This is a genomic window from Actinoplanes sp. NBC_00393 (genome assembly GCF_036053395.1).
Classification (GTDB): domain Bacteria; phylum Actinomycetota; class Actinomycetes; order Mycobacteriales; family Micromonosporaceae; genus Actinoplanes.
Genome location: NZ_CP107942.1, coordinates 1149542 through 1206690, shown reverse-complemented (window position 1 = coordinate 1206690; position 57149 = coordinate 1149542). Strand labels below are relative to the sequence as shown.

The window sequence follows — 57149 nt, the reverse complement described above, 5'->3', positions numbered from 1 at the left end:
GGCCAGGGCGGTGCCGCCGATGACCGCCGCCGAGATGGCGTAGAAGGTGAGGGTCGTACCCCCGCCGATGTTGGGGTCGATGGTGTTGATCCGGAAGGCCTCCATGATGCCGACGAAGCCGCCGAGCGTACTGGTCATGATGAAGTTTCCGATCTTGATGCGCGAGGCCCGGATGCCGGCCTCGGTCGCACCGATCGGGTTGCCGCCGACGGAGATCGTGTGCAGACCCCAGCGGGTGCGGGTGAGGACCACGTGGAAGATCGCCACGATGACGATCGCCCAGCTGATGCTCGCCCACGGGCCGGCGCCGAGCCAGGTCTGCCAGGTGCCCTTGGCCGGTTCCGGAATCGGCACCGGGTACGCCTTCGAGGTGATCAGCAGGATGCCCTGGACCGCGAAGAACGTGCCCAGGGTGGTGACGAACGACGGCACTCGCAGCTTGGTCACGATCAACCCGTTGAACAGGCCGATGCCGGCCGAGATCAGCAGCGCGGCGAGCAGCCCGACCAGCACCGGCTGGTCGTAGAAGTCGACCGCGAAGTGCAGCAGGAACGGCGCGAGCGCGGCCACGATCCCGACCGACAGGTCGATCTCGCCGCTGACCAGCAGCAGCACGATGCCGACCGCGACGATCGCGACCGGTGCGGTGGCCTGCGCGATGTTCACCAGATTGTTGCGGGTGAGGAAGACCGGGCTGGCCCACCGGAAGTAGATCATCAGACCGAGCGCGACGAGCAGCACGCTGGCCTCGCGGCGGCGCAGGAAACCGTCCAGGACACGACGGCCCACGGTGAGGGCCGGCCTGCGCCGGCCGGCCCTCACCTCGGCCACAGCCGGGTCAGCCATGGGGAATCGGACCCTCGCGGGGTACGAGGACCTGGTCGGTCGCCGAGCCCTGGTACCGGGTCTTCGTGCTCTGATACGGGGCGACGTTGTCCTTCGTCACGAAGAGCAGCCCGGTGTTCGTCTCGCTGGGCGCTATCAGGCCGCCGGACAGTTTGTACATGTAGAGGGCGAGCACCGGCAGGAATCCCTGCAGGTACGGCTGCTGGTCGATGGTGTAGTCGAGGCTGCCCTCCTGGATGCCGGTCAGCGTCTCCGGGATCAGGTCGAAGCCACCGGCCACCTTCAGGCTCTTGGCCCGCATGTCGTACTTCTTCACGGTCTGCCCCACCGACGAGGTGGAGCCGGCGTCGACGGCGAGCATGCCGGCCAGGTTCTGGTGGCCCTGCGCGTACGCGTCGATGATCGACAGACCGCGGGTGACGTCGGCGTTCGTGGCGACCGCGGTGAAGGTGATCGCCTTGCCGGAGTCCTTGAACGCCTGCTGCGCGCCGTCGATGCGCGGCTGGATGTTGAGCGCGCCCGGGGTGGCGATGAACCCGACGACCTCACCGGACTCGACCTGCTCGAGTGCGCGCTGGCCCAGCGCGTACCCCGACTCGTAGAGACCCTGCCCGATGTAGGCCAGACGGTTCGTGCCCGGGTCTCCCCGTGCCCCGTCGGCGTTGTACGACACCACCGGGATGCCGGCGTCCAGTGCCTGGTTGACCGGGCCGTTGAACGCGTCCTTGTCGACCACCGCGATCGCGATCCCGTCGACCTTGGCGCTGACCGCGGTGTTGGTCGCGTTGACCATCTCAGCGACGATCGAGTTCTGCGACCCGGTCCACTGCGGCTTCTCGATGCCGAGCAGGGTGGCGGCGTCCTCCATCCCGTACTGGGTCGGGGTGAAGAACGGGTTGGTGGTCACGTGGTTGACGAAGGTGAACTTCCATTTCGGGGTGGACGGGAAGTTGCCGGCCCCCTCGGTCGGGCTGTCCTCCTGCTGGGAGCAGGCGCTCAACAGGGCGCCCGCGGCCAGCGCCGCGCTGGCCAGGCCGGTTCCGGAGAGCAGTCGGCGCCGCGTCACCGGGTTGAGGTCCAGCGTGGAGACAGCCTCCTCGACCCTGGGGTGAATCTTGGACATGAACACCTCAAATCAGCGGCTGACGCCGAACTGGTAGTACGTCGTGGACTGGTAGGTCTCCCCCGGCCGCAGCACGGTCGACGGGAAGTTCGGGTGGTTCGGGGAGTCCGGGAAGTGCTGGGTCTCCAGCGCGAAGCCGTCCCCCTGCCGGTAGGCCCGGCCGCTGGTGCCGTAAAGGGTGCCGTCGAGGAAGTTGCCGCCGTAGAACTGCAGGCCTGGTTCGGTGGTGCGGACCGTCAGGGTGCGGCCGCTGTCCGGATCGGTGGCCCGGGCGGCGACGCGTGAGTCGAGCACCCAGTTGTGGTCGTAGCCGCGGCCGTACACGATCTGCTGGAAGTCGCTGCGGTTGCGGGCGCCGATCGGGGTGGCCCGGGTGAAGTCCATCGGCGTGCCGGCCACCGCGTCGATCGCGCCGGTCGGGATCAGCGTGGCGTCGACCGGCGTGTACCGGCGCGCGTTGATCTGCAGCCGGTGGTCGTCGATGGTGCCGGTGCCCTCGCCGCCGAGGTTCCAGTAGGCGTGGTTCGTCAGGTTGACGATGGTCGCCCGGTCCGTGGTGGCGTGGTAGTCCATCCGGATCTCCTGCCTGCCGGTGACCGTGTAGGTGACCGTGGTACGCAGGGTGCCCGGGTAGCCTTCCTCGCCGTTCGGGCTGGTGTAGGCCAGGCGCAGCGCGACCGAATCGGCTGTGACGACCGGGGTGGCGGCCCAGACGCGCTTGTCGAAGCCGACGTTGCCGCCGTGCAGGTGGTTGGGCGCGTTGTTGGTGGCCAGCTGGTAGGTGGTCCCGTCGAGCGTGAACCGGCCGTTCGCGATCCGGTTCCCGTACCGGCCGATGACGGCCCCGAAATAGGGCGCGTTGTTGCTGTCCAGGTAGCCGGCGAGGTCGGCGAAGCCGAGCGTCACATTGGCGAGCCGGCCCTTGCGGTCGGGCGTCTCGATGGTCTGCAGGATGCCGCCGTAGGTCAGGATCCGGACCCGCAGCCGGCCGTTGGTGAGCGTGTACCGCTCGACGCTCTGGCCGCCGACGCTGCCGAACGCCTCTCTCGTGATGGTGGGCCTGCCCCCGGCCTGCGACGTCGGAGCGCCCAGCACTCCGACGGTGATCAACATGAGCAGGACGGTGCCCGCGCGTATCAGTGTTCTCATGGTGCGCCTCGTCCCATAGGCGAACGCCACGCCTCCGCCGGCGTGGCGGACGGATCTCGGGTTTGCTGGCCCCGGAGATTGCGGGGCCGGTCGACTCCGTGGTCGGAATCGGCCCGGATAACGAGTGCTGTGAGCGGACCGTAGGCACGCGCATGGACCAGCGTCAATCAGCTGATCGTCGGCGGCGGCTCGGATGATCCGGTCCCCGCCACCGGTCGCTCGGAGGAACGCTCCCAAGTGAGATGTGAGCGCTAACGCAAAGCAGCGCCAGACGGCGGTTCGGTGCTGTTCACCCATGGTGGGAAACGCGCCGCCCGGCCACGATCGTCAGACCGGCCACCGCGGCGCCGATCACGGTCTCGATCCTCCGGCCCCAGAGCAGCGCGCTCACCTCCGGCGGCGCCGCGACCTGACTCATCAGCAGCGCCATCGGCGTGATCACTACCATCGCGAGGCCATAGTTCCTTCCGATCACCAGTTCGGTGCCGACTTGCAGGACCACCAAGATCAAGATCGAGGGGTACGGGCGGAAGCCCTGCGCCGTTACCAGTGCCGCTACGACGAGTCCCGCGAGGGTGCCGCCGACCCGGTGACCCGCCCGCACCAGCTGCGCCCGGACGCCCGTCACGCTCAGCGGCGCGACGGCCGCCACGGTCGCCCAGTACGGCTGCCCGATCCCCAGACCGGCCAATGCGCCGCCGGCGATCAGCACGCCCAGCCCGTACCGTGCGGCACCGCGCCGATCAGCGCGGCCCCCGCCGGTCTTTGGCGCTTTTTGGCGGCGTCTCCGAAGCTGTCCGCACAGGTCAGACAAGGAGTGACACCATGCTCAGCGCTCGACGGACCGCCTCGGCCCTGATGGCCACCATCGCGTTCGCGACCCTCACCGCGTGCGGGACGGCCGAGGCCGGTCCCGGCCCGGTCCTGGACACCGGCCCGCCCGGCAGCGAGATCTCCGCCGAGGTGGAAGCCACCCTCGGCCCCAAGATCACCATCAGGTTCGACATCACCGGCGCCGTCACCTTCAAGGGCGCGACGACCGCGCTCGCCCCTTCCGGCGGCTCACACTTCCTGAAGACCTGCGCGGAATACGCAAAGGGCACCGCAGAGAAGCGCTATCTAGCGCCGGGCTTGCTCGACGGCCCGATCGGCGACCACGCGATCACCCTGGAGATGTGGATCGCCGACTACGCCGGTCCCGGCACATACCCGAAGGACCAACTCGTCGCGCCTGGCTCGCGCCCGAGCATCGCGATCGACAGCTCCATCTACGGCACCTGGCCGGACAGCACCACCAGTGACGCCACCACCGACGGCAAGGGCGGCGGCTCATGGACGTTCACGAACTTGGCGACCACCGCCGAAGGCGGCCTGCCCGGCAACGCCATCAGCGGAACGGTGTCCTGGACCTGCGCGGAACGCTAGACCAGCTTCGGCCCGAGGTCTGCCCGCCGGAGGGCGCCGGTCCCGGTACACCTCGGCCCGCCGGCCGGCCAGACCCGATCCAGCTGGCGCTCACGGTCGTTTCCCGCCTGCGCAAACAGCCCCACAAGCCAGCCCGAGTCGTCCGGCTGACGCTCACGGTCGTTTCCCGCCCCCGCAAACAGCCCCACAAGCCAGCCCGAGTTGTCCAGCTGGCGCTCACGGTTGCTTCCGGCCGGGCGAAGCAGCCGTGAAAGCCAGCCGGGTGATCGCAGGCGGTGTGCCCTTGGTGGCAGGTGTTGTGGATCATCCTCACCGTCGTAACTCCCAGCTGAGGGATCTACAAAGGTCGGCTCCATGGGAGCGGCTGGGAGTTGTGGCTGCCTCAACCCGCCGGAAGGCTGCGCAACTCCCAGCCGGGTGATCAACAAGCCTGAAAACACCGGCTCGGCTGTGCCTTATGGCTAACGCCTACCCCCGACCTGTCGCCGGCGGGCCGGTGCGGTCTGCCGGGGGCGTTGGGACGGCACCACCGCACAGCCGAGTGATCAACAGAGCCTGAATCGAGGCCTGAGCCGCCCAGCAGCGACGTCTCCGGGCCGAAGGTCAACTCTCTGCGCGCGCTCATTCCGGAGGGGCAACACCCCGGCGGCGCCAACCCCTCGGAGCCCCGCGGGCGGAAGAGCCGGCGTTCCAGGAGTCGGGGTTCATCCGGCTGGCTTTCACGGCTGCTTCCGCAGGCGGGAAACGACCCTGAGCGCCAGCCGGATCGGGTCTGCAGGCCGGGCTGCACAGAGACCGGCGCCATCCGGATCAGGGTCCGGCGGTTCAGCTGTTGCGGGGGCGGCGGGCTACGGCGAGCAGGTGGGTGGTGGGCCAGTCGAGGGGGTGGCCGTCGAGGTCGGTCAGGGCGGCGACGGGGGCGATGCGGTTGTCGATGATCCAGTCGTTGCGGATCGGGGTCGAGGCGGGGTCCAGTTCGAAACCGACCTCGGTGAGCAGGGCGGACCACTCGGCGAAGGACAGGCCGCAGAACTGCTCCTGCGTCTCGGACAGCCAGTTGTCGACGTAGTCCTTGCGGGTGAGGTAGTCCATCGCCGCGCCGAGCTCGATGCGGACGGTGTCCTCGTCGAGCGCCTCGTAGTCGAAGGGGAACGCGAAATCGGCCGCGAACTGGTCGAGCCGGGCGCGGGTGGAGAGGCTTTGGACGTACGCCTTGATCTGCTCGGAAGAGAGACCGGTGAGATCACGCCGCGGTTGCGCGGGGTTCTCGCCGTCGGCGGTGGTCAGCCGCAGGGTGACCGGGCGGCGGCGGTCGTCGGGGCCGCACACGTCGCTGTTGATCCAGACGCCGCCGGGCGCGGTGTGCTCGAAGATGCGCCGGGCGAACTGCAGCAGTGACTCGCGCTGCCGGCCGTAGGACCAGATCTCGTGGGTCAGCGCGAAGGTGAGCGTGGTGTCCACCGAGCGGTCCGCGAAGATCGCGCCGCCGAGGACGTTGCGCTGGTAGAAGTACACGTTGGCGTTGCGGAAGACGCCCTGCGCCTTCTTGTGGACGCACTCGGAGTACAGGTGGCGGGCCACCTCGACGCCGATCAGGTCGCTCTCGTGCAGGCCGGGCTCGCGGTCGGCGAGTTCCAGCAGCGAACCGGCGCCGCAGCCGATGTCGACGATCCGGCCGGGCCGCACGTGCTGGCGGACGGCGGTCCACTTGCGCTCGGCGGCGTCGGCGAAAGCCTCGACATACGTCCGGTAGTCGCGGGTTGCGGTGAGCCCGCCCTCAGCGCCGACCAGCGGGTCGTTGACCACGGTGCGGACGGTGTCGGCGAGCCGGTACCGCTCGTAGACGTCGAGGGTGGCCGGGTGGGCCAGCTTGCGCCAGGACTCGTCGCCGGCGGCCAGGCGCAGCAGCACGTCCCACGGCCGTTCCGGCGCGGTACGCAACTGCGGATCCGCCTCCACCGGCGCGATGTCGAAGCCGAGCCGCTCGTACAGTTTCGCCACCTCGGGCGTGGAGCAGGCGACCACGGTGTCCGCCGGGGTGAGTTCCAGCCCGGTGGCGACCGCGATGCTTTTGAGCGTCACGTCGGCGAACGCGTCGGTCGGCGCCGCGTCGAAGATCGGCACGACCACCGAGCGCAGGCCGCTGAGCAGGCTGAACCGCTCGATCGCCGCCTCCCGCCGGTGGTACGGCACCGGGTTGCGCTTGGTGTTCTCGTGGTTCGCCGAGGTCACCGCCCACACGATCGTCTCGGCGCCGAGCCCGCTGAGGTAGTCGGCCTGGAACTGCGTGAGCAGGTGATGGCGGCCGGGGAAGAGGACGAAGCGCGTCACCGTACGGTCTCCCGAAGTTTGTCGAGCATCTGATGCTGGATCTCGCCGAAGGAACGATCCTCGCCGTCCGCGATCCACGCCGCGAACGCGGTCCGGAACACGGTGACCCCGCTCTCGGCGGCGAGCGCGGCGGTGGTCGCCTCGATCCCCCGCCCAGTCAGGGCGCGGATCAGCGCAGCGGCCAGCGAGGACATCTTGAGCAGTTCGCGTTCCTGCAGGGCCTCGTGCGCGGTGATGACCTGCTGACGGGCCCGCGACCACGCGCGCCGCTCCGCATCGAAGATGTCGGCCGCGTTCTCCAGGGCCGCCGTCACGAGCGGCATCGCCGCCGTCGCCTGCGCCTTCTCCAGTCCGTCGAGGAACACCATCTCGCCATGATCCCATCATGGCGATGTCAGTGACTGACATCAAAGGGAGGGGTCACCTGGGCCGCCGCGCACCGCTCGGACGCGGCGCGGCTGGTCCGGCTCGGCTTGGAGCGGGCGCCGGCCGGCACCCGGTTGCACACCGTCGCGGAGGAGGTACGCCCACGCCTGACCTCACAGCACCAGGGTCTCGCCGGCGAGCGCCGCCTCCTCGGCGTCGTGGCTGGCCACCACCATCGCGGCGCCACCCGCGACCCGCTCGGTGAGCAGCGCGTGCACCCGCTGCCGGCTGTCGGTGTCGAGGGCGGCGGTCGGCTCGTCCAGGACGTAGATGTCGGCGTCCTGGACCAGGGCCTGCGCGATCAGCGTCCGCTGTCGCTGCCCGCCGGAGAGCTCGCGGAGCCGCCGGCGGGCCAGGTGTGCGATGTCCAGCCGCTCCATGATCTCGGTCACCGCGACCCGGTCGGGGCGGCGCAGCAGCCGGCGCGGGCGGAACCGTCCGATCTGCACGCACTCCAGAACGGTGAGCGGCAGCGCGTCGATGTCGCCGGTACGCTGCGGCAACAGCGCCAGCCGACTGCCCACTGAGCGCCGCACGCTCCCGGAGGCCGGCGCCTCGACACCCGCCAGCAGGTGCAGCAGGGTGCTCTTGCCGCAGCCGTTCGCGCCGGTCACCGCCACCATGCTCGCCGCGCCGACGCGCAGGTTCACCCCGTGCAGGACGGGCACGCCCGCATACCGGAAGCCCAGATTCTCCGCCATCAGCATCCCGTAACGATAACCGTTTTCATTACCGGTAGGGTGACCCGGGTGCTGCTCGAACCCTTCACCGTCACCTTCGTCGTCCGCGCACTGATCGGCGGCGTGCTGCTGGCCGCCATCTGCGCCCTGGTCGGCGCGTGGGTGATCACCCGCGGGATGACCTTCCTCGGCGAGGCGATGAGCCACGGCATGCTGCCCGGCGTCGCGATCGCCTCGATCCTCGGCGGCAACCTCGTCGTCGGCGCCGCCGTCAGCGCGTTCGCCATGGCGGTCGGAGTCGGCGCGCTGCGCCACAGCCGCGAGTTCGGCCGGGACACCAGCATCGGGCTGCTCTTCGTCGGGATGCTCTCGATCGGCGTCATCGTCGTCTCGCACTCCCGGTCGTTCGCCACCGACCTGACCGCGTTCCTGTTCGGCGACGTCCTGGCCATCGGCCGGTCCGACCTGCTGCTGCTCGGCGCCGCCCTCGCGCTGGTCGCGGTCGTCTCCGCCCTCTGGTACCGGCCGTTCCTGGCGCTCACCTTCGACCCGCGCAAGGCGAAGACGCTCGGCCTGCGCCCCGGTCTCGCCAACGCCGTGATGCTCGGCCTGCTCACCATCACCATGGCGGTCGCGTTCAGCGTCGTCGGCACCCTGCTCGCCTTCGGCATGCTCATCGCCCCGACCGCGGCGGCGATGCTCGTCGCCCGGCGACTACCCGCAGTGATGGGTGTGGCGTTCCTGATCGGCGCGGCCGCCACCGTTCTCGGCCTCTGGATCTCCTGGTACGCGGCGACCGCCGCCGGCGCCACCATCGCCGCGGTCGCCGTACTCCTCTTCTTCGCCCTGCTCGGCGCACGCCGGATCATGAAAGGAACCCTGTGAAGAGAAGAACCCGCCTGACCGCGGCGGCCGTCAGCCTCGCCCTGGCCCTGTCGGCCTGCGGCACGACCGAGGAACCGGAGCAGCCGCACGGTTACGTCGAGGGGGCAGAGGAACTGCCGGAAGCACAATCAGCCATTGCGTACGCGGCGCGCGGCGCCCGGCAGGTGCGCCTCATTGACCTGGCCAGCGAGACAGAGAAGCAGGTCAGCCTGTCGATCGGAGCCCAAAAACTCACCGAGGACGGCCGCTTCCTCTATGTGACCGACGGTGATCGGCGGCTCGAGATCGTCGACGCCGGGGTGTGGACGGTGGACCACACCGATCACGTTCATTACTACCGTGCGCCGGCTCGCAGTCTGGGTGCGCTGACCTTTGACGCGCCGATTTCGACGGTCACCGGATTCGGCGCGCACACCACGATTGGGACCGCCGACGGACAGATCCGGGTCCTCGACCGGCGGGAGCTCGAAGCCGGTCAGGTGGTCGAGACGGCCCGGTTCGCATCGGGGGGTTCGAGCGCTTTGGCCGTACCCTATGCCGATCTTCTTCTTGTCACTGTGGGTGAGAATCGCATCGCCGCGCTGCGTGCGGACGGCAGCGAGAGTGGCGCCCTTCAGGCGCCTTGCGAGGCGCCGCGTGGCGCGGTGGTCCTGCGAGGCGGCGCGGTCATTGCCTGCAAAGATCATTTGGTACGCGTGAAGCACGACCAGAACCAGCTCACGGCGAAGGTCCTGAAGTCCCCACGCAGCCCGGTGCCGTCGAACGGGTTCGGGCATCGTCCCCGCAGCAACGAGGCCGCGCTCGCCGACCCCACCGGGATTTGGTCGGTGAACGCCGCCAAGGCCACCCTGCAGCACCTGCCCGCCGGCGGACGCGACCTGGTGGCAGCCGCCTCCCCCGCGGATGGCAGCACGGTGCTCGCCCTCGACCGTGCCGGCACGCTGACCAGCCATGACCTGGCGACCGGCAAGCAAATCGCGGCGGCTCCTCTGAAGGCGTCGAGTCTGACGCTGGACATCAACCGCGCCTATCTGGCCTCGCCCGCCGCCCGTGTGATTCACGAGATCGACTATCGGGACGGGTTGCGGACCGCCCGCACGCTGCGCACCAGCGACCAGCCCGACCTGATGGTGGAGGTCGGACGGTGAGAAGACTGCTGATCGTCGTCGCCCTCCTGCTCAGCGGGGCGGCCTGCACCTCGCCGGACCGTGCGGAGATCGTGGTGACCACCAACATCCTCGGCGACATCGTCACCGAGATCGCCGGCGACGAAGCCCGGGTCAGTGTGCTGATGAAAGCGGAGGCGGACCCGCACTCGTTCGGCATCTCGGCCCGGGAGGCGCACGCTATGCAGAGCGCTGACCTGGTCGTCTACAACGGGCTCGGCCTTGAGGAGAACGTGCTGCAGCACGTGGCGGCGGCCGGGGAAGCCGGTGTGCGCACTGTCGAGGTGGGTGCGGCGGTGGAGCCGATGGAGTACCGGGACGGGGATGCGGCTGGGCTTCCCGACCCGCACTTCTGGACCGATCCGGCGCGGGTCGCCGACGCGGTGCGGCTGCTCGCCGAGGAGATCACTGCACATGTCGACGGGGTGGATGCCGGGGTTGTGCGGGCGCGGGCTCAGGCGTACGCCACTTCTGTTGCCGAACTGGACGCTGACCTGGAAAGCCGGTTCGCTGCCATCCCGGCGGAACGCCGGGTCCTGGTGACCAACCATCATGTCTTCGGCTACCTGGCGGAGCGTTATCGGCTGCGGGTGATCGGCACGATCATCCCGAGCGGGACCACGCTCGCCTCGCCGAGCGCTTCAGACCTGGCATCGCTGGTCACCGCGATCAGGAAGCATCAGGTGCCCGCGATCTTCGCGGACACGGCGCAGCCGGCGCGGCTTGCGGAGGTCCTCGCCGCAGAGGCAGACCTTCGGGTACGCGTGATCGGCCTCTATTCCGAGTCACTGAGCGCCGCGGACGGTGAGGCTCCTAGTTACCTGGCGATGATGCGCTTCAACGCCGACGCGATCATCGGGGGCCTGGCCGGCTGACCTGGCCTCTTGGCGCGCTTTGTTGCAGCTCCCGGTCCTGCCTTTCGGACCGCGCCCGCTTGCACCGCCCGCTTCCACCCTCCTGCAGCGCCCGACCTCCGCCCTCCTGCAGCCTCTTTCCCGCGGCCTCCTACGGCGCGCGACCTCCGCCCTCATGCCCCTTTCCCGCGGCCTCCTACGGCGCCCGACCTCTGCCCTCCTGCAGCCTCTTCCCCGCGGTCACTTGTATCGCCTGACCCCCCGCTGGACCGCCGACCGGCCGCTCTTGTACGGTCTTAATGAAAATGATTGTCGTTACCAACCTGGGGAGGTTGTTTTGAACCGACACCGAATCCGCGGCCTCGCCGCCGGACTTGCCACCGCCGCACTGGCCCTCACCGCCTGCGGGTCCTCCACCGAGGCCGAGGCTCCGGCCGCTGCTCCGGCCTCCGCAGCCGCCACCGCTTCTCCCGTGGCGATCACCTACGAGGGCGGGATCTACGTCCTCGACGGATCCGCCATGAAGGTCGCCCACAACGTCACGCTGCCCGGCTTCAACCGGGTCAACCCGGCCGGCGACGACCGCACCGTCGTCGTCTCCACCGAAGCCGGCTTCCAGATGCTCGACACCGCCGCCGGCAAGATGACCGACGTGAGTTACCCGGGCGCCAAGCCGGGCCACGTGGTTCTGCACGGCGACCGGACCATCCTGTTCACCGACGGCACCGGCGAGGTGAACAGCTTCAACCCGGCCGACCTCGCCGCCGGAAAGCCGCAGGGCCGCCAGTACAAGACCGAGCAGCCTCACCACGGCGTCGCCGTCGAGCTCGCCGACGGCACCATGATCGTCACCCTCGGCACCGAGGAGTCCCGGCCGGGCGCGATCGCTCTCGACAAGGACGGCAAGGAGATCGCCCGCAGCACGGAATGCCCCGGCGTGCACGGCGAGGCCGTCGCGCAGGGTGAAGTCGTCGGGCTGGGCTGCAAGGACGGGGTCCTGCTGTTCAAGAACGGCGCCTTCGTGAAGGTCAAGGGCGCCGCCGCGTACAGCGCCGTCGGCACCCAGGCCGGCACCGACGCGTCGCCGGTCCTGCTCGGCGACTACAAGGTCGACCCGGACGCGGAGCGCGAGTTCCCCACGCAGTTCTCCCTGATCGACACGGCGGCGCAGTCACTCAAGGTGGTGCCGATGCCGACCGGAGTCAGCTACAGCTTCCGGTCGCTGGCGCGCGGCCCCCAGGGCGAAGGCCTGATCCTCGGAACCGACGGCAAACTCCACGTCATCGACGTAGCCGCCGGCAAGATCACGTCGTCGTGGCCGGTCGTCGGCGCCTGGAAGGAGCCGATGGACTGGCAGGAGCCGCGGCCGGCGCTGTTCGTCCGGGATTCTCAGGCCTACGTGACCGAACCGGCCACCAAGAAGGTGCACCAGGTCAACCTCGCCACCGGCAAGGTCACCGGCTCGGTCACCCTCGACGCCGTCCCCAACGAGATCAGCGGAACCCTCTCAGCCCACTGATCCCTCCCTCGGCGTTGCCGGCCGCCCACTTCGGTCGACGATCCCCCTGAAACAGCACTGGCCGTCAGCCCGACAACCTCAGCTGACGGCCAGTGCTGCCTTTTCGCCCGGGAGACGACACTGACCGTCAGCTGGCCTTCTCGGCTGACCGGCAGTGCTGCATCACCGCGCGGGAAACGACACTGACCGTCAGCTGGCTTCCTCGGCTGACCGGCAGTGCTGCATCACCGCGCGGGAAACGACACTGACCGTCAGCTGGCTTCCTCGGCTGACCGGCAGTGCTGCATCACCGCGCGGGAAACGACGCTCGCCGTCAGCTCGGCACACTGGCTGACGGTCAGTGCTGCTTCTACGCGCGGCGGAAGGTCGGCCTTTGGGCTGGGCGGCGGTGGCCTGCACGTAGCCCGCCAGATGGCGGGGAGGATCCGCCGCCTGGCGGGCTGCCTGCGGGAACGCTTTCGCCAGAATGAGTGACAGCGGTCACACGGCCGCCATTCGCTCGAAATCTGGGAGGCCATCAGTGACGACCATCCTGCCGCCGGACGCCACCAGCACCGTAGGCCCGCCCCCGCCGTTCGACCTGGAGCTGGCAGCCGCGCTCGATGTGATCGGCGAGCAGTTGCCGGCCGCGCTGACCGCCGAGATGATCCAGCCGATGCGCGCCGGTTCGCTGATGGCCGACCTCAGCGACGAGGACCTGGCACGCGACGGCAGCTTCACCGTCACCCGGCGCCTGGTGCCCGGACCGGCCGGCGACCCGGACGTCGAGCTGCTGATCCTCACCCCGGCAGGCGCGAACTCCGCGCTGCCGGGGATCTACCACACGCACGGCGGCGGCATGGTGATCGGCAACAACCGGACCGGCGTCGACGCCTTGCAGGACTGGGCCACCGAGGTGCCGGCGGTGATCGTCTCCGTCGAGTACCGGCTCGCCCCCGAACACCCCCACCCCGCACCGGTCGAGGACTGCTACGCGGGCCTGCTCTGGACCGCCGAACACGCCGCCGAACTAGGCATCGACCCACAACGCCTGATCGTGGCCGGCGCCAGCGCGGGTGGCGGCCTCGCTGCCGCGTTGGCCCTGCTGGCCCGCGACCGCGGCGGCCCCGAACTCGCCGGCCAGATGCTGCTCTGCCCGATGATCGACGACCGCAACGACACCCCGTCCGCGATCCAGATGGCCGGCCGCGGCGTCTGGGACCGCACCGCGAACGACACTGGCTGGACCGCCCTGCTCGGCACGGACCGCGAGGACGTCTCCCCGTACGCTGCTCCCGCCCGAGCCACCGACCTCTCCGGCCTGCCGCCGGCCTTCATCGACGTCGGCTCGGCCGAGACGTTCCGCGACGAGGACGTGACCTACGCGAGCCGCATCTGGCAGGCCGGCGGCCAGGCCGAACTGCACGTCTGGCCCGGCGGCTTCCACGGCTTCGACATGATGGCGCCGCAGGCCGCCATCTCCCAGGAGGCCCGCGCCGCCCGCGTCCGCTGGCTACGCCGCCTCCTCGGCGCGTAGTCACTCGGCTGGGCGTGAGGGCTGCTTCCCGGCTCTCGAAACAGCCCTCACGCCAGCCGGAGAAATCCAGCTGGCGCTGAGGGCTGTTTCCTGCCCTCGAAACAGCCCTCACGCCCAGCCGGGGGTGCTCGGCTGACGATCAGGGTTGTTGGCCGGCCCTTGAAGCAGCACTCCGGGACAGCCGGGGCACTCGCCGACGTTGAGCAGTCATTGCGCGCCTCGGCCGAGTGATCACCGCGAGTCCGGCCGGCTCAGGTAGGCCGTCGCCCCTGCCATCCGAGCCGGGGAACAGCCGGGCCGGTCATGGGATGGTCGCGGGCCGGGCGGGGAGGGACGATGATCCGGTGAAGGACCTGGCCGTCCGCCTTGCCGCGCTCGACCCCGATGCCGGGGCGGCGTTGCGGGTCATCGCGTACTTCGACCGGCTCACCGAAGGCCGCGCCGGCCTGCAGGCGATCGTGCGGGGCGCGGCGGTGCTGGCCGGCTGCCCGGCGCGGTTGACCGACGACGGGCGCCGCATCCACCTGCGGGTGCAGCCCGACGGCATCGACACGGCCGGCGCCGACCAGGCAGGCGGACCGCCGGACCCGTCGTGGATGTTCACCGAGGCCGGCAACGGGGCCGTGCTCTGGCTGGAACGCCCCGGACCACCCGGCCCGGTCGACGCGATGGTCCTCGAACGAGCCGCCGGCACCGCCCGCACAGTCCTGGACCGCACCCGGCGCCAGCCACCGCCCGGCGATCCGGCGGCGGTCGAGCTAACGCTCGACGCCGCAGCGCCCGAACAGCAGCGCCTCGCCGCCGCAGCATCCCTGGGCTTCAAATCCACCGATCGGGTACGCGCAGTCGCCCTAGCCGACGGCACCGCCTTACTGCTCCCCGACAGCGACACCGACCCCGCCGCCCGAACAAGCCTGGCCGCCGAATCCGGGCGTCCGCACGCCGGCCCACCCACGACCCGGACCGATCCAGCCGCCAAACCGCACGCCGGCCCACCCACGACCCGGACCGGTCCGGTTGCCGAGGCCCAGCCTTCCCACGCCGGTTCGACAGCGACATCCCGGTTCGCTGCCGATGGCTCGGCCGTCCTGGCCGGTGAACGGGCGGGGATCGGGCCGGCTGGGACGGTTGCCGAGCTGCCGGCCTCCTACGTCGCGGCGCGGGCCGCGCTGCGGTTCACCGCTGACGGGACTGAGCAGGATCCCGGCCCGCGGGTGGTGCACGCTGATCAGCTGGGTGGCCTGATCCTGCTGGCGGCGACCGTGCGGCCCGGCACCGAGCCGGTCCCGGACGTGCGCGCGCTCGACCGGGTAGCGGCAGCCGCCCCCTGGGCGCTGGCCACGCTCGACGCGGTCGCGGAGGCGGTCAGCCTGCGGGCAGCGGCGGCCGCCCTCCGGGTTCACCATTCCACGCTGCAGGAACGGCTCTCGCACACCGGCCGACTGCTGGGCTGGGACATCCGGGAGCCCCAGGGCCGGCTCCGCCTGCAGGTAGCCCTCGCGCTGCACCGCCTGCACCGCAACCCCGCCTGAGCCAGTCCCGGCTGCGCTGCATTGGGAGACACCGCTGAGCAAGGTGGGGCCGGCCAAGGAGACCGGGAGTCAAAGGGGGCAGGGAGCGCAGGATTCGCGCGACGCCGCAGTCTGTGAGCAGGAGGCAACGGCAGGCGGGCGTGAGAAAGGGGTGGCAATTAATGAAGCGGGCAAAAGGGACGGCGGCATAGAGGCCAGCCGACGCGGACTGCCAGGCCGGCGGGTGGGACGGCCAGGCGGCCGGCGGGTGGGACGGCCAGACGGCCGGCGGGCGAGGGAGTGCGTTCAGTGGCCGCGGAAAGCCTCCTCCAACCACCACGACGGGCGGCCGGCGGCGACCTTCAGGTCTACGACCAGCGGGACCTCGCGCGGGCCGGCCAGCCAGACACTCACCGCGGCCAGGTCGGCCGGTGCGCGGACCGTCACGCCCTCGCAACCGTGGCCTCGGCCGATTGCTGCCAGGTCGGTCTCCGGGAACTCGACGGTGGCCAGTGGATGACCGGCGGGGCCGAAATGGTGGACCTCCGCCCCGTACGCGGAATCGTTGTAAACCAGGACCAACATGCCCAGGCCGAGCCGGCGGATGGTGTCCAGTTCGGCGATGCCCATCAGGAAGCCGCCGTCCCCGCAGGCCGCGACCGGCAAGCGGTCCGGCTGAGCCAGCGCCGCGCCCAGTGCGCTGGCCAGGCCCAGCCCGACCGACTGGAAAGCCTGCGTGAAGCAGAAGCCCCGATGATCCGGCACCGACAGGAACATCGACGGATAACCCATGAAGTTCCCGGAGTCGACAGCGACCACCCGCTCGGCCGGCAGCAGGTCGTCGAGCACGATGCTCGCCGTCCGGGGGTCGATGTGCAGATCGTCGCCGTCATCGGCGTACCCGACATCTCGCCAACGTCCCTCGATGCTCAGCCGGCGGCGGACCTCCGACGTCCGGTATCCGCTGCCGGCGCGCGTCAGCGCGGCACGCACGGAGCGCGCGCTGAGGGCGACATCGCCGACCACCCCGAGATCGATCCGGTGGTGGCCGCCGAGCGCCGCCGGGTCGAGGTCGACCTGGGCGACCGCGGCATCGGCGCTGATCAGGGCGCCGTGGCGGCTGGTCCACATGTTCAGCGAGGCGCCCCACGCGACGACGACGTCCGCGGCGGCGATGAGTTCGGCCGCGAGGGGGGTGGCGAAACCGCCCGAGACGTCCAGGTTCCAGTCGTTGCCGGCGAACAGGCCTTTCGCCGCGGCCGAGGTGGCCAGCAGTGCGCCGCAGGCGTCGGCCAGTTCTTCGAGTTCGGGCCGGGCGCCCAGGGCACCGCGGCCGGCGATGAAGACCGGCCGGGCAGCGCCGTCGAGCAGGCCGACCAGCGCCGCCACGGCCTCGTCGGCGGCTCGTGGCGGTTCGACGACTGGTGCCGCCGGCAACGGGGCCGGGGACGCGGCTGCGGCCTGCACGTCGAGGGGGAGGTTCAGGACGACCGTACGCCGCTCCCCCACCGCCACCCGCCACGCCCGCACGGTGTCCGCCACCGCCGTGGCCGGGCCATGGACCCGGTGGCTGACCGCGCCGACCGCCACCGCCAGGGCGTCCTGGTCGACGCGGAAGTTCGAGCGCAGCGCGGAAGCGGCCGGTTCGGCAGCGAGGACGATCAGCGGGGTACGGCTCTTCGCCGCCTCCGCGATCCCGGTCATCGCGTTGGTCAGCCCGCAGCCCTGATGCACCGAGACCAGCCCGACCCCACCGCTGACCCGCGCATACGCGTCCGCCGCGGTCGCCGCACCGCCCTCGTGCCGGGTGGCGACGAACCGCACCCCGCGCGCCACCAGCGCGTTCGTCACGTGGAAGTTGCCGCTGCCGACCACCCCGAACACGTGGTCGGCGCCGAGGTCGGCGAGGGTGGATCCGACCAGTTCGGCGACGTTCATCGTTCGACGAGGGCGAGCACGCGCACCGGACTGCCGGAGCCGCCGACGATCGGCAGCGGCGGCGCGATCACGACCGCGCCGGTCGGCGGCAGGCGGTCCAGGTTGCGCAGCTGGGTCAGGCCGTACTTGTCGGCGCCCAACAAATACGAGTGACACGGGAACGGCGGGTCGAACGAATGCGCGGCCCCCGCATCGGTGCCGACGGTCTCCACCCCGATGCCGATGATCGGCGACTCGGTGGCCAGCCACTTCGCCGCCTCCACCGAGACGCCGGGCGTGTGCGGGCCGGTCTCGTTCGCGTTGAGGAATGCGTCCTGGTCACCGGAACGCGCGTCCCAGCCGGTACGCAGCAGCAGCCAGCCACCCGCCGGAAGCGGCCCGTTGGTCGCCTCCCACTCGCGCACGTGCTCGATCTCCAGCAGGAAGTCCGGGTTCTCGGCCACCCGATCCGCCACGTCGATGACCACGGCCGGCGCGATCAGCCGCTGCGGCGGCACCTGCGACACGTCGTCACCGTCGCGCCCGGTCACCCAGTGCACCGGCGCGTCGAAGTGCGTGCCGGTGTGCTCGCCGGTGTGGATGTCGTTCCAGTACCAGGCCGGCCCCCGATCGTCGTACCGGCTGATCTCCTCGAGCCGGAACGGGATCGTGTTCGCGAACGGCGGCGGCAACTGAAGGATCGGCGTGCCGCTCGACAGCGGCGCGGTCAGATCGACGACCTCGATCGTGCCACCGCTCACTCCGGACAGCAGGGCCTGCAGAATGCTCATCGGATCTCCACGAGCTCTCGACGGTTGTGCAGGAGAGCCTACGGCGATGATCAATCCAGGTCAGCGGTTCGGTCACGCTTTTCCGGGGTACGCGCGACGCCGTTGACGACATTTTGGACCGTCCCGCGAGTGCAGCGCGATCATCTGCCCACTCCCGGCCCCAGCGCGGCCGCCGGGAAACAGCACGTTTCTTCGGCTGGTCGGCCGGGCCGTCGCGCGTACCCCGAGGGTTTTATGGTCTTGGGCATGCGTGTTCTGGTGGTTCGTGGGGGTTGGGCCGGGCATGAGCCGCGAGCCTGCACCGAGATGTTCATCGAGCGGCTGCGGGCTCGGGGGTGCGAGGTGGAGGTCGCGGAGAGCCTTGGTGCCTACGACGACCGGGATCTGCTGGAGCGGGCCGGCCTCATCGTGCAGTGCTGGACCGGTGGGCAGCTCACCGAGCAGCAGGAACAGAACCTGGTGGAGCGGGTGGCGGCGGGCGCCGGGTTCGCGGGGTGGCACGGCGGGATCGTGGCGACCGCGTATGAGTCGCCGCGGTACCAGTTCATGGTGGGTGGGCGGTTCGTGTGTCATCCGGGTGGGTTCGTGGACTACGACGTGGAGATCGTGGCTGAGCATCCGGTGGTGCGGGGGATCGGGTCGTTCCGGCTGCACACGGAGCAGTATTTCTGTCACGTGGATCCGACGCTGGAGGTGCTGGCCACGACCACGTTCGAGGGGAAGCACGGGGCGCCGGAGACTGCGGGGGCGGTGATGCCGGTGGTGTGGTTGCGGCGGTTCGGGCGGGGACGGGTGTTCGTGTCCACGCTCGGGCACGCGCCGGCGGATCTGGCGGTGCCCGAGGTGGCTGCTCTCACCGAGCGAGGGCTGTTGTGGGCCGGTGGCGCCTTGGACTGCTCGTAGGGGAAACCTGCGCGGCGAGCAGAACCGCGACACCGCAGATCGCGACCAGTACCCAGCCCGGCCGGGTCGCCGCGCCACCCGAGTGCCCGGTGTCGGCGGGGAGAGTGACCAGGACGCCGGCCAGGGCGATGCCCAGCGCCGCACCGAACTGGCGGGCCGTCGAGGTGATGCCACCGGCCACACCGGCGCGTTCCGGAGGCAGGCCGCTGACCGCCGTATTGGTGATCGGCGCATTGGCGAAGCCGACACCGATCCCGGCGAACAGGTAGGCAGCCAGCAGCAACGGCATCGGGGTCCGGTCATCGAGCCCGATCAGCAACAGCCCACCGACCGCAAGCCCCACACCGGCGATCCGCAGCGGCAGCCGAGGACCAACCCGCCCGACGAGGTGCCCGGCGAGCGGCGCGCAGACCGTCGCCGCGATCGCCATCGGCAGCGTGACCAGACCCGCCGCCACCGGGCTCAGGCCGCGGACCTGCTGCAGGTACAGGGTGCCCACCAGCAACGTCACGTTGAGCGCGGCGAACACCGCCACCGCCCCGCCCGCCGCCGCAGCGAACGGCGGCCGGCGGAACAGCCGCAGATCGATCAACGGCTCCGCCTGCCGCGTCTCCACCCGGGCGAACGCGACCCCAGCAGCCACGATCACCAGGTAGCCGGCCAGCAGAACCGGCGAACCCCAGCCCAGGCGCGGCCCTTCGATCAACGCCGCCACGCTGGCTCCGACCAGCACGATCAGCAGGATCTGGCCGAGCGGATCCAGCCGCCGGGCCTTCGGCGCCCTGGACTCCGGCACGTGCCGCGCGGTCAGGACCAGCACGATCGCGATGACCGGCAGGTTGGCCCAGAACACCCACCGCCAGCCGAGCCCGGCGATCAGCAACCCGCCGAGGATCGGCCCGGCCGCCATGCTCAGCCCGAACACCGCGGCCCACACCCCGATCGCCCTGGCCCGCTCCCGCGGATCGGTGATCACGCTGACCACGATGGCGAGCGCCACCGGGCTCAGCATCGAGCCGCCGACGCCCTGCACGGCCCGGGCCGCGACCAGGACACCCATCGTCGGCGCCAGTGCGCAAGCCACCGACCCGGCACCGAACACCACCAGGCCGAGCCGGAAGATCCGGCGCCGGCCGAGGCGGTCCGCCAGCGCACCCGAGGTGATCAGCAGGGCAGCAAGAACGAGGGTGTACGCGTCGACCGTCCACTGCAGGTCCGCGGTGCCGAGCCGCAGGTCGCGCCCGATCGACGGCAGCGCCACGTTGACGATCGTCGTGTCGAGCCCGACCAGGAAGATGCTGGTGGCACAGATGGCGAGTAGTTTCATGCCGGGATCGTCACCGCGCCCACCCCCGGCTTCCCAGGAAACTTGCGAAGACCGCAAACTGCTGGCGTGGACCTCGAACTGGCGCAGCTGCTCGACGGCATCGGCCCGCGTCTGCGCCGGATCCGCCAGGACCGGGGCCTGACGCTGGAGGATCTGGCCGGCCCCACCGGTCTGTCGGTGAGCACCCTGTCCCGGCTCGAGGCGGGCAAGCGCCGTCCCACCCTGGATCTGCTGATTCCGCTGGCCCGCGCGTACCGGATGGCCCTGGACAATCTGATCGGCGCCCCGCCGACCGGCGATCCGCGTGCCCATCTGACGCCGCACCGCAGTCACGCCCGGACCGGTAACAGCAGCGTCGTCATCCCGCTGACCACCTATCCGGGCCGGGTACAGGTGTTCAAGCAGATCCTCGGCGCCGGCCCCGGATCACCGGAGCTGGTCGCCCATCCCGGTCACATCTGGTTCTACGTGCTGGCCGGGCAGGTGCGGCTGCTGCTGGGCGACAGCGAGCGTCTGTTGAAGCCGGGCGACATCGCGGAGTTCGACACCGGCGAGCCGCACTGGTTCGGCCCGGCCACCGAGATGCCCGCCGAGATCCTTCATTTCTCCAGCACGTCGAGCCGTTTGACCTGACGGCCGCGCGGGGTCAGGTAAAGCCGGACGTAGGCGCCGGGCGCGACCCGCGCGTAGTCGTCGCGGCTCACCGGGGTGCCGGTGACCGGGTCCCGGCCGTCGTCGACGGCGGCGACCAGGCCGATGCCGCCGACCACGACGACCACCGCCCATGCTGCGATGTCCTTCAATGCCTCCACGACCGCATTGTGCGCGGCCTCAGCCACCGTGGTCGTGATGCGCGGCGAGCTGCGGCTGCCCGCCGGGTTCGACGACCACGAACTGGCCCATCATGCCCTCGTCCTCGTGCCGCAGGACGTGGCAGTGGAACATGTACGGCGTCGCCGGGTCCGCGAACCCGGAGAACCGCATGATCACCGTGTAGCCCTCGTGCGCCGGCAGGTGGACGGTGTCCTTCCAGCCGCTCAGCAGCGGCGGCACCGGCTGCCCGTCGGTCCGCCTGAGCACCTGGAACTGCACGTCGTGGATGTGGAAGCTGTGCGGGGTGCCGTGCCCGTTGACGACCGTCCACACCTCGGTGGTGTCCTTGGTGACCACGGCGTCGACCCGGCGGTGGTCCATCTTGCGCCCGTTGATGTCACGGGTGCTGAACGTCATCTCCCGGGCGTCGGCAGCCGTCGACGGGTTGAGGCGCGGGATGTCCACCAGCTTCGCCGGCACGGCCGGGCTGGGCTTCAGCGTCGCCGCCGCACGCAACTCCAGTACGTCGAACTTGTCGCCCCCACCCTGGAAGCGCCGGGTCGCGAAGTCACCGTCCGGTGCCTGTGGCCCGCTGCGCAACACCACCCGCTCGCCGGGCCGCATCGCCACCAGCACCTCGGCCCGTTCACCGGGCGACAGTGGCACCCGCTGCACCTGGTGCGGCCGGTCCAGCAGCCCGCCGTCGCTGCCGATCAGCGTGAACGGCCGCCCGTCGGAGAGCTGGAAATTGAAGAACCGGGCGGTCGCCGCGTTCAGCAGCCGCAGCCGCACCAGCGAGGTGGTGACGTCGAGGTACGGCCCCGGCGTCCCGTTGACCAGCACCGAGTCGCCGAGGATGCCGATCTCGCTGCCGAACCGGCCGTTCTCGGAGAGCTGCCCGTCGTCGTCGAACGCCTTGTCCTGCACCATCACCGGCACGTCGTCGACGCCGTACTCGTGCGGCAGCGACGCCACGTCGGTGGCCGGGTCGTCGATGAGGAACATCCCGGCCAGGCCGCGGTACACCTGCTTCTCGGTCCGCTCGTGCGGGTGCGGGTGGTACCACAGGGTGGCGGCGGGCTGGTCGACCTTCCAGTGCGGGGCGAAGGTCGTACCGGGCCGGATCGGCTGGTGCGGGCCGCCGTCCATCTTCGCCGGCAGATGCATGCCGTGCCAGTGCACCGTGGTGTCCTCGCCGAGTTCGTTGGTGATGTTGACGACCACCTGCTCGCCACGCTTGGCCCGCAGGGTCGGCCCGAGGTGGTCACCGTTGTAGCCCCACGTCTCGGTCGCCCCGCCCTGCCCGAGGTCGGCCTGTCCGGCCCGGGCCCGCAGGTCGAAGACCCGCCGGCCGTCCTGGTCCAGCCTGGACTCGGCGAGCGGCGGGACGGCCAGCGCACGGTCGAAGGCGACGTCGCCGACCGTGTCGATCGGCGGCCGCAGCAGCACCCAGGCGCCCACACCCGCGCCGACCACGGTCAGCACGACAAGGACCAGCAACCCACGGAACAGAAATTTGCGCACGCCTGAGGCTGACCGGCCGACGGGGTACGTTTCCAGAGCTGGGACGGCATGCCGGGGAAAGCTCCGGGCGGCACCCGGAGCCCCGCTCAGGGATCACCCGGCACCGCACCGGGGAGGACTCCGTAGGCTGGCCGCATGGTGAACCCGCCGCAGGACCGGCTGTCGCGTACGGCCCGGACCTGTGCCGCGATCACCGAGTCCCGGCCCTTCGAGATCGTCATCGTCACCGTGATCGCCCTGGCGTTCTTTCCCCGGCCTGCACGGCGACTCGCCGGCGCTGCGCGTGATCCGGATCGCCCGGGTGCTGCGCCTCGTCCGCTTCTCCCCCGGCCTGCGCACTGGTCTACTACGTGAGCTACGTCCTGATCACGGTGAACCTGCTGCTCAACATCCTGATCGCGGTCATCGTCAACTCGATGGAGGAGGCGCGCCGACTGGAGATGACCGAGCGTCTGGCGACCGACGAGGACCACGACGGCATCCCGGACGAGATCGACCGGATCATGATCAGTCAGCGGCTCGACGACCTGCGCGCCCTGATCGCCGAGCTGGAGCAGGACCTGCGACTGGACCGCGACGACGGCGCCCGGCTGATCAGTCCGAGATCTGGGCCGGCCTCGGGCGTGGCCGGCTCGCCCCCACGCTGACCAGCGTCCTACGCCAGAGCGATTTCGCCATGGCGGTCGCGGTCAGCCACAGCACCTTGACGATGCCGACGCCGGTCAGCAGCGTCTCCCCGGCCATCGCCGCCACCCGGTCCATCACCGTGCAGGCGCGGGCCAGGTCGTCCTCGTCCTCGCGCAGGTCCCAGAGCCGCTCGGCCTGCTCCCACGCCAGGGCCCGGGTGGTCCGGACCAGCACCCGCTGGCTCCAGTCGTCGAGCTCGCCCACGCAGCGGTCGATCTCCATCTGCCAGGCGGTGGCGAACCGGCGGCGCAGCGGCGGGATGTGCTTGTAGAAGATCTTGTTGACGACCAGGTAGTCGGGGTGCTGCGGGCCGTCGCCGGGATAGCCGAGCCGCTTCCAGGTGGCGACCAGGGCCAGCGCCAGGTCGTGGTTGATGTGCGCGTTGACGCCGAGCACGGCCGCTTCCAGGGCGGTCACCTCGCCGTCGTGGGCCCGGCGGAACAGCACCTCCCACGCGTCCGGGGTGTCCGGGCTCAGTCCGCCCCAGGATCCGAGCGCCGTGAAATACAGCCGGGCGAACTCGACGTCGAGCACCTCGAGCCAGCGGGCGTCGGTGACGTCCGGGCCGCGCAGGTGCTCGGCGACCTGCTCGGTGATGGTCGTGTACAGCGAGTTGAACGCGGCCACCCGGTTGTTGCCCGGGCTCGGCGGCAGGCTGTCGAAGATCAGCTGCAGCTGCTTGAGCCGGGCGACCACCCCGGCGATGTCCTCCGGCGGCGTCTGCAGCAGGGCGGCCATCTCCTGATGCGACGGCTCCCACCCGCGCACCACGCTGCCGCCACCGTTCAGACCCTGCCGGCAGTCCCGCAGCCGCTTCGCGCTCGACTCCGCGAGCTCCCGATCGAAATCCACCACGACAAACCCCTCCCCCGGCGAACACTTCATGGTCGGTGCCGGCCGGGGCAAGGGTGGTCCGGATTCCGCGTCAGCAGCGTCGGATCATTGACATTGACTTATCCCGCGACCGGTGCGGGGGAGGTGGTCGTGCCGAGGGCGCGGGACTTCAGGTGCTCGAACTCGGCGGCGCTGATCGTGCCCGCGTCGAGCAGCTGCTTCGCCTGGGCGATCTCGTCGGCGGGGCTGCGTGGCGCCGGCGCCACGCCGGAGTCGGCGGCCACCGACCGGATGTAGGCCTCCTGCTGCTTCTGCAGCTCGGCGTGCTGGGCCAGGGCACGTTCGGACATGCCGTTGCCCCGGGCGATCAGATAGACGAGGGCGCCGATGGCCGGCAGGAAGATGAGGAAGAGCGACCACAGCGTCTTGCCGAGGCCACCGAGATCCCGGCTGCGGAACAGGTCGCCGAAGATCCAGAACAGGCAGAACAGCCACGCCACGAAGATGAAGAACTCCAGCATGGCCAACAGAAAGGATCCGTTGTCATCGAACATGTCATCAGTGCAGCGCCCGGCCGGACCCGGGGCCTCATCCGTAGCGGATTAATTCAGCCGCGCCGGCGGTGACCCCGGTAACGGCGGCCGCGCCGCAGCGCCGCCAGCAAGAGCACGACGCTTCCGACGGCTACCGGAACGGTCAGCAGCGCGACCGGCGGCAGGGTCCGGCCGGCCGGCTCCTGCGGGGCGGCCGCCACCGGGTCCGGGACGCGCGACGGCGGCCGGGACGCGGCCGGTGCCGGGGGTGACGGCGGCGCCGCCAGGTCCTTCTTGATGACCGAGAGGATCCACGGGGCCAGGGCGTCGACCCGGGTGGCGATGTCCGGGCCGGTGTGCGGGCAGTCCGGGCCGCGGCTGACCACACCGATCACGACGGCCGGGCCGTTCTTGGGCTCGGTGAAGTAGGGACCGCCGGAGTCCCGCTCGCACGGGCTGGTGTCCGCCCGCGGCGCGATCCCGGACAGGCCCATCTCGGTGGTGTCGACCGACGTCACCTCGAACCGGCCGGTTCGCAGGCGATCGGGCGTACGCTCGGCGCCCTTCCTGGTGAAGCCATAACCGACCAGCCGGGCCCGCTGCCCGTCGGCCGGCTTGCTGCGGCTCAGCCGCAGCGGGGTGATGCCGGTGATCGCCTTGTCGATCCGGGCCAGTGCCACGTCCGCCTTGCCGTGCTGGCGCACCTGGACCACGTTCGCGGTGAAACCGGCCTTGCCGGTCAGGTCGGCCCGGCCGACCGTGGCGATGGTCCGCTCGGCGACCGTGCGCGACACCCGTTTGCCGCTCAGATCGCGGAAGCAGTGTGCGGCGGTGAGCACCCAGTGCGGGGAGATCAGCCCGCCGGAGCAGGAGCTGTCCCGGGTGCCGCCGTCCGCGGTGGGAATGCCCAACTCGGTGATCTTGACGGCGAATGTGTACCGGCCGTCGGGGACGCTGTCACCGTGTGCGATGGCGTGTGCGGGCGTGGGGGCGGCGACCGCACCGACCGTGACGGCGGCGACGACCGCGGCGACGGTCCCCCATAGCTTTCTCAACGGCTGTGGAGCCTACGCGACCCGATCAAGCACCGCCGACCCTCATCCCGGCATGCCGCAGCGTTCCCGGTACTCGGTGCGCCACCGGCGGACCTGGTCGTCGTCGTGCCGGTCCAGGCCGTGCAACCGGTCGAGGGCCCACCGGACGTGCTCGTCCTCGACGGCGACGTCGAACCACTGGGAGGCCCACTTGTCCGCTTCGTCGCGCGTGCGGACCCCGACGATGAGCGCGGTGAACCACGCGTCGAGATCGGCCCGGGTGGGCGCCGGCCGGGTGGTGGTCACGCAACCACCCTGCCAGAGCGGGAGCGCCTCAGGCGCCGAAACGGCGGTGCCGGGCGGCGTACGAGCGCAGTGCCCGCAGGAAGTCGACCTTGCGGAAACCGGGCCAGTAGACGTCGCTGAAGTGCAGTTCCGAGTAGGCGGCCTGCCACAGCAGGAAACCGGACATCCGGCGCTCGCCGCTGGTGCGGATCACCAGGTCCGGGTCGGGCTGGCCGCTGGTCCACAGGTGCGCGGCGATCTGCTCGGCGGTCAGCCGCTCGGCGATGTCGTCGACGCTGTGCCCGGCCCGCCCCTCGGCCTCCAGCAGCGAGCGGAACGCGTTGACCAGTTCGTCGCGGCCGTCGTAGCCGATGGCGATGGTCAGGTGGAAGTCGCCGCGGGTCCGCTCCCCGGCCAGTTTGAGCGCGTGGCGCGTCGACTCGGGCAGCACGTCGAGCCGGCCGGCCAGGTGCACCTGCCAGAGGCTGCCCGGCCGCTGCAGCCGCTCGGCGACCACCTCCTCGATCATCCGCATCAGGTTGCCGACCTCGCCGGAGTCACGCTTGGTCACGTTGTCCACCGAGGCCAGGAAGACGGTGACGTGCCGGATGCCGTACTCGGCGCACCAGCGGAGCACCTCGTCGAGGTGTTCGGCGCCGTAGCGGTGGCCGATCCGCGGGTCCTCGAAACCCATCTGCCGGGCCCAGCGGCGATTGCCGTCCATCACCATCGCGACGTGCCGGGGCAGGGTCACGCCCGCCAGCTGCCGGCGCAGGCGGCGGGCGTACAGGGTGTAGAGGAGCTTCGCCATGCCCGGATCCAACCAGCTCCGTCGCCCAGCCGGCCGGGCCTGCACGAAACCCTCACACGACCTACACCGGTGGCGGGATCCGGCGGCGCACGTCCTCGACCGTGGCCGGCCCCGGCTGCCAGGCCGCCACCCACGCCGCGTCGTCCGGCGGGGAGATCACGCCCTCCTCCAGGAAGGCGTACTTGCCGCCGAGCACACCACGGGCCGCCTTCACGTCCAGGGCGTCGGTGTTGTCCCAGAGCGCGGCGAACAGCGCCTCGGCGCGCAGCCGGGCCTGGCGGCAGAACAGGTCGGCCAGCTGGGTGCCCTCCGGCCGCTTCTCCCGGGCGGCGCGCACGCACACCGCGGACATCGCGAACAGCTCGGCGCCGATGTCCACGATCCGGCCCAGGAAGCCCTGCTTGCGCTCCAGCTTTCCCTGCCAGCGCGACATCGCGTAGAAGGTGGACCGGGCCAGTTTGCGGGAGGCTCGTTCGACGTACCGCAGATGGGCGGCGAGAGGACCGAATTCCGCGTACCCCGAAGGGTTCTGGCCCTTGCCCACCGCGAGCGTCGGCAGCCAGCGTGCGTAGAACGCGCCGGCCCGCGCGCCGGCGCGGGCCTTGCCGCCCAGCCCGACGTCCGGGTCGATGATGTCGCCCGCCACCGACAGGTGCGCGTCGACCGCCTCCCGGGCGATCAGCAGGTGCATGATCTCGGTGGAACCCTCGAAGATCCGGTTGATCCGCAGGTCGCGCAGGATCTGCTCGGCCTCGGCCGGGCGCTCGCCGCGGGCCCGCAGCGAGTCGTCGGTCTCGTAGCCGCGCCCGCCGCGGATCTGGATCAGCTCGTCGGCGATCCGGTACGCCGTCTCGCTGGCGAACAGTTTGACCAGCGCCGCCTCGATCCGGATGTCGTTGCGGTGATCGTCGGCGATCAGGCAGCACAGATCCAGCATGGACTCCATCGCGTACGTCCCGGCGGCGATGAACGCGATCTTCTTGGCCACCGCCTCGTGCTCGCCGACCGGCCGGCCCCACTGCACCCGCTCCCCCGCCCACTCGCGGGCGATCGCCAGCGACCGTTTGCCGGCGCCGACACACATCGCGGGCAGCGACAGCCGGCCGGTGTTCAGCGTGGTCAGCGCGATCCGCAGGCCCTTGCCGAGGCCGCCGATCACGTTCGCCTCCGGCACGAACACGTCGTGGAAGCGGGTCACGCTGTTCTCCAGGCCGCGCAGGCCGAGGAACGCGTTGCGCCGCTCCACGGTGATCCCCTCGGAGTCACCCTCGACGACGAACGCGGTGATCCCCTTGTCGGGCACCCGCGCCATCACCACGAGCAGGGTGGCCAGGGTGCCGTTGGTGGCCCACAGCTTCACCCCGTTGAGCTTGAAGCCGCCCTCGACCGGCTCGGCGACCGTGCCGAGGCGGGCCGGGTCGGAGCCGACGTCCGGCTCGGTGAGCAGGAACGCGGAGACCTCGCCGGCCGCCAGCCGGGGCAGGAACGCCTTCTTCTGCGCCTCGGTGCCGAACATCTTGAGCGGCTGCGGCACCCCGATCGACTGGTGTGCGGACAGCAGCGCAGCGGTGGCGGCGTTCACCGAGCCGATCAGCGTCAGCGCCTTGCAGTAGTGCAGGTTGGACAGGCCGAGCCCGCCATACTCCTTGTCGATCTTCATGCCGAAGGCGCCGAGCCGGGCCAGGCCGTGGAACACCTCGTCGGGGATGCGGGCGTCGCGCTCGATCTGCGGCCCGTCCACCTCGGTACGCACATACGCCCCGAGCTTGTCGAGGAACTCCTCGGCGCCGGCGTCACCGGGCGGGGCTGGATCGAGCAGATCGAGCCGGAACCGGCCCAGGAACAGTTCCTTGCCGAAGCTGGGCTTACGCCACTCGGACTCCCGGGCGGCCTCGGCGGTCTGCCGGGCCTGCTTCTCGGAGACATCGCTGCGCTGCGTCGCGGTCATGGTCCACTCCCTTGACCCGTCGGTAACCGCCAGGCTACCCAGGTCTGTTACCAGGCGGTAGCCGTGCCGGTTCGACGGTCGCCGGGAATTTCTGGATGGCGGGCAACGGCGAACGCGGGGCTCGTCGCGGCGGTGACCAGCCTGCGATGCTGCGGACATGGACCACGGGGGATCGAACACCGCAGATCTGCGCCGGTATCTGGAGGACGCGGCGTACCGCGCCCGGCGCACCACCGACGAGTGGCGCGACCTCGCCGACGCGCGGCTCACCCGCATTCCGGAGCCGCCCACCGACCGGGACGAGCCGCCCGACGACGCGCCGCCGCAGTACCGCGACGTGCTCGCCCGCCTCGACCGCGGCGAGCTGGAGTGGTCGCAGCTCATGGACCCGGACATCGCCGACCCGGACTGCCGGGCGGTGGCGGCCTGGCTGGACCGGCGGATGCGGATCGTCGAGGACGCCTGCTGGTCGGCACGGCACGGCACGCCGTTCGACGAGGCCTACGACGCGGCCGTCCGGAGGGCCGGGCGATGACGATCAAGGTCGAGACCGAATATCTGCGGGGGTACGCCACCCGGCTGGAGAACAACGCCGACCTGGCGCTGGAGCAGCTGGCCGGCTACGTGCGGCAGCACTGCTTCGACATGACCGGGCTCAACGGCGTGCTGGACAAGATCCAGCCGAGCCTCACCGAGGTGGCTCAGGGGATGGTCGACCTCATCGGCGCCTTCCAGCAGGCCCTGCGGCGCACCGCGGACAACCTGCGCCGCTCCGCGGACGCCTACGACGAGACCGATTACGGCAATGCCGAGCAGATCTGGATCCGGATCGGCGAGGGGCACATGCCGCGTACGTGGGTGGGGCGCGATGTCGCGTCGGCCGGCCCGACCACGTCCGGCGGCGCCCTGCTCTACCTCGACGCACCGGTCTTCACGCCGGAGATCGGCGAGGTCACCGAGGCCATCGGCGGCGGCTTCGAGCTGGCCATCAGCGCCATCAAGAAATTCACCGGGTACGACGTGATGGCCGAACTGGGCCCGGTGCTGCTCGGCGACTGGGGTGCGCTGCGCCGCATCGGCGCCGCCTGGAACGAGGTCGAGGAGGCCTGGCGGGCCGTCGCCGTGGACGTCAGCGCCGGCATGGACGTGCTCTCCGACCACTGGGACTCCTCGCCGCTGGACGCGCTCGGCGCCTCCCGCGCCTTCGACCACCACATCCGGGCCCGCTGGATGACCGCCCTGGACGCCGCCGCCCAGCAGGCCGACGCCATGGAGCAGATCTGCGAGTACCTGGCCGACATGTACGAGCACACCGTCAAGAGCATCATCTGGATGGTCCAGGTCGCGCTCGAACGCGTCATGAAAATGATCAAGTCGCTGATGATGGTGCGCAACCTGAAGCAGTTCGCCGAGGCGGTCTGGGAGGTCGGCGCCGATCTGATCGGGTTGATCCAGGACGGCATCGAACTGGCGATCGGGCAGGTGCAGATGTTCGCTCAGGGCGCCCAGATGTCCGGCTCGGCGCTGCGGATGCTGCGCAACGAGGCGGACGGTGACTTCGGGGTGCTCCAGGGCGGGTGACGGACAGGTTGTGCTACCCGGGTACGCCGTACGGCCGTAACCTGCGGGCCGGATGAGCACACTGACGGCCCACTTCGACCTGCCCCTGGACAACCAAGCGCCCGGGTGGTCGCGCCGCGCGGTCACCGCGGTGCTGCGCTCCTGGGGACTGCACGAACCGGACTGGACCGCCGACGCCTGCGCCGTGGTCAGCGAACTGGTCACCAACGCGGTCCGGCACGGCGGCGGCAGCATCGCCCTGGACCTGGAGGCGCACGGCCGCGACGTCGTCGTCTCGGTCTCCGACGGCTCCCCGGTCCTGCCCCGCCCCCGCCCGCCCGACGAGACCGGCGGCCTCGGGCTGGTGCTGATCGACTCCCTCACGGTCCGGTGGTACGCCCAGCCGCACCACGACGGCAAACGGGTTCGGGCCCAGCTTCTCCCCTGTCCCAGCGGTGGGCACGCGGACACCGTCAGCGCACGATCGGCGGAGCCGGCATGAACATCGTCAGGCACACCACCGGCAACGGTGCGGCCACCCTCGCCCTCACCGGCGACCTCGACCTGGCCACCGCCCATCTGCTCGACCAGCACGTGCACCGCGCGCTGGCCGAGTCCCGGCCGGCCGGGCTGGTCATCGACGTCACGCACCTGGAGTTCTGCGACTCCACCGGGGTGCACGCGCTGATCCGGGCCCGGCGCGAGGCGCACCAGCACGGCAGCACGTTCCAGGTGACCAACCCGAACGGGATCACCCGGCGCACCCTCCAGGTCACCGGGGTCTTCGAGGTGCTGACCGCGCGGTCCGGGCCGCGCTGCTGACTACAGGCCGGCGACGAACCGGTGCAGCCGGGCGAGCCCCTTACGCAGGTCGGACTGGGACGCGGTGTACGACAGCCGCACGTGGGTGTCCGCGGTGTGCGTACCGAAATCGCGTCCCGGGGTGAGCGCGACGTGTGCCTCCTGCAGCGCCCGCTCGCAGAACTGCCACGAGCTGAGCCCGGTGCCGCTGACGTCGAAGTAGCAGTAGAAGGCGCCGTCCGGCGGAACCGGGACCGGCAGACCGATCCGGGCCAGCCCGTCCAGGACCAGGGCGCGGCGGGCCCCGAACTCGGCGCGGCGCTCCTCACAGACCGCCCGCGCCTCCGGGGTGAAACAGGCCAGCGCGGCCTCCTGCGCCGGAGCCGAGGCGCAGATGTAGTAGTTCTGCGCCAGCCGCTCCACCGCCGGCACCAGCACCTCCGGCAGCACGCACCAGCCGAGCCGCCAGCCGGTCAGCCCGAAGTACTTGGAGAAGCTGTTGATGACCACGACGTCCGGGTCGACGGCCAGCGCGGTCCGCGGCAACCGGCCCTCGCAGTCGCGGTCGCTCAGGTCCAGGTAGATCTCGTCGACGATGCTCCAGGCGCCGTGCACCCGGGCCAGCCGGCAGATCGCGGCGAGCTCACCGGCGGGGACCGAGGTGCCGGTCGGGTTGGACGGGGTGGCGACCATGACTCCGCCGGTCTGTTTCGACCAGTGTGCGCGTACCGATGCCTCGTCCAGCTGGAACCGGGTCGCCGGGGTGGTCGGCACCAGCCGCACGATCCCGCCGAAGCTCTCGATGATCTGCCGGTTGCAGGGGTAGGAGGGGTCCGCGATGATCACCTCGTCGCCCGGGTCGACCAGCGCCGCGGCGGCCAGGACCAGGGCGGCCGAGGCGCCGGCGGTCACCACCACCCGGGCCGGGTCCACCTCGATGCCGTGCTCGTCGCGGTAGAAACCGGAGATCGCCTGCCGCAGCGCGGGCAGCCCGAGCGCCGCCGTGTACGGCAGCGGGCGCCCGTCCATCACGTCCCGCATCGCCGCGCGCACCACCGGGGGCGCCCCGAAGTCCGGCTCGCCGATGTTCAGCTTGACGATGTGATGACCGTCGGCCTCCAGCATGGCGGCGTGTTTCGCCACCTCCATCGCGTAGAACGGTGCGATGGCCTGCGCCCGGCTGGAGATCTTCACGCCCAGACTCTAAGGGGTCCGGGCGCCCGCTCGCCGCGACCCGTCATTGGCGATTTTTCCCTACCTTCCGGGCGATCTCTCTGACCACCGGGAGGGATCGATCTGTCACTATGCGAAGAAGATCCCGGTCGGCCCCGTACGCCAATCGTCCCTTTGGGACACTGCCGGACATGCCCGCCGCGGATCTTCGTCTGGCCGTCGACATCGCCGCCTGGTGGACCACCGCGGTGTACGAGTCCGCCGGCACGCTGCGGCCGGTCTTCTTCGACGGCCAGGCCCGGCTGCCCTCCGGCGTCTACCAGAACCCCGACACCCGGGCGCTGACCATCGGCACCCCGGCCCTGGCGGCCAGCGCGGAGCTGGCCGAGGGTTACCGGCCCGACCCGATGACGCTGCTGCACACCGGCACCCCCGCCCCGGACGCCCGGTTCGACCCGGTCGCGGCGCTCGCCGCGCTGCTCGCCCACGTCGCGGAGGCCGCGACGGCACAGGCCCGGGCCCGGGTCACCGAGCTCATCGTCGTCACCGCCCGCCGCTGGGGGCCGTCGGCCCGCCAGCGCCTGGACCGGGCCGCCACCGGTGCCGGGCTGCCCACCCCGGAGATCGTCACCGTGGCCGCGGCCGCCGCGGTCCTGGCCGGCGCCGCCCCGGCCGGCCCGTTCATCACGGTCTGCACGACCGGCGAGGCGACCCCCGAACTCACCGTGGTGGACGCGGCGCACGGCTACCGGCAGCTGGCCACCGCCCCGGTACGCGACCCCGGCTCCCCCACCGTCGACGAGGCCCTGATCCGGCTCGCCGCCGAACGTGCCTCCCCCGGCACCGACCCGGCCGCGGCGCTCGACGACTGGCGGGTCGCCCGCGAGATCCAGCAGGCCCGCACCGCCCTGGCCGTCCAGCCGGTCGTGCCCACGCTGCTGCCCGAACCGCATCCGGCCGTCGTGCTGACCCGCGAGGACCTGACCGCGGCGACCGCCACCCACCTCAGCCGCCTCGACGAGGCGGTCAAACGGCTCCTCGCCGACGCCGCCCTGGCCCGCGGCGACATCGGCCCGGTCGTGCTGGTCGGGGACGACGGCGCCCTGCCCGCGGTCGAGGCCGGCCTGTCCGCCGGCGGCCTGCTGCCGGCGGTCACCATCCGCGACCCGCACGCGATCGTCACCGGCGCGCTGCGGCTCGGCCCACCGACCGGCCGGCCATGGCGGGCCTGGCCCTGGCGGCGCCGCTAACTCATCCGCCCGGAGTGATGCCGGGCGCTGCCGGGCGGTCGCATGCTGGCCGGCATGGCTGACTACCCGCTCATCGCCGACCACGGGCTGATCGGCGACCTGCAGACCGCCGCCCTGGTCACCACGGACGGCACCGTCGACTGGTGGTGTGCGCCCCGGTTCGACTCGCCGAGCGTCTTCGGCGCCCTGCTGGACGCCGAGCGCGGCGGTCACCTGACCACCCGGCCCACCACCGAGGCGTTCACCACCAAGCAGCTCTACCTGCCGGACAGCGCGGTGCTGGTCACCCGGTTCCTGACCGCCGGCGGGGTCGGCGAGATCATCGACTTCATGCCGGTCACCGCCGGTGACACCGCGTCCGACCGGCACTGTCTGGTGCGTCTGGTGCGCTGCGTCCGCGGTGAGATCACCTTCGCGGTGCACCTGGCACCCCGGTTCGACTACGGCCGCGAGCCGCACCAGGCCCACATCACCGAGGACGGGGTGGTCTTCGAGGGCGCCCGTAACGCGCTGACGGTCCGGGTGATCCGCGAGCCGGACGACGAACGCAAGGGCCGGTTCTGGGTGGACAACGACGGCGACGTCCGTGGCGAGGTGCGGCTCACCGCCGGCGAGGCACGCGGCCTGGTGCTGGAGACCGGCGCCGGGACGCTGCGCGCCGTGCGGGTGGCCGAGGCGTTGCGGTTGTTCGACGACACCGTCGCCTTCTGGTCGTCGTGGATCGGCGGATGCACGTACGACGGGCGCTGGCGCGAGATGGTGCACCGCTCGGCGATCACGTTGAAGCTGATGACGTACGCCCCCAGCGGCGCCCTGGTCGCCGCGCCCACCGCGGCCCTGCCCGAGCAGCTGGGCGGCGAGCGCAACTGGGACTACCGCTACACCTGGGTACGCGACGCGTCGTTCTCGGTCTACTCGCTGCTCTCGCTCGGCTTCACCGACGAGGCCGCCGGACTGGCCCGCTGGCTGCGCGACCGGGTGCACGAGCAGACCGAGAAGGACGGCAGCGGCCCACTGCGCCTGATGTACCGGGTCGACGGCTCCAGCGACCTCGTCGAGGAGACCCTGCCGCACTGGGAGGGCTACCGCGGCTCCGCGCCGGTCCGGATCGGCAACGGCGCGGCCGGCCAGCTCCAGCTCGACATCTACGGCGAGGCCCTGGACAGCCTGTACGTCGCCAACCGGCACGGCCTGGCCCCCGGTCACCAGGGCTGGCTGGCGATCCGCGACCTGCTCGACTGGGTGGCCGCCAACTGGTCACAGCCCGACGAGGGCATCTGGGAGACCCGCGGCGGCCGGCAGAACTTCACCTACGGCCGGCTGATGTGCTGGGTCGCCCTGGACCGCGGCCTGCGGATGGCGAACGACTACGGCCGGCCCGCCCCGCTGGACACCTGGCGTCAGCAGCGCGACGCCATCTACGACGAGATCATGCAGCGCGGCTGGAGCCCGGCCCGGCAGGCCTTCCGCCAGCACTACGAGACCGACGTGCTCGACTCCTCGCTGCTGCGGATGCCCACGGTCGGGTTCATCACCCCGGGTGACCCGATGTGGACCTCGACGCTGCGGGCCATGGAGTCCGAGCTGGTCACCGACAGCCTGGTCTACCGCTACGACCCGGCCGCCTCACCGGACGGCCTGGCCGGCGACGAGGGCACCTTCTCGCTCTGCACCTTCCAGTACGTCACCGCGCTGGCCGGCGCCGGCGAGCTCGACAAGGCCCGGCTCACCTTCGAGAAGATGCTGACGTACGCCAACCACCTGGGCCTGTTCTCCGAGGAGATCGGCCTGACCGGCGAGCAGCTCGGCAACTTCCCGCAGGCCTTCACCCACCTGGCCCTGATCGACGCCGCGATCGCCCTGAACCGTGGTCTCGACGGGCAGCGGGGTGTCGGGAACCGGACAGTCTAGGCGATCCCGGGCGCGGGATCATCGAGGCCATGGATGGTCGAATCGAACTGGCCGAGGCGATCGCGCTGCTGCGTGAGGAGCTTCAGGAGGCCCGGATCCGCGGCGCCGGCGAGCAGCTGCAGTTCAACGTGGGGCCGGTGGAGCTGGAGTTCCAGGTCGAGATAGCGCGCGAGGCCGGGGCGAGCGGCAAGGTGCGGTTCTGGGTCGTAGAGGCCGGCGCCGACGGCAAGCTGGCCTCCCGGTCCACTCAGGTGGTGCGGATCAGCCTGGAGCCGGTCGACGGACGGACCGGCAAGCAGCTGGCAGTCGCGGAGAACGACCGGCCGAGCCGGTCCCGGGCGTCCGCGGCGAGCGAGTAGCGGCGGGTCATGGAGCTCTCCGACGACGTCGTCAAGGGACTCAGCGACCTGCTCCGGGAGTGCACGGCCCGCATCACCCCGCTGAGCGGGACCCGGCCGGCCGGCGCCGCCTTCTTCGTCAGCAGCACCCTGCTGGTGACCAACCGGCACGTCGTCGAAGAGGCCGTCGAGGTGACGGTGCAGCCGTTCGGCGCCGAGCCGCGGACCGGGACGGTGCTGCCACCGTCGGAGTCGCACCCCGACCTCGACATCGCGCTCGTCGAGGTGGACGCCGACCCGGCGATCCCGGCGGTGCTGCTGCACCGCGACCTCGACATCGGCGCCTACCGGCTGGCCGGCTTCCCGCGCGAGGACTTCTACGAGGACATGGCCGGCGGGCTCGAGGTGGTGCCCGCCGACGGCCATCCCCGCTACCACACCAGGACCGGGACACTCGAGCTGTTCCGGCTGACCGGAGTGCAGATCAAACCCGGCTTCTCCGGCGGGCCGGTGCTCAACACCGGCACCGGCGCCGTGTCGGCCGTCTGCGTCTACTCGGAAGATCCGGACTTCGACCTCGGCGGCGGCGCCATACCGGTGAACACCGTCCTGGACGCCTATCCCCAGCTGGCCAAACTCGCCGCCGAGCCGCCGGAGGCCATCCGCCGTTGCCGCGAGCTGCTGGGCCGCGCCCACTGGGAGAGCCTCGGCCTGGTGTGGAGCCGCGACCAGCAGGTGGACATCTACCTCAACGGCAACCGCAGCCAGTGGCGGATCGGCATCCGCCCCGACGACCTGGGCCCGGTCCGCACCGTGCGCGACCTCGGCGACGACATGAGCGAGGTGCTCGTCGGCTGGGCGCGCAGCTCCGGGCGCCGCGACGAACCCGAGGTGCGGCTGCTCGGCCGGCTGCTGTCCGCGGCGATGTTCCCCGCCGAGGTCGCCGACCGGCTGCCCCGCCCGGCCGAGCGCAGCGAGGACCCGGTGCTGATCCGGTTGCACGTGGACCCGTCCGGCCCGCTCGCCGACCTGCCGTGGGAGTTCGCCACCGACCCGAAGGACCCGGAGCGGTTCCTCGCCGCCACCGACGGATACGCGTTCGTCCGGGTCAACTCCACCGTGCCGCGGGGCGGCGGCGGAACCCTGCGGCGCAACTCGCCGGACGAGCAGGTCGGCGTGTTCGCCATCGTGGTCCAGCCGGACGACATCACCCGCTGGCCGCCGGTCGTGCACAGCCAGAACCTCATGCCGTGGCCGTCCAGCGCCGAGATCGAGGACGGCATCGCCGGCTCGGTCGGCGCCGCCCGCACGGCAGAGGGTTCCGCGGCGTTCCGCTACGACCTGTTGACCAATCCCACGCTTGCCGAGATCAAACTGCGCCAGTCGAGCATCCAGGCCGACGTCGTGCACTACATGGGCTTCGGCTATCAGGAGCCCGAGTCCGACTCCACCTCCGGGCTGGACCGGGCCTGGATCGCCTGCTCGCCCGGGCGCCGGATGGAGAAGCCCCAGTATCACCGGGCCCGCGAGTTCCTCCAGGTCATCGCCGCGCTGCAACCGTCCCTGGTGATCCTCGAGTTCGGCCTGCCGCCGGTCGACCAGCCGTACGACATGCTCGGCAAGGGCTGCCAGCCGATCGGGCCCGCGGTGCTCAGCGCGGCCACCGAGCTCGGCTTCGACACCATGGTCTGCACCCGGCCGCTGCACCCGCACCAGTACGAACGGTTCAACCAGTTCTTCTACCCGCAGCTGGCGGCCGGCCGCACCGTCGAGCAGGCGGTGCAGGAGGCCCGGCAGGCGCTGATGACCGACAGCCTGATCGACTTCGCCGGGTTCGGCTGGTTCACCGTCACCACCGGCAACAATCCGTGGGCGCGGTTCTTCGAACGCCCCGCCTTCGCCGAGACCCGCGGCCGGCATCCCCGGCCGTCACGCGGATGAGGGGCGGCGACCGATGACCGGCATCCCGGAACCCGATGAGCTCGTCGCCCAGCTCGATGGACGGCTGCGGCAGAAACGGCGGATCGACCTCGGCCTCAGCGCGGCGCTGCCGGAGATCACCGCCCACGCGCCGGCCGCCGGGTTCCAGCACGCACACCAGGTGCTGTTGCAGCGGGCGGCCGACCTGCAGGGCGCGATCGCCGACCTGAGCGCCGCGATGGCCCGGATCCGCGACGGCGAACGGGTGGTGCGCTTCACCGAGCTCGGCTGGCCGGAACGGCGTGCCGAACTGACCGCCGAGTGCGCGGACCGTCCGCTCGACGGGATCGCCGACTGGCTCGACGACTGGTTCTGCGCGGTCGCCGCGTACCGTCTCGATGCCTGTGCCCGGCTCACCGGGATAGCGAGTTCGCTGCCGGCCGGCACCGGCATCCTGGTCCGGCGCTGCACCGCGACGTGGGCGGCGTTGACCGTGCGGCACTGGGAGGTGGCCGCGCCACTGCTGGAGGCCGGCGCCCGGGGGGTGCCCGTGGGCGACCGGATCGTCCCGGACATGGAGGTCCGCCAGGACCTCTGGATGTTGCTCGTCCGGTTCGCGCTGAACGCCGGACGCACCGAAGAGGCCCGGCGGGTGCTCGAGGAGGCCGGTGGTGCCGGCGCCGGCCCGGTCTTCCGGGCGCTGTCGCACCGGCTCGAGGCCCTGCGGCCCGGCGCCGACCCGCCGCGCGCCGACCTGATGCGGATCGGCGCCGGCTCCGCCCCGGCCATGCTCGAGATGGCCCGCGTGCTGGCGATGTCGGCCGCGGACGCCTCACCCGACCTCAACGTGGACATGGGCATGTCGGCAGCCCGCAGCGCGGTGTCCGCCGCCCGCTCGCTGGACGACGCCGAACGCGAGATCGTCCGGATGCTCGACCCGGTCCCCGGCGAGATCCACCTCGCCCTGGCCGAACGCGCGCTCGGCGAGGAGCAGCGCGAACTCGCCGAGCGGTCACTGCGCAGCGCCGCGGACACCGGGCAGAACCGGGCGGTCCAGGCCGAGGCGCACGACCGGCTGGCGGATCTGGCCGGCGACACCGGGACCGAGCACCGGGAGTTGCTGGCCGCCGCGAGCGCCTGGAGCGACGTCCAGCACACCGGCCGGGCGCTGGCCGCCCTGCGACGGCTGCTCGCCGCCGACCCCGACCACATCGAGGCGCGTTGCCTGCTCGGCGGCTGCCTGCTGCAACTGGCCTGGTCGGCGAACGAGACGGAGGCCCAGGCCGCCCTGGACGAGGTCCTTGCCGTCACCACGGACATCCCGGCGCTGGTCGAGGCCCAGCGGCCCCGGCTCACCAACGCGGACTGGCTGCTGGCCTGGGGCTACTTCAACGAGAGCTACGTACGGGCCCGGCTGTCCCGCTACGCCCACGAGTCCGAGAAGGATCAGCAGTGGCGAGCGCTGGCCGCCGCTTTCCGGGCGGTCGCGCTGCAACCCGCGAACGGGTCCATGTGGGTCTCCCTCGCCGACGCCGCGTACGAACTGGGCCTCTGGTCGATGGCCGAGCTCGCCTCGGAAGCGGCCGCGCGGATCGCGCCCACCAGGGACAACGTGGCCGAGCACATCCGGGCGCTGATCAACGTGGGCGAGTTCGAGCGGGCCCTCGACGTGCTCAGCGAGCCGCGCACCGAGTTCGAGTGGAACATGAAGGCCCACCTCATGCTGCGCCTGGGCCGGCCGGCCGGCGCCGTCGGCATCTTCGCCGGCCACCCGCCGGAAGCACACGCGGCGTGGGCGAAGATCAGCCACATCCTGGCGCTGCTGCTGGCCGGCTCGCGGCCCGAGGCGATCGCCGCCGCCAAGGACGTGGACACCTGGCTGCGGACCCGGCTCGCCGACCGGTCCAACTGGTCGTCGGCCACCCGGGTCGGCCTGCTCACCGGCGATCACGAGCGGGTCGAGCTCTACGCCGGGAAGATGCGCCAGGCCGGCATGCACGAGGGCGACTTCGACCTGGCCGTGGTGCGGGTGGCCCAGGACCGCCTGCCGGAGGCGGAGGAGCTGCTGGTCTCGTACATCGACGCGTTCACCAGCCTGGACTCGGTGGCCAGCTGGGACAAGATCGAGCGTCCGCTCCTCGACCTGCTGGACACCGGCGGCAGGGTGGATCGCACCCGGCCGCTGCAGGCGCTCGACGCGGTCCGGGCCCGGTTGCAGGAGCGCCGGGATCCGGCGGCCGAGTTCCGGGCCGCCGACGGTGACGGCGTCGATCCGGACATCCGGACGGCGGCCGGGAAGCTGGGCCGGGTGGTCATGGCGATGGCCGCCGACGACCGGACGGCCGTGGAGCAGGGTGTCGCCGACCTGGACGACGTGGTGTCGCCCGCGGTTCGCACCTGGCTGGAGGGCGGGCACCAGGAGCCCGAACAGACGCTGCCGGCCGAATTCGATCAGACGCCGCAACCGGCCGAGCTCCTGCTGCTCCTGCCGCTGTCGTGGTTCCCCGGCGCCGAGGACCCGAACGTCAGCCACCCATTGTTCCTGCGGCACCTCCCCGAGATGCGGTTGAGTGCGCGAACCGAGATCCCGGGGCTGCGCGTCACCACCGATACCGGCCTCGAACCCGCCGGCTACCGGATCGTGCACGCCGACGTCATCCGGGAGGAGGGCGTTCTGCCGGCCGGCCGGCGCCTGCTCCCCGCCGCGGCCTGCGACCTGCTGCCGGCGGAGATCAGCGCCGAGGCCGAGCCGGAGAAACAGCCGGCGTTGCAGGAGCTCGGCGACTGCACGATTCCCGAGCCCGGCCCCGATTCGTTCGCCGCCCTGCTCTCCCTGAACCCGCTGGAAGCGGTCTCCCGGCGCGTGGAGGCCGCGGCCCGCGGCGTTCCGATCACTCGATAAATCTGCGATTGTCGATGCCTGGCCGGGGTGGTCCCGGCACGGGAGGCATCACATGCATCGGAGATCGCCAGTACTGCTGACCATCATGACTCTCGCCCTCGCCGGGCTCTCCGCCCCCGCCTCAGCTGCACCGCAACCTGCTCCGACCTCTACCGCTGAGAGCGCGACGGTCACCTTGATCACCGGAGACCGGGTGACCCTGCACGGCAAGGATGTGTCCGTCGACGCGGGGCCGGGCCGCGAGCGGGTCCGCTTCCTCAGCCAGACCATCGACAACCACCGGTACGTCATCCCGTCCGACGCGCTCGCCCTGCTGCGCGAGAATCGCCTCGACAAACGGCTCTTCGACGTCACCGAGCTGGCGGCGCTCGGCGCCGGGGACGAGATTCCGCTGCTCGTCGCGTACCCCGAAAAGGGATCGCTAAGCGCGAGATCCGCTCTTTCCGCGGGGGAAGCGCGGGTTTCGCGTGATCTGTCAGCGCTGGGCCTGCTCGCGGTCCGCGCCGACCTCGCCGCCCGCGGCGACCTCTGGTCGTCGCTCACCGCGGAGGCTGCCGGAGCACGCACGCTGCGCAGCGGCGTCCAGAAGGTGTGGCTCGACGGCCGACGCAGACTGAACCTGGACCGCAGCGTGCCGCAGATCGGCGCGCCCACCGCCTGGCAGGCCGGATACGACGGCACCGGCGTGACCGTGGCCGTCCTGGACAGCGGCATCGACCAGACCCACCCCGACTTCGCCGGGCAGATCGCCGGCACCCAGGACTTCACCGGATCCGGCAGCGTCGACGACGAGGTCGGGCACGGCACCCATGTGGCGTCCACCGTCGCGGGCACCGGCGCCGCGTCCGGCGGACGCTACAAGGGTGTGGCGCCCGGCGCGAAACTGCTCATCGGCAAGGTCTGCGGCACCGAGTTCTGCATGGACTCGCAGGTCCTGGAAGGCATGATCTGGGCGGCCGAACGCGCGCCGATCATCAGCATCAGCCTCGGCGGCCCGGACGGCCCGGAGGTCGACCCGCTCGAACAGGCCGTCAACGACCTCACCGAGCAGCACGACACCCTCTTCGTGATCTCGGCCGGCAACTCCGGGTTCGAGGGCCCCGGCTCGATCGGCTCACCGTCCAGCGCCGACGCGGCGCTCTCGGTCGGCGCCGTCAACCGCGACGACAGCCTGGCGAACTTCTCCAGCCGTGGCCCGCGACTCGGCGACGGCGCCGTGAAACCGGACATCACCGCGCCGGGCGTCGGCATCGTCGCCGCCAAGGCCGCACACGACATCATCGGCGAACCGGCGCCGGTGCCCCGCTACTCCACGCTCTCCGGCACGTCGATGGCCGCACCGCACGTCGCGGGCGCCGCTGCCATCCTCACCCAGCAGCATCCGGGCTGGTCCGCCCGGCTGCGCAAGAACACGCTGATGGCCTCGGCCAAGCCCACCGAGGGCGTCGGCTCCTTCGACCAGGGCGCCGGACGGGTCGACGTGGCCCGGCAGATCACCCAGACCGTCACCGTCGACGAGGGCAGCATCAGCTTCGGGATACAGCGGTGGCCGCACGACGACGACCAGCCGGTCAGCCGTACCGTCACCTACCGCAACTCCGGCACCGCGGCGGTCGACCTCACGCTGGCCGTCTCCGGCGGGCCGTTCACCGTGGCGGCCGCCACGCTCACCGTGCCGGCCGGCGGCACCGCGAGCACCACGGTCACCGCGGACACCCGCGGCGACGAGCCGGACGGCCCGCTCGGCGGCTACCTCACCGCGACCGCGGCCGGCGGCGTACGCGTCTCCACCCCGATCGGCATCGACAAAGAGGTGGAGAGCTACGACGTCACCGTCCGGACGATCAACCGGGACGGCTCGCCCAGCCTCGAGCACGCCGTCCTGTTCATCGGCCTGGACCGGTTCAAGGTCGTCGAAGCGGACGCGCCGCAGGCCACCCAGGTCGTCCGCGTCCCCAAGGGCAGGTACGGCGTGTTCGGCTGGGTCTACACCGAGCAGCAGAACACCCTGATGGCCGAATCCGCCGTGGTCGTCGACCGAGACCGCACGATCACCGTCGACGCCCGCAGGGCCGCACCGGTCCGGCTGGCCGCACCGCAGCGGGACGCCGGCATCGTGTTCGCCGCACTCAACACCGACTGGATCACCGACGACGCCTACTACGGCACCGGCATCGGACTGTCGAACTTCGACGAGGTGTACAGCGGGCCGATCTCGGACGCCACCGACCCGACGTTCCTCGGCTCGGTCAACAGCACGTTCGCCGCGCCGGGCGCCGCCGGGGACTTCCACAACAGCCCGTACGTCACCGACCTCGCCTACTTCAGCCCCGGCCGGATGTTCCACGGGCTGCGCAAATCGCCGCGGCTGTCCGAACTGGCGGCCCTCGACACGACGTTCGCCGCCGAGGCGACCGGTGTGCGGGGCGACAAGGCGAACCTCGCGCAGTTCCGCGAGGACACCGCCGCGTGGCTGGTGCCGGTCCCGTTCGACCTGCCGTTCCGCCGCACCGACTACGTCAACCCGCAGACCCAGTGGGGCGCGCAGTTCACCCAGTGGCAGCCACCGGCCGACGACACCGGCCGACCGACACTGATCAGTGACCTGACCGCGAGCCGGCAGCCGTACCGGGCCGGCCGCACCTACCGCCAGGACTGGAACCGGGGCGTCTTCGGCCCGACCGTGACCCAGCCGCCGTACGACGCGTTCTGGATCACCCGGACCGGCGACTTCCTGATCGCCTACCCGCCGCTGTCCAGCGACGGCAGCGGGCACCCCGGCTTCTCCTACGCGGCGACCGAGAAGGTGACGCTGTACCGCGGCGACACCAGGATCGGCGAGGGCCCCGAGTTCGAGGTGCCGCCCGAGCCGGCCACGTACCGCCTGGAAGCGACGTCGTCACGCGGCGCCCCGCACACCCTCTCCACCGAGATCCGCGCGACGTGGACCTTCCGCTCCGGCCACGTCGAAGGTGAGCAGTTCCAGCGGTTGCCGCTGCACACCGTACGGTTCGCCCCGCGCCTGGACGACCGCAACACCGCCCCGGCCGGCCGGCGCTTCGAGATCCCGGTGTTCGTCGAACCCCAGCCCGGCGCCGACGTGGGCCGGGTGCGTTCGGTGCGCGTCGAGGTCTCGTACGACGACGGCAAGACGTGGCGGGCCGCGCCGGTCACCGGCACTGGCGACAAGCGCGTCGCCACCGTCCAGCACCCGCGCGGCGCCGGCTTCGTCTCCCTGCGAACCGCCGCCGCCGACACCGACGGCAACACGGTCACCCAGACCGTGATCCGCGCCTACGCCCTCAGGTGATTCGCCGGAGCGGACCGCTTTCTCACTTCAGCCAATGGTTGTCGTGCTCGAGATAGAAGGCGGTCCGCTCCTCCTCACTCATCTCCGCCACCCGGACCAGCCCCTCGAAATACCCTTCCCGCGGCGCCCCCGGCGAGAAATGCAGCAGCATCGAGGCCGGCTGCCCCGACCGGTTCTTGAACCCGTGAATCCCACCGGCCGGCACATGCACATAATCGCCCGGCTCGGTGTCCACCCACTGCTTGCCGTCATAGATGCTCATGCTGCCGCTGAGGATGTAGAACGACTCCGTCAGCGTGTTGTGAAAATGCGGATCCGGCCCGGTCACCCCCGGTCCGCACTCCCACCGGTACAGCCCGAACAGCCCACCGGTCGACGCCCCGGACGACAGATAATGCACGCGCGTCCCGTTCGGATAGACAAGCTCCGGCTCAGTGCCGTCCGGCCGGTAGGTGGCGCTGATCTCGCCTTCGGTCCCGTGATACAGCGGAGGTGGATAGGTCATGGATCAAAACCTACGCTCCTGCCCGGTACGGGTGTCGCAGTCCCCGGCGCGCCGTCAGTGGACGGTGAGTTCCAGGATGCGTGACCAGTCGTTGCCGCCGTTCGCGGCGTGGGTGAGGATGCGCAGCTCCGCGGCGCGGCGCGGCGCGAACGTGCTGCGGGTGGTGGCGGCGGTGTTGCCGCGCACCGCGGCAACCGTCTCCCACCCGCCGGGCGTGGCCACCTGGATGTCCCAGTCGCGCAGGCCGAAACGGTGTGCCGGGTATTCGCTGGAGTCGACGGTGGCGACCTCGACCTGGCTGATCAGCTGCGGAGCCGGCCAGGTGAGCCGCAGCCAGTCCGGCCAGGTCCGAGGGGTGCCGTCGGCCCAGCCGGTGCCGTTCCACCAGTGGGTGGGGTCGGTGTCGCCGTCGAAGGCGCCGCAGGGCAGCAGGCCGGCGCGCAGCGATGAGGCGGTGACCTTCGAGGCGGACCGGGCCAGGTTGGGGTGCGGTGCCGGCGCACTGACCGTGACCGGCATCTTGAGCTGCTGGCCTGTGTCGGTGACCCGGATCGAGTAGGTGCCGGGCGCGGTTCCGGCGGCGGCACTGATGGTCACCGGGACGGTCCGGGTGTAGCCGGGCGGCAGCCAGGTGGAGATCAGCCGGCGGGGCAGGTGCAGAGGTCCGGCGGGGGCGAGGCGGGCTTCGGCGTAGAGGGCCGCGCGGCCCGGGTTGGTGAGCTTCACGGTCACGGCGGCGCCGTTGCACGGACCGGCGGGAATCGAGATCGCAGACGGTTCGACCGCGAGCCGGGCCCCGGGCGCAACCACAGCACCGGCGGGCCGAGCCTCGGGCGCGGCCGCAAAGCCGACCGTGATGAGGACGGGGAGCAGCAGAGCGGCTGCGGCGGGGCGGGACATCAGGCGGGGGCCAATCCGGGGCGGTCGCGGGCGGAGACGTACGAAGCCCGCGTGCTGATCGGAGCACCGGGCCGGGTGACGTACGGGACCACCCGGTAGTCGGCGCGCAGCGACGTGCGGGTCAGTTCGCAGCGGATGTAGCCGCGCCGCGCGTTGGCGAAGCGGACGTGCGGGTTGTCGCGGCGCTGCCCGTCCAGCAACGGCGTGGTGTCGCTGCCGTCACCGCCGCTGGAGATCGAGGTGCCGGTCAGCTCGACGCCGACCGCCGGGGTCGCCGGGGCGCCGAAGTCGGTGCGCAGGTCGGCCGCGTAATGCATGTGGACGTCACCGGTGAGCACAACCGTGCCGGGCACGCGGGCCGCCGTCGACAGCACAGCCTGCCGATCCCGCGGATATCCGTCCCATTTGTCCATGTCGATCGCGGAATCGGACCGCATCTCGGCCATGGTCACCTGCTGGGCCAGGATGTTCCAGCGCGTGCCGGCCCGGCCCATCCCCCGCAGCAACCACTCCCGCTGCGCCGCGCCCAACAGGCTGTGGCTTGGCTTCCAACGATCCGCGCACGACGGTTTCACCCCGTCACCACAGGCCTGATCAGACCGGTACTGCCGGGTGTCCAGCACATGCGCCTCGGCCAGGTCGCCGAAGCGCAGTCGCCGGTACAGCAGCATCCCGGCGCCATCCGGGCGTTGCGGGCGGCGCAGCGGCTGGTTCTCCCAGTACGCGCGGTAGGCGTTGGCCCGCTGCACCAGGAAATCGTCGGCGCTGATGTCGAAGCGCGGCACCCCGGCCGCGTAGTTGTCCTGCACCTCGTGGTCGTCCCAGGTCGCTACCCACGGGAACGCGGCGTGCGCGGCCCGCAGATCCGGGTCGGTGCGCTGCAGCGCGTACCGCAACCGGTATAGGTCCAGCGTGTCGACGCCGAGTTGCAGCGTGTCCGGCAGGCGCAGCGCGGAGTCGCGCCGGCGGCCACCGGCGCTGTCGATCGCCGCTTCGTAGATGTAGTCGCCGAGGAAGAACACCAGGTCGAGATCTTCAGCGGCCAGGTGCCGCCAGGCAGTGAAGAAACCATCGGCGTACGCCTGACAGGACGCGACCGCGAACCGCAGGGATTCCGGTGTCCCGCCGACCGCCGGAGCTGTCCGGGTCCGCCTCGCCGGGCTGTAGTGCGGCCCCGACCGGAAGCGGTAGTGATAGACCCGCCCGGGCCGCAGCCCTCGCACGTCGACGTGCACCGCATGCCCGTACTCTGCTCGCGCGGTAGCCGTGCCGGAGCGGACCACCCGGGTGAACCCGGCGTCCTCGGCGAGCTGCCACTGCACCGGCCGGCTGACGAAGGACAGCCCACCGGCCGGTTCCAGGGGTTCCGGCGCCAGCCGCGTCCACAGCACGACGCCGTCCGGCAGGGGATCCCCCGAGGCGACCCCCAGCGTGAACGGATCGGCCCGCAGCCGTGTGCCACTGTGCGACGCGAGCGCGCCCACCGGGGCGAACGCGGTCGCCAGCGCCGCCGCGCTCAGGGCGAGCAGTCCCCGGCGCGGCAGCTCAGCGACCCGCAGGTCCGGGGCCGGGCGATGAGGTGGCAGCTCGTTCCACACCACCTGCCCAACTTGATCACCCGCCCCGGAGATACGCCGACCGGCTATTTCCGGCCGGGCAGCGGCACGCGCGCCCAGTCGGTGTCCGAGGCCAGATAGAAGCTCGGGTACGACGGCTGGTTGTACGTGGTCTGCTGCCGTGCCACCTCGACCCGGTACTGCGGGTCGTGCATGAGCGTGTAGAGCTTGTGGCTCGTCACCTCGGTGCTGAGGTGGATCCGGATCGCGGTGCTGTCCGCGGTCCGGACCAGCAGCTCCTCACGCCAGTCGCCGAGGATGTCGGCGACCAGGCTCGGGTTTCCCTTGGTGCCGTTGTTCGTGCGGGTGCCTTCGGCGGTCAGCAGCGTCCCGCGCTTCCAGTCGTCGATGGTCGGCGTGACGTCACCGGCCCCGTTGACGATCTGTGTGGTGAGGTCGCCGGCCCAGCGGATGCTCTGGTTCGTGCCGGGGATCGAGCTGGTCAGGATCTCGCCCTTGGCGCTGTGCAGGCCGAGCGCCGCGGAGCCGCCGGGCATGCTGGCCCACGCCTCGATGCCGCGTACCTCCGGCAGTACGTCCCCGATCATGCCGCGGCCGGTGTCGCGCCCGGAGTACGTGCCGAAAAGGACCTCGCCGGTGGCCGCGTCGCGCATCGCCATGCCGTACGGCGCGGACGTCGCACCCTCGTGCACGGTGAAGATCTCCTGGCCGGGGCGGTCCGGATCGATGTCGGTGACGTGCATGGCGTCGCCGTGCCCGAGCCGGGCGGTCTCTCCCGTGGGGAGGTTCGCGAACGACGAGTAGAGCAGGCTGCCGTCGTGGTCGATCGTCGCTGCGCCGTAGACGATCTCCTGCTTGCCGTCCAGGTCGACGTCGGCCGCGCTGAGCGAGTGGAAACCTTGCGTGGTCAGCTTGCCGAACACCGGGTCGGTGCCGTCGCGGCCGTGCGGGGAGTCGTTGAACGGGTTCGTCATCGGGGTCCAGCCGCTGTCCACGTACCAGTTCTCACGCAGCCGGCGTCCGTCCCAGTGGTAGGCGACCAGCGTGGAACGGGTGTAGTAGCCGCGGGCGAAGACCGCCGACGGGCGCTTGCCGTCCAGGTACGCGACGCCGGCCAGGAACCGGTCGACCCGGTTGCCGGGCTCGATCCGGGCCATCGCGTAGTCGCCCCACATCAGGCCGTCGTCGTGGCGTCCCGGCTTGTAGTCGATGGTCTGCAGCTCACGGCCGGTCGCGCCGTCGAAGACCGTCAGATACTCCGGGCCGTCGACGATGAAGCCCTCGAAGGCGCGCAGATTGTTGCGGGTGCTGCGCGACGGCGCGTACACATCCATGAAGTAATCGGTGAGCGCCTCGGCGTCCGCGCGGCTCAGCGGGTATTGATACTGCGGGGTGATCCCGAACGCCTGCTCCAGGGTGGCCGGCCAGCGCCCGGCGACCACCTCGGGGTGCTCGTGCCAGCCGAGGAACATCTCCACGACGTGCTGGTAGTAGTCGGCGGCACTCATCCGGTAGTCAGCTTCCTTCTGGAAGCCGTTCTTGATGTAGTGCGACCGGCCGTTGCGGATCGTCCGCGTGCCCGGAGCGGTCTTCAGCATCATCTCGGCGCGGCCGTTGCCGTCGAAGTCGTAGACCAGGAATTGGGTGTAGTGGGCGCCGGCCCGGATGTTGACGCCCAGGTCGATGCGGTGCAGCAGGGTGCCGTCCGCCCGGTAGGTGTCGATGTAGACCGGGCCCGTCCACCCGACCTGGGAGACGTCCTTGGAGTTCGACGGGTCCCACTTCACCACGTACTCGTAGCGGCCGTCGCCGTCCATGTCGCCGACGCTCATGTCGTTCGCGGCGTAGGTGTAGGTCTCCCCCGCCGGGGTCACGCCGTCGGCGGGTTTCTGCAGCGGCAGGTCGTGGTGGCTGGTCGCCCAGGGCGTGGCGGTGGCCGCGGGACCACCCTTCACCGGCGTCACCCGGTATTTCGACGTGGCGGCGCCGGCCTTGTCGAGGTAGTTGGTGCTGTCGGTGACGGTGGCGATGCGCCGGCCGTCGCGGTGGACGTGGAAGTTGGTGCCGGTCAGGCCGGTTGCCGAGTGGCCGGTGGCCTCGCTGCCGAGCAGTCGCCAGCTCAGGAAGACCCCTTCGCTGGTGGTGGCGGCGACCAGACCGCGGTCGAGGCGTTCGAGCGGGATGCCGCGTGCGGTGGCGGCGGCGGGAGCAAACAGTCCGGCTAGCAGCAGGGCGGCGACAACGCCCACGGTACGGAGACGCATGACTCTCCTTCGGGGATGGCACGCCGTCCCGTGCTGGGGGACACGGGACAGCGCGTCGAGGCGTACATGTCAGGCGGCGTCGATCTCGGCCTGGAGTTCCTTGATGAAGCTCGCCGCGGCCTGCTGCGGCGCCTGGCGCTCGAAGAGCACCTCCTCGGTGTGGCGCTTCAGGATGGTCTCCACGCTGCTGGCGCCGTTGGGCGTGACCCGCGGAGCGGGGCCGACCTGGATCGATTCCAGGTAGTCGGCGGCGGCCTTGTCGGTCTCGGTCAGCTTCGGGGCGATCGCCGCGCGGACCTTGGCGTTCGACGGCACACCCCGGTCGGTGAGCAGCACGTCGCCGGCCTCCTGCGTGTTGAGCAGGAAGTCGACGAACAGGGCGGCCTCGGCCGGATGCTTCGAACGCGCCGACACCGACCAGAACATCGACGGCTTGTAGTAGGGGCTGGTCGCGGCGGCGGGCTGGCCGTTGGTGGGCAGCTTGAGCAGCTTCAGCTTCTGCCCGCTGGCCGCGGCGAGCGAGGTGAGCTGGGTGTTCCACCAGGTGCCGAAGGCCGACGTGTTGGTCGCGGTGCCGGACTGGTCCAGCGGCGCGCCGGCCCGTTCGACGGTGACCGACGGCGCCGGGGCGATGCCGTTCTTGGCCAGATCCAGCAGGTACTGCCAGTAGTTGGCCAGCACGTCCGGCGGGATGGAGACCTTGCCGGCGTCGTCATACAGGGTCGCTCCCGCTTGGCGGGCCCAGATGTTGACACCACCAGTGTCAAAACCCCACGACTGTACGCCGGTGACCTTGCCGCCGCTGGCCTTGGAGATCTCGGTGCCGATGCGCTTCAGATCGTCCCAGGTCCACGTGGCGTCGTCGGGCACCGGGATCTTGTACTGGGCGAGGAGGTCGGTGTTCGCGACGATCGAGTACGCGGCGAGGCCGGTGGGGATGGCGTACTGCTTGCCGTCGATCTGGCCGGTGTTGAGGGCCGCCTCGTCGATGTCAGCGGTCTTGAGGTGCTTGTCCGCCGACTTCAGGTCGAGCAGGGCGCCGCGTTCGGCGTACGAAGCCAGGTAGAGCTCGTCCATCTGGATGATGTCCGGGGCGTCGTTGGCGGCGACCGTGGTGGCCAGGCTGTCCCAGTAGCCGTTCCACTCCTTGAACTCACCGGAGATGGTGATGTTCGGGTACTTCTTGGTGAACAGATCGATCGCCTGCTGCGTGCGCTGGTGCCGGGCGTCCGAGCCCCACCAGGTGAAACGCAGCTTCACGGGGTCGGAGGAGATGTCGCCTCCGGCATCACCGCCGCCACCGCCGCCGCAGGCCGCGAGGGCGGCCGCCGCACCGGCTCCGACACCGAGCGACAACAGGGAGCGTCTGGTCAGGTTGCGCATGGGGGATGGCTCCTTCACTTGATTCCGGTGGTGGCGATGCCCTTGATCAGGTAGCGCTGGCCGATCAGGAAGGCGAGGAAGATCGGCAGCAGGGAGACGACGCTCATCGCGAACATGGAGCCCCAGGAGGTGGCCACGGTGGCGTCCACGAAGGAGCGCAGCGCCACGGGGACCGTGTACATCTCCGGGTCGGTCAGATAGATCAGCTGGCTGAAGAAGTCGTTCCAGGTCCAGATGAACGTGAAGATCGTGGTGGTGGCCAGGGCCGGCAGCATCAGCGGCAGGATCACCTGCAGGAAGATCCGCGGATGCCCGGCGCCGTCGATCCGGGCCGCCTCGTCCAGCTCCTTGGGCAGGCCGCGGATGAACTGGACCATCAGGAACACGAAGAACGCGTCGGTGGCCAGCAGCTTCGGCACGATCAGGGGCAGGAACGTGTTCACCCAGCCGAGCTGCGAGAACATGATGTACTGCGGGACGATGATCACGTGGATCGGCAGCATGATCGTGCCGAGCATGATCGCGAACCACAGCTTCTTGCCGGTGAACTCGAGCCGGGCGAAGGCGTACGCCGCCATCGAGCAGGACACCAGGTTGCCGATGATGCAGCCCACCACGACGATCGCCGAGTTCAGCAGGAAGTGGCCGAACGGGGAGGAGAGGGCGTTCCACCCTTCGCCGTAGTTGTTCAGCTCCAGGTCGGACAGCACGAGCCCGGGTGAGCGGAAGATCTCGTTGCCCGGCCGCAGCGAGCTGACCACCATCCAGATCACCGGATACAGCATGATCACGGTGAGCAGGATCAGGCCGGCGTGCTTGAGCAGGCTCCGGTTCCTGGGCCGTGGGCTCGGTCGCGGCGTTTCCGTCTGCACCGGCGCGAGCCGCTCTTGCAGGTCAGTCATCGTAGAAGACCCATCGCTTGGCGGCCCAGAAGTTGACCGCGGTGAACGCCGCGATGATGATCAGCAGCAGCCAGGCCAGCGCGGACGCGTAGCCCATGTCGAAGTTGTGGAAGCCACGCTGATACAGGTAGAGCGTGTAGAACAACGTCGAGTCGGACGGGCCGCCGCTGCCGCCGGAGACCACGAACGCCTGGGTGAACGCCTGGAACGCGTGGATGATCTGCAGCACCAGGTTGAAGAAGATGATCGGTGACAGCAGCGGGATCGTGATCTTGCGGAACACGGTCCACCGGCCGGCGCCGTCCACACTCGCCGCCTCGTAATACATGACCGGGATCTGCCGCAGCCCGGCCAGGAAGATCACCATCGGGGCGCCGAACGTCCACACGTTCAGCACGATCAGTGTGGACAGCGCCGTGTCCGGATCGGAGATCCAGCCCCGCCCCTCGATCCCGACCAGGGCGAGCGCCTGGTTGACCAGGCCGTCCGCGCCGAAGATCTGCCGCCACAGCACCGCGATCGCGACACTCGAGCCGAGCAGGCTCGGCAGATAGAAGGCCGAGCGATAGAACGCCAGGCCCCGCAGGCCGCGGTCCAGCAGCATCGCCAGACCGAGCGCGGCCGCCAGCTGCAGAGGGACCGAGATCAGTACGTACTTGAACGTCACGCCGAGCGCCTGGTGCAGCCGCTCGTCGGTGAGCATGCGCTCGAAATTCTCCACACCGGAGAACTCCGGCGGCTGGATCAGGTTGTAGTCGGTGAACCCGAGCACGAACGACGCCGCCACCGGGCCCGCGGTGATCAGCAGCAGGCCGGCGAACCAGGGCAGCAGGAAGACGAAGGCGGCCTTGTTGTCCTTCTTGCGCGGCGGGCCGCCGGTGGTGCTGTTGAGCCGTTGAAGCTCGCCGATGGCGCTCACCCGACTCCCTTCATGTTCTTCGATCTCGCAGCTCTGCGGTCTCGCAGGTTCTTGATCTCGCTGGTTCTTCGCGCTCGCTGGATCTCCGGTCCGCAGGAAAGCGCTTTCCTGGCAGTGTGCCCGGACACACCCTGGGGGTCAACGGTTTCGGACCGGTAAATTCTGGATCGTTTCAGCGCTCAGATCGCCACCTAGGTGCGCTGGCTGCGCCGATCTTTTTTTAACTATTCAATGAGGTTTCCCATGGGGCCCGGTCGGGGGAAGCAGGCGCATGTCTCCTGACGAGGAACGACTCCGGCAACAGTCGGAGATCGACGCCGAGGTCGCCACCGCGGCCGCGTCGATGCGCGAGGCTGGCGAGCGATATCGCCGAAGCCGGGCGCAGGACGAGCGGGACCGCACCCAGGACCGCCGCGAACAGCAACTCACCGACCGCCGGCACGACGCCGACACCCGCGAACACCACCTGGAACGCCGCGCCGCCCTGCTGGACTCGCGGGAACGCGAACTCGACTCCCGCGAGCGGGCCATCGACCAGCACGAAATAAGCCTCGACCTGGCGCGCGACTCCCTCTGACCGCGGCCCTCATCCCTGCCGCCCGGTCCCGGCTGCCCACCGCGGCCTCATCCCTGCCGCCCGGTCTCCGCTGCCCACCGCGGCCCTCATCCCTGCCGCCCGGTCTCCGCTGCCCACCGCGGCCCTTGTCCCTGCCGCCCGGTCCCGGCTGCCAACCACGCCCGTTACGTGCCGGGCCTGCTCACGGCCTGCAGGACGCGCTCCTGCTTCAAGCCCGTGCTGTCGTTGCCAGGCCGGAGCTCCGGCGGATCTTCAGCTCGGCCGGGAAGACGCATCGCCAGTAGGGCGTCAGCTGCCGTTTCATCATCGCGCGGGTGGCCGCGGCAGCCATCTGCTCGACCGGCTGATGCACCGAGGACATCGGCGGCGTCGAGCACTCCGCGATCACGCTGTTGTCGAAGCCGACCACTGCCACGTCGCCGGGCACGTGACGGCCGGCGTCGGCGAGGGCCTGCATCGCACCGGTCGCCATCAGGTCGCAGGCGACGAACATCGCATCCAGGTCCGGCTCTTCGGTCAGCAGTCGGCGGGTCAGCTCGTACCCTGATTCCCGCCGGAACCGGCCGGTCGCCGAGATCTCCGGCAGACCAAGATCGAGCACCGCCCGCCGATAGCCCTCCCGCCGCTCGTCGGCGCAGGGATTCCCCACCTGCCCGTGCAACGCCACGATCCGCCGCCGGCCACTGTGGTGCAGATGCTTGACCGCCGCATACGCACCGTCCGCGTTCTCCAGGCCCACGAACGGAACACCCGGCGCCGACGGCCCCATCGAGACCACCCGGTCACACTGCGCAGCGAACTCCGCCGCCACCGCCGGCGCCACATTGATCAACAACACGCCGAGGCTCACCGCGTCGGCGAGCCCGCCCAGCAGACCCGGCGCCCCGGCCTCGTCCACGACGTGAACCCGCAGCTGCGCACTGCTTCCGGCAAGCTCCTGCAGAATCCCCGCGGTGACCCGTCCGTAGTACGGACTCGTACCGAAAATCGAAGCCTCGTCCACCACGACCAGCTCGATCACCTCGCCGTGCCCCGCAGCCAGGGCCCGGGCCACCGGATCCGGCCGGAACCCCAGATCCGCGATCACCCGGCGCACCCGCTCCCGGGTCCGCGCCGACACCCCCGGCGCATCGTTGATCACCCGGGAAACGGCCGCCTTGGACACACCGGCCTCGGCAGCGACATCGGCCAGCGTCGGCCTCCTCTGCGCCATTCGGCCAACTATAGGAGCCCACCGATCACCCAGCCGCCCGATTTCCCTCCGTACCAGCGCTCCCCCAGCCGCCGCCTCCGCGCCAACCACGCAGCCCGCGCATCGCCCGGCGGTACCCCGGCTTCCGCTTCCAACCCTCGACGCCGCACGCGCACCCCGGCGTCAATGCTTCGCGCCCAACCCGGTCGGCGCACCGTTGAGCGCAGCGGGTCAAGCGGTAGCGGTGGTCTGCGGCTGCTCCGCGGCGGCTGGGGTCAGCGTCGCCCAGCGGGCCAGAAGCAGCACGGTTGCCACCTCGGCCAAGCCCAGCAGCCGCTCCACGGTGCCCAGCGGGATCGCCCGCCACCAGCGCACCCCCGTCCAAGGCTCGGACAGCAGCGCCCACAAGATGGGAGCGAAGCACAGCAGCGCGGCTACCCCGGCCAGCAGAACAGCGAGCGCCGGCGCCCTGGCAGGTGCGTGACGCAAGCCGGAGAGGCCGGCCAGTAGAGCGGCTACCGGGAGGCTCAGGAAGGCGAGCAGACTCGCCGCCCGGTGGATGTTCCCGCTCATGGACGGTCCGACCGACCAGTTGTGTTTCTCGAAGACGACCACACCTACCAGGCCGGCCACCCAGAGAACCAGCCCGGCAGCCGCGCCCGATCCCGGCCGAAACACACGGGCGCGCAGCAACGCCGCCAGGACCGCAGCCGAACCGGCGGCAAGCAGAAGCGTCCCCACGTCGAAGGCCCAGCCGTTGTCCAGCAGCGCGTACTGGCTCAGCGTCCGAGTCCGCCAGTCCAGCAACGAGGACGGCGGACTGAGGTGCAACCAGGCGAACAAGCCCAGACACGCCACCACACAGGCGACGCCGAACCAGGCAAGGCGACGCTCGATCATCAAGCCCACCCTGCCAGCCCTACCTGTGCCCCACCTGGGAGCCGTCGCACGCCCGCCCCACCCAACCGCCCGCCAGTACCGCTCCCGCCTGACGGCTCCGTCCACAGCACGCCGCTCAACGACAGCCAACTCACCCCGGCTGACCACCACCGCCGCCTCAACGCTCACAAAACGACCGTTAGCGACAGTCGGGCGGACCAGCTGACCGCGCCGATAGCCACCACCAGTCCAAGATCAACGCAGGCCGCTCAGCACCAGGCCAGCCGGCCGGCACAGCGATTCCGAATGGAGGAGGCGGGATGCGTGTCTGGCTGGCGGCTGGTGTGCGCGAGCCGCCCACCAGACAGGTTCCACGCGCCCAGATCCACGCCTGAGCGGCGGCCGGTGCGTGGGAGCCGCCGGTCAGGCAGGCTTCACGCGCCCAGATCCACGCCTGAGCGGCGGCCGGTGCGTGGGAGCCGCCGGTCAGGGAGTTTTCAAGAGGGCGCCGATACGTGCCTGGCGGCCGGCTGGCGCGAGAGCACCGAGCGCGAGCGCCACTACGCGCCTGGCGGCCACCCGGCGCGACCGGAGGGCTTGGCCCAGTCGGAGGGCTTGGCCAGTCGGAGGGCTTGGCCCAGCCGACGGGCTCGGCGCGGCCGGCGGACTCGGCCCAGCGGGGGACTCGGCCCAGGCGGCGGACTCGGCCCGGCCGACGGGTTCGGCTGACCGCTGGCGCTGCCTCGGTGGCTGGGAAGCGGCACTGGGAGACAGTTGGCTTGGCTGGCTGACGGCCCGAGCCTTCTTGCCCACCGGGCCGGACGGCGCTGGGCGGCGGCTTGACCTGGTGTGCCGGCTGGATTGCGTGCCGGCCGGATCGCGTGCCGGCCGGATCGCGTGCCGGCCGGATCGCGTGCCGGCCGGATCGCGTGCCGGCCGGATCGCGTGCCGGCCGGATCATGGCTCGGGGTCGATGGTGGAGGCTGCGCGCGTGAAGGCCGGCGGGGTGGGAGAACCGCTCGTGGCCGTTGGTGGGCGGCGCCGGGCGGGCTTGCTGGTGCTGCGCGCGGCCGGTGGGGGGCGCGCAGCGGTCTTTGGGCTGCTTAAGCCCGGCGGGCGCGGTGGGGCCTGGGTGGGCATCTTGATCGCGTGGAGTGGTGGGGACGGCGTAGCTGGGTTTGAGGGAGGTGTAGGTCGTACTCTATAGGGCTTTTGTCCATGTTTGGCCTGTTAGCGGGTGGCCGAAACCGGCGTGGGGCGCCGAGGCGGTGAGGGTGAAGCCGGCGGCTTCGTAGATGCGGCGGGCGGAGACGCATTCGGCGACCGTCCAGAGGGTGACCTGCTGGTAGTCGGCGGCGCGGGCGAAGGCCAGGCATTCTTCGACCAGGCGGGCGCCCAGGCCGAGGCCTCGGGCGGCAGGGTCGACCAGCAGGATGCGGAGTTTGGCGACCGCCGGGTCGTCGGTGGCGACCAGCATGATCGAGCCGGCTCGGGTGCCGTTGGCCTCGGCGATCCAGGCGGCCTCGCGGGTGGGGTCGTGGCTGGTGGCGTAGTCGCCGACGATCTTGGCGACCAGGGCTTCGAAGTCGGTGTTCCAGCCGAACTGTTCGGCGTAGATCTCGCCGTGCGCCATCACGGTCCAGCCGAGGTCGCCGGGCCGGTCGGCGCGCCGCACCAGTTGTTGTGACATTGCGATGTCCTTTCGCGCCTACTGAAACGATTGTTTCAGTCAATGCTACGGTATGCCCGTGAGCGAGCGGCGGGAAGAGTTGCTGGAGGCGGCGTACGGTTACGTGCTCGAGCACGGGCTGGCGGATCTGTCGCTGCGGCCGCTCGCGGCGGCGATCGGGTCGAGTCCGCGGGTGCTGATTTTTCTGTTCGGCAGTAAGGAAGGCCTGGTTCGGGAGTTGCTGGCGCGGGCCCGGGCGGACGAGTTGCGGCTGGTGGGCGACGTGGGGGCGGCGCCGATCGGGCTGGACGCGGCGGTCGAGACGGTCTGGGACTGGCTCGCGGCCGACGAGCACCGGCCGCTGCTGCGGTTGTGGGTG

The 57149-nt window shown here is 70.9% G+C and carries 52 protein-coding genes (2 of these 52 running past the window's edge); 22 read left to right on the top strand and 30 right to left on the bottom strand.

What is annotated here, in order from left to right:
* The 4 genes from OHA21_RS05345 to OHA21_RS05330 form a co-directional block, all read right to left on the bottom strand.
* A protein-coding gene (locus OHA21_RS05345; protein ID WP_328470752.1) for an ABC transporter permease crosses the window boundary here: on the bottom strand, positions 1–846 show its 5' portion. 183 nt of this gene lie to the left of the window's left edge; the window shows 846 of its 1029 coding nt (coding positions 1–846); it begins with the start codon at positions 844–846; its stop codon lies off the left edge, out of view.
* Complete coding sequence (locus OHA21_RS05340) at positions 839–1969, bottom strand: sugar ABC transporter substrate-binding protein (protein ID WP_328470750.1); 1131 nt, start codon at positions 1967–1969, stop codon at positions 839–841. The genes OHA21_RS05345 and OHA21_RS05340 overlap by 8 nt, the downstream gene beginning before the upstream one ends.
* Positions 1970–1981: 12 nt before the next feature.
* The gene (locus tag OHA21_RS05335; RefSeq protein ID WP_328470748.1) at positions 1982–3118 is read right to left on the bottom strand and encodes an aldose epimerase family protein; all 1137 of its coding nucleotides are present in this window, start codon (positions 3116–3118) and stop codon (positions 1982–1984) included.
* A gap of 289 nt (positions 3119–3407) precedes the next feature.
* Positions 3408–3830: an FUSC family protein gene (locus tag OHA21_RS05330; RefSeq protein WP_328470746.1), complete on the bottom strand. Its 423-nt coding sequence runs from the start codon at positions 3828–3830 to the stop codon at positions 3408–3410.
* Between the two features lie 113 nt (positions 3831–3943).
* On the opposite strand from OHA21_RS05330, the gene OHA21_RS05325 reads away from it, so the two are divergent.
* Positions 3944–4543, top strand: a complete 600-nt coding sequence (locus OHA21_RS05325) for a hypothetical protein (RefSeq protein ID WP_328470744.1) — start codon at positions 3944–3946, stop codon at positions 4541–4543.
* Between the two features lie 825 nt (positions 4544–5368).
* On the opposite strand, the gene OHA21_RS05320 is transcribed toward OHA21_RS05325, so the two are convergent.
* The 3 genes from OHA21_RS05320 to aztA form a co-directional block, all read right to left on the bottom strand.
* Positions 5369–6874, bottom strand: coding sequence for a class I SAM-dependent methyltransferase (locus OHA21_RS05320; RefSeq protein ID WP_328470742.1), 1506 nt, complete (start codon positions 6872–6874; stop codon positions 5369–5371).
* Positions 6871–7242, bottom strand: coding sequence for a hypothetical protein (locus OHA21_RS05315; RefSeq protein WP_328470740.1), 372 nt, complete (start codon positions 7240–7242; stop codon positions 6871–6873). The genes OHA21_RS05320 and OHA21_RS05315 overlap by 4 nt, the downstream gene beginning before the upstream one ends.
* Before the next feature lie 171 nt (positions 7243–7413).
* Positions 7414–8007: a zinc ABC transporter ATP-binding protein AztA gene (gene aztA, locus OHA21_RS05310; protein WP_328470738.1), complete on the bottom strand. Its 594-nt coding sequence runs from the start codon at positions 8005–8007 to the stop codon at positions 7414–7416.
* A 42-nt stretch (positions 8008–8049) separates the two neighbouring features.
* Here aztA and aztB point away from each other — a divergent pair, with 42 nt between their 5' ends.
* From aztB to OHA21_RS05280, 6 genes are all read left to right on the top strand, one after another.
* Positions 8050–8865, top strand: a complete 816-nt coding sequence (aztB, locus tag OHA21_RS05305; protein WP_328470736.1) for a zinc ABC transporter permease AztB — start codon at positions 8050–8052, stop codon at positions 8863–8865.
* The gene (locus tag OHA21_RS05300; RefSeq protein WP_328470734.1) at positions 8862–10013 is read left to right on the top strand and encodes a hypothetical protein; all 1152 of its coding nucleotides are present in this window, start codon (positions 8862–8864) and stop codon (positions 10011–10013) included. The genes aztB and OHA21_RS05300 overlap by 4 nt, the downstream gene beginning before the upstream one ends.
* Entirely contained in the window at positions 10010–10906 is an 897-nt protein-coding gene (gene aztC / locus OHA21_RS05295) for a zinc ABC transporter substrate-binding protein AztC (RefSeq protein WP_328470732.1), read from the top strand. Before OHA21_RS05300 ends, aztC begins: the two co-directional genes overlap by 4 nt.
* Before the next feature lie 316 nt (positions 10907–11222).
* Positions 11223–12404 carry a zinc metallochaperone AztD gene (aztD, locus tag OHA21_RS05290; RefSeq protein ID WP_328470730.1) on the top strand — a complete coding sequence of 394 codons (1182 nt, stop codon included), beginning with the start codon at positions 11223–11225 and terminating at the stop codon, positions 12402–12404.
* 520 nt (positions 12405–12924) lie between these two features.
* Positions 12925–13920, top strand: a complete 996-nt coding sequence (locus OHA21_RS05285; protein WP_328470728.1) for an alpha/beta hydrolase — start codon at positions 12925–12927, stop codon at positions 13918–13920.
* A gap of 344 nt (positions 13921–14264) precedes the next feature.
* Positions 14265–15452, top strand: a complete 1188-nt coding sequence (locus tag OHA21_RS05280) for a helix-turn-helix domain-containing protein (protein ID WP_328470726.1) — start codon at positions 14265–14267, stop codon at positions 15450–15452.
* A gap of 285 nt (positions 15453–15737) precedes the next feature.
* Here OHA21_RS05280 and OHA21_RS05275 read toward each other — a convergent pair whose 3' ends face one another.
* Together OHA21_RS05275 and OHA21_RS05270 are read right to left on the bottom strand one after the other, a co-directional pair.
* Positions 15738–17369, bottom strand: a complete 1632-nt coding sequence (locus OHA21_RS05275) for a thiamine pyrophosphate-binding protein (protein WP_328470724.1) — start codon at positions 17367–17369, stop codon at positions 15738–15740.
* Positions 17366–18139 carry a cyclase family protein gene (locus OHA21_RS05270; protein ID WP_328470722.1) on the bottom strand — a complete coding sequence of 258 codons (774 nt, stop codon included), beginning with the start codon at positions 18137–18139 and terminating at the stop codon, positions 17366–17368. Before OHA21_RS05270 ends, OHA21_RS05275 begins: the two co-directional genes overlap by 4 nt.
* 246 nt (positions 18140–18385) lie before the next feature.
* Between OHA21_RS05270 and OHA21_RS05265 the strand changes: the two genes are divergently transcribed.
* Positions 18386–19042, top strand: a complete 657-nt coding sequence (locus OHA21_RS05265) for a ThuA domain-containing protein (protein WP_328470720.1) — start codon at positions 18386–18388, stop codon at positions 19040–19042.
* Here OHA21_RS05265 and OHA21_RS05260 read toward each other — a convergent pair.
* Positions 18993–20369, bottom strand: a complete 1377-nt coding sequence (locus tag OHA21_RS05260; RefSeq protein ID WP_328470718.1) for an MFS transporter — start codon at positions 20367–20369, stop codon at positions 18993–18995. The two genes, OHA21_RS05265 and OHA21_RS05260, sit on opposite strands and share 50 nt — an antisense overlap.
* Before the next feature lie 66 nt (positions 20370–20435).
* On the opposite strand from OHA21_RS05260, the gene OHA21_RS05255 reads away from it, so the two are divergent.
* A complete protein-coding gene (locus tag OHA21_RS05255; protein WP_328470716.1) occupies positions 20436–21002 on the top strand; it encodes a helix-turn-helix domain-containing protein in 567 nt (188 codons plus the stop codon).
* Here OHA21_RS05255 and OHA21_RS05250 read toward each other — a convergent pair.
* The 3 genes from OHA21_RS05250 to OHA21_RS05240 all read right to left on the bottom strand — a co-directional run bounded on the left by OHA21_RS05250 (position 20969) and on the right by OHA21_RS05240 (position 22927).
* Positions 20969–21181 carry a hypothetical protein gene (locus OHA21_RS05250; protein ID WP_328470714.1) on the bottom strand — a complete coding sequence of 71 codons (213 nt, stop codon included), beginning with the start codon at positions 21179–21181 and terminating at the stop codon, positions 20969–20971. The genes OHA21_RS05255 and OHA21_RS05250 overlap by 34 nt on opposite strands.
* Positions 21182–21200: 19 nt before the next feature.
* On the bottom strand, positions 21201–22706 hold the full coding sequence (locus OHA21_RS05245; protein ID WP_328470712.1) for a multicopper oxidase family protein: 1506 nt from the start codon (positions 22704–22706) through the stop codon (positions 21201–21203).
* Between the two features lie 86 nt (positions 22707–22792).
* Positions 22793–22927, bottom strand: coding sequence for a hypothetical protein (locus OHA21_RS05240; protein WP_328470710.1), 135 nt, complete (start codon positions 22925–22927; stop codon positions 22793–22795).
* A gap of 129 nt (positions 22928–23056) precedes the next feature.
* Here OHA21_RS05240 and OHA21_RS05235 point away from each other — a divergent pair, with 129 nt between their 5' ends.
* Positions 23057–23353, top strand: coding sequence for a hypothetical protein (locus tag OHA21_RS05235; RefSeq protein ID WP_328470708.1), 297 nt, complete (start codon positions 23057–23059; stop codon positions 23351–23353).
* On the opposite strand, the gene OHA21_RS05230 is transcribed toward OHA21_RS05235, so the two are convergent.
* The 6 genes from OHA21_RS05230 to OHA21_RS05205 all read right to left on the bottom strand — a co-directional run bounded on the left by OHA21_RS05230 (position 23301) and on the right by OHA21_RS05205 (position 28838).
* A complete protein-coding gene (locus OHA21_RS05230) occupies positions 23301–24248 on the bottom strand; it encodes a DUF5995 family protein (RefSeq protein WP_328470706.1) in 948 nt (315 codons plus the stop codon). The two genes, OHA21_RS05235 and OHA21_RS05230, sit on opposite strands and share 53 nt — an antisense overlap.
* 98 nt (positions 24249–24346) lie before the next feature.
* Entirely contained in the window at positions 24347–24781 is a 435-nt protein-coding gene (locus OHA21_RS05225) for an SHOCT domain-containing protein (RefSeq protein ID WP_328470704.1), read from the bottom strand.
* A gap of 53 nt (positions 24782–24834) precedes the next feature.
* Positions 24835–25815 (bottom strand): S1 family peptidase, encoded by a 981-nt coding sequence (locus OHA21_RS05220; protein ID WP_328470702.1) that lies wholly within the window; start codon positions 25813–25815, stop codon positions 24835–24837.
* A gap of 42 nt (positions 25816–25857) precedes the next feature.
* Positions 25858–26100, bottom strand: coding sequence for a hypothetical protein (locus OHA21_RS05215; protein WP_328470700.1), 243 nt, complete (start codon positions 26098–26100; stop codon positions 25858–25860).
* 28 nt (positions 26101–26128) lie between these two features.
* Positions 26129–26890: a polyprenyl diphosphate synthase gene (gene uppS / locus OHA21_RS05210; protein ID WP_328470698.1), complete on the bottom strand. Its 762-nt coding sequence runs from the start codon at positions 26888–26890 to the stop codon at positions 26129–26131.
* 61 nt (positions 26891–26951) lie between these two features.
* Entirely contained in the window at positions 26952–28838 is a 1887-nt protein-coding gene (locus OHA21_RS05205) for an acyl-CoA dehydrogenase family protein (RefSeq protein WP_328470696.1), read from the bottom strand.
* Positions 28839–28995: 157 nt separating this feature from the next.
* Here OHA21_RS05205 and OHA21_RS05200 point away from each other — a divergent pair, with 157 nt between their 5' ends.
* From OHA21_RS05200 to OHA21_RS05185, 4 genes are read left to right on the top strand one after another with little or no spacing between them, the layout of a single operon-like run.
* Positions 28996–29373, top strand: a complete 378-nt coding sequence (locus tag OHA21_RS05200; RefSeq protein WP_328470694.1) for a hypothetical protein — start codon at positions 28996–28998, stop codon at positions 29371–29373.
* Positions 29370–30419, top strand: coding sequence for a type VII secretion target (locus OHA21_RS05195; RefSeq protein WP_328470692.1), 1050 nt, complete (start codon positions 29370–29372; stop codon positions 30417–30419). Before OHA21_RS05200 ends, OHA21_RS05195 begins: the two co-directional genes overlap by 4 nt.
* Positions 30420–30471: 52 nt before the next feature.
* Positions 30472–30900: an ATP-binding protein gene (locus tag OHA21_RS05190; RefSeq protein ID WP_328470690.1), complete on the top strand. Its 429-nt coding sequence runs from the start codon at positions 30472–30474 to the stop codon at positions 30898–30900.
* Positions 30897–31220: an STAS domain-containing protein gene (locus OHA21_RS05185; protein ID WP_328470688.1), complete on the top strand. Its 324-nt coding sequence runs from the start codon at positions 30897–30899 to the stop codon at positions 31218–31220. The genes OHA21_RS05190 and OHA21_RS05185 overlap by 4 nt, the downstream gene beginning before the upstream one ends.
* Here OHA21_RS05185 and OHA21_RS05180 read toward each other — a convergent pair whose 3' ends face one another.
* Entirely contained in the window at positions 31221–32393 is a 1173-nt protein-coding gene (locus OHA21_RS05180) for a pyridoxal phosphate-dependent aminotransferase (protein WP_328470686.1), read from the bottom strand.
* Positions 32394–32563: 170 nt separating this feature from the next.
* On the opposite strand from OHA21_RS05180, the gene OHA21_RS05175 reads away from it, so the two are divergent.
* From OHA21_RS05175 to OHA21_RS05150, 6 genes are all read left to right on the top strand, one after another.
* A complete protein-coding gene (locus OHA21_RS05175) occupies positions 32564–33622 on the top strand; it encodes an Hsp70 family protein (RefSeq protein WP_328470684.1) in 1059 nt (352 codons plus the stop codon).
* A gap of 54 nt (positions 33623–33676) precedes the next feature.
* On the top strand, positions 33677–35533 hold the full coding sequence (locus tag OHA21_RS05170; protein WP_328470682.1) for a glycoside hydrolase family 15 protein: 1857 nt from the start codon (positions 33677–33679) through the stop codon (positions 35531–35533).
* Positions 35534–35562: 29 nt separating this feature from the next.
* Positions 35563–35892: a trypco2 family protein gene (locus tag OHA21_RS05165; protein WP_328470680.1), complete on the top strand. Its 330-nt coding sequence runs from the start codon at positions 35563–35565 to the stop codon at positions 35890–35892.
* A gap of 9 nt (positions 35893–35901) precedes the next feature.
* On the top strand, positions 35902–37812 hold the full coding sequence (locus tag OHA21_RS05160; protein WP_328470678.1) for a trypsin-like peptidase domain-containing protein: 1911 nt from the start codon (positions 35902–35904) through the stop codon (positions 37810–37812).
* A gap of 13 nt (positions 37813–37825) precedes the next feature.
* Positions 37826–40693 (top strand): hypothetical protein, encoded by a 2868-nt coding sequence (locus OHA21_RS05155; protein ID WP_328470676.1) that lies wholly within the window; start codon positions 37826–37828, stop codon positions 40691–40693.
* Between the two features lie 85 nt (positions 40694–40778).
* Positions 40779–44003 carry a S8 family serine peptidase gene (locus OHA21_RS05150; protein ID WP_328470674.1) on the top strand — a complete coding sequence of 1075 codons (3225 nt, stop codon included), beginning with the start codon at positions 40779–40781 and terminating at the stop codon, positions 44001–44003.
* Between the two features lie 22 nt (positions 44004–44025).
* Here the strand turns inward: OHA21_RS05150 and OHA21_RS05145 are convergent, their stop codons facing one another.
* The 7 genes from OHA21_RS05145 to OHA21_RS05115 all read right to left on the bottom strand — a co-directional run bounded on the left by OHA21_RS05145 (position 44026) and on the right by OHA21_RS05115 (position 52453).
* A complete protein-coding gene (locus OHA21_RS05145) occupies positions 44026–44508 on the bottom strand; it encodes a cupin domain-containing protein (protein ID WP_328470669.1) in 483 nt (160 codons plus the stop codon).
* Between the two features lie 54 nt (positions 44509–44562).
* Positions 44563–45240 (bottom strand): galactose-binding domain-containing protein, encoded by a 678-nt coding sequence (locus OHA21_RS05140; RefSeq protein WP_328470667.1) that lies wholly within the window; start codon positions 45238–45240, stop codon positions 44563–44565.
* A 167-nt stretch (positions 45241–45407) separates the two neighbouring features.
* Entirely contained in the window at positions 45408–47009 is a 1602-nt protein-coding gene (locus tag OHA21_RS05135; RefSeq protein WP_328470665.1) for an alkaline phosphatase D family protein, read from the bottom strand.
* A gap of 41 nt (positions 47010–47050) precedes the next feature.
* Positions 47051–49249 carry a rhamnogalacturonan lyase gene (locus OHA21_RS05130; RefSeq protein WP_328470663.1) on the bottom strand — a complete coding sequence of 733 codons (2199 nt, stop codon included), beginning with the start codon at positions 49247–49249 and terminating at the stop codon, positions 47051–47053.
* A 69-nt stretch (positions 49250–49318) separates the two neighbouring features.
* Positions 49319–50632 carry an ABC transporter substrate-binding protein gene (locus OHA21_RS05125; RefSeq protein WP_328470661.1) on the bottom strand — a complete coding sequence of 438 codons (1314 nt, stop codon included), beginning with the start codon at positions 50630–50632 and terminating at the stop codon, positions 49319–49321.
* A 14-nt stretch (positions 50633–50646) separates the two neighbouring features.
* Entirely contained in the window at positions 50647–51534 is an 888-nt protein-coding gene (locus OHA21_RS05120) for a carbohydrate ABC transporter permease (protein ID WP_328470659.1), read from the bottom strand.
* Entirely contained in the window at positions 51527–52453 is a 927-nt protein-coding gene (locus tag OHA21_RS05115) for a carbohydrate ABC transporter permease (RefSeq protein WP_328470657.1), read from the bottom strand. The genes OHA21_RS05120 and OHA21_RS05115 overlap by 8 nt, the downstream gene beginning before the upstream one ends.
* A gap of 271 nt (positions 52454–52724) precedes the next feature.
* On the opposite strand from OHA21_RS05115, the gene OHA21_RS05110 reads away from it, so the two are divergent.
* Positions 52725–53030 (top strand): hypothetical protein, encoded by a 306-nt coding sequence (locus OHA21_RS05110; RefSeq protein ID WP_328470655.1) that lies wholly within the window; start codon positions 52725–52727, stop codon positions 53028–53030.
* Positions 53031–53238: 208 nt separating this feature from the next.
* Here OHA21_RS05110 and OHA21_RS05105 read toward each other — a convergent pair whose 3' ends face one another.
* The 3 genes from OHA21_RS05105 to OHA21_RS05095 all read right to left on the bottom strand — a co-directional run bounded on the left by OHA21_RS05105 (position 53239) and on the right by OHA21_RS05095 (position 56791).
* Positions 53239–54243 (bottom strand): LacI family DNA-binding transcriptional regulator, encoded by a 1005-nt coding sequence (locus OHA21_RS05105; RefSeq protein ID WP_328470653.1) that lies wholly within the window; start codon positions 54241–54243, stop codon positions 53239–53241.
* Positions 54244–54453: 210 nt separating this feature from the next.
* On the bottom strand, positions 54454–55122 hold the full coding sequence (locus tag OHA21_RS05100; RefSeq protein ID WP_328470651.1) for a DUF998 domain-containing protein: 669 nt from the start codon (positions 55120–55122) through the stop codon (positions 54454–54456).
* Between the two features lie 1180 nt (positions 55123–56302).
* On the bottom strand, positions 56303–56791 hold the full coding sequence (locus OHA21_RS05095; protein WP_328470649.1) for a GNAT family N-acetyltransferase: 489 nt from the start codon (positions 56789–56791) through the stop codon (positions 56303–56305).
* 52 nt (positions 56792–56843) lie between these two features.
* Here OHA21_RS05095 and OHA21_RS05090 point away from each other — a divergent pair, with 52 nt between their 5' ends.
* Positions 56844–57149, top strand: partial view of a TetR family transcriptional regulator gene (locus OHA21_RS05090; RefSeq protein WP_442875069.1) — the 5' portion only. The gene runs 273 nt beyond the window's last position; only the first 306 of its 579 coding nucleotides appear in the window; it begins with the start codon at positions 56844–56846; its stop codon lies beyond the right edge, outside the window.

Excerpts from the sequence above, each read along its gene's own strand:
- OHA21_RS05340 (WP_328470750.1), bottom strand. The coding sequence starts at position 1,969 with ATGTCCAAGATTCACCCCAGGGTCGAGGAGGCTGTCTCCACGCTGGAC.
- OHA21_RS05335 (WP_328470748.1), bottom strand. The coding sequence starts at position 3,118 with ATGAGAACACTGATACGCGCGGGCACCGTCCTGCTCATGTTGATCACC.
- OHA21_RS05325 (WP_328470744.1), top strand. The coding sequence starts at position 3,944 with ATGCTCAGCGCTCGACGGACCGCCTCGGCCCTGATGGCCACCATCGCG.
- OHA21_RS05315 (WP_328470740.1), bottom strand. The coding sequence starts at position 7,242 with ATGGTGTTCCTCGACGGACTGGAGAAGGCGCAGGCGACGGCGGCGATG.
- aztA (WP_328470738.1), bottom strand. The coding sequence starts at position 8,007 with ATGCTGATGGCGGAGAATCTGGGCTTCCGGTATGCGGGCGTGCCCGTC.
- OHA21_RS05275 (WP_328470724.1), bottom strand. The coding sequence starts at position 17,369 with ATGAACGTCGCCGAACTGGTCGGATCCACCCTCGCCGACCTCGGCGCC.
- OHA21_RS05270 (WP_328470722.1), bottom strand. The coding sequence starts at position 18,139 with ATGAGCATTCTGCAGGCCCTGCTGTCCGGAGTGAGCGGTGGCACGATC.
- OHA21_RS05265 (WP_328470720.1), top strand. The coding sequence starts at position 18,386 with ATGCGTGTTCTGGTGGTTCGTGGGGGTTGGGCCGGGCATGAGCCGCGA.
- OHA21_RS05260 (WP_328470718.1), bottom strand. The coding sequence starts at position 20,369 with ATGAAACTACTCGCCATCTGTGCCACCAGCATCTTCCTGGTCGGGCTC.
- OHA21_RS05240 (WP_328470710.1), bottom strand. The coding sequence starts at position 22,927 with ATGACGATCTCGAAGGGCCGGGACTCGGTGATCGCGGCACAGGTCCGG.
- OHA21_RS05225 (WP_328470704.1), bottom strand. The coding sequence starts at position 24,781 with ATGTTCGATGACAACGGATCCTTTCTGTTGGCCATGCTGGAGTTCTTC.
- uppS (WP_328470698.1), bottom strand. The coding sequence starts at position 26,890 with ATGGCGAAGCTCCTCTACACCCTGTACGCCCGCCGCCTGCGCCGGCAG.
- OHA21_RS05205 (WP_328470696.1), bottom strand. The coding sequence starts at position 28,838 with ATGACCGCGACGCAGCGCAGCGATGTCTCCGAGAAGCAGGCCCGGCAG.
- OHA21_RS05200 (WP_328470694.1), top strand. The coding sequence starts at position 28,996 with ATGGACCACGGGGGATCGAACACCGCAGATCTGCGCCGGTATCTGGAG.
- OHA21_RS05195 (WP_328470692.1), top strand. The coding sequence starts at position 29,370 with ATGACGATCAAGGTCGAGACCGAATATCTGCGGGGGTACGCCACCCGG.
- OHA21_RS05190 (WP_328470690.1), top strand. The coding sequence starts at position 30,472 with ATGAGCACACTGACGGCCCACTTCGACCTGCCCCTGGACAACCAAGCG.
- OHA21_RS05185 (WP_328470688.1), top strand. The coding sequence starts at position 30,897 with ATGAACATCGTCAGGCACACCACCGGCAACGGTGCGGCCACCCTCGCC.
- OHA21_RS05175 (WP_328470684.1), top strand. The coding sequence starts at position 32,564 with ATGCCCGCCGCGGATCTTCGTCTGGCCGTCGACATCGCCGCCTGGTGG.
- OHA21_RS05170 (WP_328470682.1), top strand. The coding sequence starts at position 33,677 with ATGGCTGACTACCCGCTCATCGCCGACCACGGGCTGATCGGCGACCTG.
- OHA21_RS05165 (WP_328470680.1), top strand. The coding sequence starts at position 35,563 with ATGGATGGTCGAATCGAACTGGCCGAGGCGATCGCGCTGCTGCGTGAG.
- OHA21_RS05160 (WP_328470678.1), top strand. The coding sequence starts at position 35,902 with ATGGAGCTCTCCGACGACGTCGTCAAGGGACTCAGCGACCTGCTCCGG.
- OHA21_RS05155 (WP_328470676.1), top strand. The coding sequence starts at position 37,826 with ATGACCGGCATCCCGGAACCCGATGAGCTCGTCGCCCAGCTCGATGGA.
- OHA21_RS05150 (WP_328470674.1), top strand. The coding sequence starts at position 40,779 with ATGACTCTCGCCCTCGCCGGGCTCTCCGCCCCCGCCTCAGCTGCACCG.
- OHA21_RS05145 (WP_328470669.1), bottom strand. The coding sequence starts at position 44,508 with ATGACCTATCCACCTCCGCTGTATCACGGGACCGAAGGCGAGATCAGC.
- OHA21_RS05130 (WP_328470663.1), bottom strand. The coding sequence starts at position 49,249 with ATGCGTCTCCGTACCGTGGGCGTTGTCGCCGCCCTGCTGCTAGCCGGA.
- OHA21_RS05125 (WP_328470661.1), bottom strand. The coding sequence starts at position 50,632 with ATGCGCAACCTGACCAGACGCTCCCTGTTGTCGCTCGGTGTCGGAGCC.
- OHA21_RS05120 (WP_328470659.1), bottom strand. The coding sequence starts at position 51,534 with ATGACTGACCTGCAAGAGCGGCTCGCGCCGGTGCAGACGGAAACGCCG.
- OHA21_RS05110 (WP_328470655.1), top strand. The coding sequence starts at position 52,725 with ATGTCTCCTGACGAGGAACGACTCCGGCAACAGTCGGAGATCGACGCC.
- OHA21_RS05105 (WP_328470653.1), bottom strand. The coding sequence starts at position 54,243 with ATGGCGCAGAGGAGGCCGACGCTGGCCGATGTCGCTGCCGAGGCCGGT.
- OHA21_RS05100 (WP_328470651.1), bottom strand. The coding sequence starts at position 55,122 with ATGATCGAGCGTCGCCTTGCCTGGTTCGGCGTCGCCTGTGTGGTGGCG.
- OHA21_RS05095 (WP_328470649.1), bottom strand. The coding sequence starts at position 56,791 with ATGTCACAACAACTGGTGCGGCGCGCCGACCGGCCCGGCGACCTCGGC.